The following is a 50,629-nucleotide window of genomic DNA, read 5'->3' as shown; positions in this document are numbered from 1 at the left end:
GCCTGCTGGCGGATCTTGGCGGGGAATTCCCGTCTGCTCATGACAGCAAGTCCTCGACCCGAGCGTCGGCATCCTCGGGGCCGAACTCGCCGACGGCGCGGCTGGTCTCGATCGCGTAGATCTTCTCGATGCCCTTGCGCAGGTCGGTGCCGGGTGACGGCCACATCCCGGCCGCCTTGCCGAACTTCTGGCGAAGATCGAACAGCTCCTTACTGTCCGTGCCGGGTCGAAGCGCAGTGGCGAACCGGCCGAGGAACGCGCGGTCATCAGCGGAGAGGGAAAGACGGGGTGCGACCGTCCCCCTCTCCGCTCTTCCGTCTTCGCCTTCTACCGGCTCGGACAGGTTCGATGAGGTTGCCGCTGTTTCGCCTGTAGTTGGCGTGGCTTCGGTCGCGACAGTCTCGCGGTCCTCGCGGCTCTCCGGGGCATTGTGGCTCTGGTCTGGGGTCTCGGCTTCTGCCGCCGGGGCGCTTGCATGGTGCTGGTGCGGCTCCTCCTTGCTGTTGCTGCTGATTACTGCGGCCGCGATCTCGGTCTCGACGCGCGCGGTTGAGAAGCCGCCATCGCCCTTGGACGCGGCAAGGCGCTCGGCCATGCCCCCAATCGGCTTAGCGCGAGCTGCGCGGGCGTTGTCGGCGAGATCCATCATTTCGTCTTCGGTGTAGACGCCGAGCATGAGGGCCGGCTCGTAAATGCGCGTCCAGTCGCGGGTGCCGCGATAGATCAGCATCCGGTCGAAGTTCGTCGCTTTCCACGGAGAGCCGAGGCCGGTCGTCTTCCATTCCGAGACCGAGCCGTCGAACAGGCGCATGCCGGGAAGCCGAATGCCGGGCGATAGGATGGCAATGATCTCGGCCGTGAAGGCGACATCGGACAAATAGATGCGCCGGGCCTCGCCGTTCCCGTCCAGATGGTGGTGCAGGCGAATGCCCGCCTTCGCCTCGATCACTGCGGCGACGAGCTTGCCCTCGTAGCAGAGCTTGCCGTGAACGACGGATACGCACTGCGCCACGCTGAAGGGATCTAGGCCCCAACGGACGGCTTGGTTCACCACGAGGAAGGCGTTGGCCAGAACCTGCTCGTAGGGCAGCGGCTCTTCCTCGTCCTTCTTGCCGATTGACGTCAACGTCTTCGGCAGGAGGCTCGACTTGGCCATCACGGTCGCTATGCGGTGCATGTGCTCGAACCTCGCCGTGTCGAGGACTGGGATCGCGTCGGAGACCTCGAGGAATTGGCGCGACGGACGGGGCTGCTCAGTGATGGTGGCGACCTGGGTCACGCTGCAATCTCCTGCTGAATGAAGGCACGGCGATCCGCAGCACGGCGGCGCGCGAATTCTGAAAGTCCGACCGGGGCGAGATCGGAAAGGGAGCCGCCAGGGCCCGGCCACCGACCGCTCTTTAGGCACTTGGCGAAGAGCTGGAGCGCGGCGCGGAGATCGTTCTCGGCCTCGGCGATATCGTCCGGTCGGATCACGCGGATCTCGACGCAATGCGGGGGGCATTTTTCGACGAAAACCAGTGCGAAATCGGTCATGTCGATGTCGAGCACAGCCTTCGCGGCCCACTTCACCAGTGCGGCCTGCATGTCGTACCGGCGATCGGAGACGGCGCGGGACAGGTCTTCCGGCGCGACGCTGGCTGCGGTCTTGAGGTCGGCGAAATCGCCTGAGGCCGTCGGGATCGCATCGGGGCGGGCCTTGAGCCAGATGCCCGTCATCGGGTCTTGCCAGATCAGGCTTTGCTCGATCGCGCCGTCGAGAATGCGTCCCTGAGCGCCGCCGATGAGCGGGTGCTCCTTGAGCGCGGCATGCATTCCCTTGATGGTCTGCAACTGGCCCGGCAGGAGCACGGTGCGACCGGCCTCTTCCTCGTCCGCCCTCCATGCCTTGGCCGCATCGCTGCGCCACGAATCCCATTTATCGGGCCGGACGGAGAACAGGCGGCCGAAGTCCTTCTCGCCGAGCAGAAGATGATGTGCAGCGCGACCAAGGATGAGCGCTTCGCTCTGGTCTTCGCCGACGCGGTTCGGGTTGAGCGACGAGCCGACCCAATAATGGGCCGGGCTGTCGGTGAAGATCGTGCGGAGGCCGCTCGAGGAAATGCTCGGGCCTTCGGTGCACTGGCCGTGATAACGATCGATGTCGAGATCGGCATAGCAGCCGGCGGTATCGATGAGGCCAGACGGCGCGTTGATGGCGGTGATCATGTCGGTGGTCCTTGAAGGGTGTTCAGCGCTCGCCGTCGCGCCAATAGGCGTCGTATTCCGTGCGATCCGCCGACCGGCTGCCGAAGCTCCGATGCGCCGCGACAACGATGCATGAGAGGACCGCCAGAGCGCTCAGGCCGATGCAGAGCCAGAGAAGGGCGTCGCCGTGGGTCATGCCGACCTCGCAAATTCGCCGTGATAAATAGCGCAGGCGGCGTCGTAGGCTGCCTTTGCGGCCACAATGTCACTATAAATCCCAAGATGAATAGTCTTGCCCCCGGTTTTTATTTGGGCTTGCCACTTTTTGCACTTCCTATGCCAAGTGACTCCCTTAAAACCGCTCGTATTACGCGAGCATAGTCTCTGGTTTTGAATATTCTGGCGTTTCGTCGCCTGACGAAGATTGGCAATGCGGTTATCAGAGGGCACGCAGTTTTTGTGGTCTATGTCGAGCGTCGGCCACGAGCCGTAATAAATTAGCCACGCCAGCCGATGGGCACTGAACCAGCGCCCCGAAAACTTGACCCCGACGTAACCATTCTTTCGAAGATGACCAGCAACTGAACCGGCGGGGATGACGTTATTTCTGTCAGTCTTCCAAGTTAACAACCCTGTGTTCGGGTCATATTCTAGGCGCTCTCGAATAGTCTCTGCTGACGGCAATGGTTTCATGGCTACGCTGATTGCCTCCGCCCTTCGATGATGTCCTGGCCGAGAGCGTCGAGGTCCGCCGACCGGGCGTGTCGCAGCCAGAGGCGAAGGCGACCGGCAACCAGCTCGTGCGTCCGGCGCGCCTCGTGTTGACCTGCCACCATGAGGGCGTCGATCGTGCTCTCTTGGCGCTGGATCACGGCGGCCAGTTCCATTGCCCGGTCGGCGGCACTCGGCATTGCACGCAACACCGCATCGTGAGCCCGGAGAATGTCGTCGGCGGTCGCGTCGCCGGTGCTGATGATGGGAAACGTCCCCATCACTGCACCCCATACCCGCCGGCAAAGGCGGCACAGAGCGCGATGGCGACCATCACCAGCGTGATGATGCCGACGGTCTCGCGATAGTCGTCGGGCGCGTTGACCGGGATGCGCAGCGCGATCAGCAAGGCGTAGAAGCCCGATGAGACCGAGAGGATGAGAAAGGCGAAGGTGAGCATCTGATTGCCTCGCTGTGAGCCGCTGTGCGGCGGTTGACCGGACGCGGCGGACTACTCGGCGGCTTCGCGGAAATCGCGCATGGCATCAGCGCGCCAGTCCTTCTCGATGCGCTTGGCGTCATCGAGAAGATCTCGGCCATACCTGTTGCTCGGGTCGTTCACTTGCTGCGCAATCAGCGATGCGGTGACAACGTTGAACAGCGCGCGCAATTCATCCGCAGGCCGGTGCTGCATAGACGGACGGATGTCTTCGCCGGCAACGCTGACAGTCTCGATGCGGAAATACGGGGCCGAGGTACCGTCGTCTGTCGAGACGCATCCTGCGACAGCACATTCGGTGTTGAACCAGAGCGGGAGCTCGGCATCGAACGGAAGCGTGGTCATTTGCGGTTCCCCTCATCGCTGCGCCGTGGCGGCTGCGGTTGATGGGGACGTTGTACCCCGCAATGGGGAACAATGCAACCCCGCAATGGGGCATGCGTGAACTTTTTGTTGGAGGCGGTATTTCGGGCGGCGGCTGAAAAATCCTGCTACCGATCGGACACGGTCATTCTGCGCGCTCGCGCACGTGCTCTATTCTCCGTGCGTACGGACGCGCGATAGAATTTCATTCCTTGACGGGGCCGATTTTTGGAACGACAAACCAACGTCCCCCGCGCGGGCACAGGGCAAAGGTGCACAACCTCAGACGTTCTTTTCTTCCCTGCCGCTGCAAAGAAAGTTTGTCGGGAAGAAGATTCGGAAGGTTGAAGTCGCGAGGCCAACGGCCGAAGCAGTGCTGCTCAGCAGCGTAAGCGAAGCGCATCTGAAACCTGGCTCAGGCCGAAACCTTCCCCATCATCTCAGGACTATGTATGCACGTGACACACGCGAGCGAGCACGCGGTCAACATTCCGTCAATTGGCGGAAGGTTCGTCCTGCCGCTACCTCGGGACCATGTTGCGAACACGCGCCGCCCACGCGATTTCGACATCGACCATCGGGGCTTCGGTATTCGACAGCAGGATGTAGGCGCCGGACCGCGATCGCTGGATCTTCTTGACCAGGACCCGGTCATCGATGAGGCCGACGACGCAAAGCCTGCCGATCAGGTCTGGCGTGACCGGGCTTCGCACTTCGTCATAGAAAACGATCCATCTATCGAATAGCGGTCCCAAGCTTTCGCCATGGATTTCGACCGCGACGGTGTCATCCGTTGCGCCGTCAGGTGCGTCGACCGTCTCGCGGGGATCATCCGCCGAGGCATAGAAATGCGCTTCGGCTCCAGCCCCAACATAGCCGACAAGCGGGACGGTAGCCCGGCCCTCGCGCCCCATGACCTCGGCTTCGCTCGCATCGAATAGCCTGGCGAACTTTTCGATCTGGGCGGCCTTCAACTCACGCTCGCCGTATTCGAGCTTCCGATACCCGCCAAGCGAAAGCCCGGCGAGCATCGCCGTGTGCTCTTGCGTCCAGTCTCGCACGGCGCGGAGAGAGGCTAACCCGTTCTTTTTCATGAGCGGACTGTGCCCCAAACTGCCCCAGGCCCGCGCGCCCCGATTTGGGGTTGACGTATACCCCGCTATGGGGTAGTTGATGGATATGAAGCTCATCGACTATCTCCGCTCAAACCGCATCTCGAACGAAGAGTTCGGGCTGAAAATCGGTGCATCGGCCGCAGCCGTCCGAAAGTGGCGCTACGGCGAACGAATCCCCCGTCCCGAGCAAATGGCCCGCATCACTGCGGAGACGAACGGAGATGTGCGGGCTCAGGATTTTTACACCGCGTCAGAGGCAGCAGCATGATGACCCGCGAGGTTTTCGTCGTTCCGCCAACGCTTGCCCGACTTCTCGGCGAGCGCCGGATGCAGCAATTGTCGACCGTGTTCGATGTCGTGCAAGGCGAACTCAAGAGGGGCCGCAAGCCGGGCAGCAGGAAGGCCAAGGACCCGGCCATTGCGGCGGGCTACACCGATCGGGCCACCACAATGGCGGCCATGTATCGCGACGGCCTGACCCTCCAGGAAATCGGGGGGCATTACGGTCTGACGCGAGAGCGCGTTCGGCAGATCATCAGGCCGGCCGGCGTCATGAAAACTGACCGTGGCGGACTGAAGGAAGCTGCGGCGGCAAGAGAGGCTAAGCGCCGCGCCGAAGCCAAGGCCGAGGACGAGCGGTTGATGCAGAAGTTCGGCCTCACCAAGAGCGAGCGCCAATACCTGCTGCAGATGAACCGGCAGATGCGCGAGCAAGGCCGGGGCGATTTCGCCGGCCCGACGCACGCCTACGTTCGCCAGCGCAACGCCGCCAACGGCCGCGGTATCCGCTGGGAACTGACGCTCGGCGAATGGTGGGCGGTCTGGCAGGCTTCCGGCAAGTGGGAAGAGCGCGGACGGGGCCGCTACGGCCTTCTGAGACATCGTGACTCCGGTCCCTTCTCTGTCGGGAATGTCTTTGTCGGGCATTGGAAACGCGGCACCGGCGCCCGCGATTGGACCGCGATGCGCAAGGCCGAGCCTGCGGCACAACACGTCGGAGCCGCGGCATGAACAACTTCGACCCTGACCAGACCCCGCAGCGCCGCGCCGACATGGATGGTGGGCTGACCTTCGACGAACTCTGCATCGTCGGGTTCACGTTCCTGGCAAGCATCGCTGCCGCTCTGTTGATCCTGTCGCCGTTTCTGGCGTCGCTGAAATGACCGTCGCTCAATCCATGCTCGCATCGACAGGGCCAAACATGGCTCTCCGTCGCTTTGCGCGGAAATCGACGCGGATGATCGCGGCCTGTCCGAGGTCGTCATCCTCGCGGACCAGATCCTCGGCCAGCCATTCGGCCAGTTCGAAATCGATGTCGCCGGCCCCGGCGATGCCGGTCAAGCGCCCCGCGATGTCCTCCGCCGCCATGGGCGAAAGCGCCGCCGCCAGTTCGACGACGATCGCCTCCAAGACTTCGACCCTTGCGGTCAATTCTCTCGCATTCATGCCGGTTGATGTCCCCGCGTCCCGGTGTGATGGCGCCGCTCCGATCTCCTCCACGGGGCGGCGCCGCTCTTCTCCGTCATCTCAGTTCTCCGACCTGTTTCGGCTGTGCATCTCGCAAATCCACAGTCCCAGATCGGAGCACTTTGTTGTCGGTATTTCCCACCGAGCACTCGGTTTTTGTCACTTCGCGAATGGAGATCGACAGAATGTCCCCCTGCGTTGAAGCAGCGTCCCTGCTTCGTTCCATCGCCGAGCCCCGCCCCGTCGGGGACACCGTCAAGTCTGCCATCAACCGGGCAGCACGGCGTGTGTCGGCATTCCTCCAAGAGCCAATGCGGCCGGGCAGGGCCGAGGATATCTGGCGCGGTGAAGCGCGGATCATCCGGGCAGAAGAGATCGACGCCATCCGCCGTGCCGCAGACGCACGGGACCAACGGGAAACAACCAATGAATTCGCACTTCTCAAAGCGCGGCTCGATCGCCTCGAGGCCCGTTTTCTTCAGGGCGAGGAACAAGATCGCGCGGTGGCTGATGAGGTCCGCGTGGCGGCTCGTGCTGATCGTTGCCCCGTGGTCGGAGGACGGCGATGAGCCCAGCCCCGACATGGACCGCTGACGAGCAGGCCCTCTACGACGAGCGCGCCGCCATCGCCGAATATGACGGCGGGCTGCCTCGCAAGATCGCCGAGGCCACCGCCCGCGGCGAGGTCGCCAAGGCCCGGCGCGAGGCCGAGCAATCCCGCAACAGCAAACAGGCAGCGTGAGGAATGGATATGCCAGAAATCAGCAACAACCCGTCCTGCCCATGCTGTGGCGCTGCGGTCGACCCGCTTCGCGTTCTGACCGATCCGGCGCAAGGGCTGGTGGCGTTCGGCGGGCAGTCCGTTCGGCTTCCCAGCCTTGAATTCTGCTTCTTCGAAGCTCTTCGGCAGAGTTATCCGCGCGTCCTTTCCAAGGAAGCAATGTTCGACAAAGTCTATGGCGCGAGGCCGGAATGTGACTGGCCAGAGCCTAAGATCATCGACGTGATGATCTGCAAGATGCGCCCGAAGCTTGCCCCGCTCGGCCTGATCATCTCGACGCATTGGGGAGTGGGCTACAGCATCACCTTTGCTGACCCGGAAGCGCTCGATGCGATCAAGGACGAAGGCATCCGCAGCGACCGCAACCCGAAACAATGGGATGCGTCTAACGACGGTATGATCGTCGATCTCCATGAGCGGGGCTTCGCTCTCTCGGAAATCGCCCGCCGCACTGGCGTTGGCTATATGGCGGCATCACGCGCCATGCAGCGCCTCGGGCTGACACGGACAGGCCAGACCACGGCAAAGGCCGGGGCCTGAAGCACATGAGCAGCACCAGCGCCTGGTCAAAGGCCGAGATAGCCAAGCTCGAGCGCTTTGCGGCGGCAGGGATGACCATACCGCAGATGGCGAGCGAGTTCCCGGAACGCACGATCAGGGGCATCCGGATGTTCTGCCGCAAGCACGATATCGACGTGGTGGCCGAGACGGAGCCGGACAGGCCCGATCGGTTTGTCCATCCGTCCCGCCTGCCGAATTACGAGGGCATGTCCTTCACGGCGCTGCTGATGGGCGATCCGCCCGTTCAAAGATCCAGCCTCTTCAAAAAACAACAGCAAGGCGCCTGATCATGGGTAGACCCCGCACATGGACTGCTGAAATGGTTGATGCTGCCCGCACGATGGCGGCGGAGGGCAAGTCAGCTTCGCAGATCGCCGACGGCCTCTCTATCATGACCGGCAAGGTGATCAGCCGCGATGCCGTGACGGGCCGGGTTGAATGCTACGGGATCGAACTGCATCGGCGGCCGGGCGGCTTCGGCGATGTCTGGGCTCAGGCCGGTGGCCTCGCCACGGAAATGAGCCGGGCGGGTGCGTCGGCGACGGAAATCCGGGACGCGATTAAGGCTCAGCTCGGCCTCACGGTCGCGACGGATGCAGTGCGCCAATATGCAATTCGCAATGGCCTTGCTCTCGGCCGGTATGTCCGACCGAAGGCGCCGCCGAAGCCAAAAGCCGAGCCGAAGCCCAAAGCCGTGAAAGCACCTTCCAAGCCCCGCAAGCCGGCAAAGGTCAAGGTGCCGTCGATCTCTCTCATCGACCCGCCATTCCTGCCGCCGCTGCCGCTGGTGCGGGAATATGTGCCGACCGGCCGGACGCCCGTCACTTTCCTGGCAGCCGGGGAGTTCGTCTGCAAGGCGTTCCTGCCCGGCGAGCCGATCACCCACGCCGGGCTCGTCTGTGGCAATCCCGTGCCGGAGGGGAGGGCGTTCCGGTTCTGCGGCGCATGCGGCGAGCGGATGATCGTCAAGGCCAAGGAGCCGAAGCGCAGCACCTTCGTGACGCTCGGCAAGCGGAGGGCGGCGGCGTGACCGACACCAGCAATCCCGCGACCATGACCAAACGGAAGCTGCTTGAGACGGCGATCGAAACCGTTGCCGGCCGCGGCCTGAACTACGGGCGACCAGAGGACAATTTCCAGCGGATCGCCAATCTCTGGAATGCGCATCTGATCAACCGGTACGCCGACGGCTATGGCGGCGATACCGTCGTAATGCTGCCGAAGCTCGATCCGCAGGACGTCGCGATGATGATGGCCCTGATGAAGGTCGCTCGTCTCGAGAACCAGCCCGGCCACATGGACAGCTGGATTGACATCGCCGGCTACGCGGCATGCGGCGGCGAGATCGCGGGGCGCACATGATCCTCACCTGCTACCGCTGCCCCTCTCAACTTTCATTCCGTGGCCGCATTCGCCGGCTCGCGCGGTTCATCTCGGCCTTTGGCTGGTCCTCGGATCGCGGCGGGTTTTGCTGCGGCCGGTGTGCGGGGAGGGGTGGTTGAGCAAGCTTCGTGTCCTCGATCTGTTCTCAGGGATAGGCGGGTTCTCGCTTGGCCTTGAACGCACAGGCGGCTTCGAGACGGTCGCGTTCTGCGAGATCGAGGCATTTCCCCGAAACGTATTGGCGAAGCATTGGCCCAATGTCCCAATTTATGAAGACGTCCGGACACTTACCGCAGACCGGCTTGCTGCCGATGGAATTGCCGTCGATGTCATCTGCGGAGGGTTCCCTTGCCAAGACATCAGTCTTGCGGGCGCTGGCGCTGGAATTGAAGGGGGGCGCAGCGGCCTATGGTCTGAATACGCCCGTCTCATTGGCGAGCTACGACCAAAACTCGTTCTCGTGGAAAACGTTGCAGCGCTCCTTGGGCGAGGATTGGGGCGCGTTCTCGGGGACTTGGCCTCGCTCGGGTATGATGCGGAGTGGCATTGCATACCAGCTTCCTACGTTGGTCTCAGACAGCTTCGGGATCGAATTTGGATTGTGGCCAACCCCGAATGCGACAGCATTCAAGGGTGGCCGTACCTCGCCACGTCGTGGGGTCAAAAATCCAGAGCGGAACAACTGGCAGGACTGGTGCAGCCTGGTTCTTGGCCAACGGTATCCAGTGCCAGAGACCGCGGAACAGGTCATGGGGTTCCCCATGGGACACACCGAAATAAGTCAATCGGCAACGCCGTCGTCCCGCAAATCCCAGAGCTGATCGGTCGATCAATACTGGAAGCGAGGTCCGCCTGATGCTCGACGACGGCCACAAGTCCTACACCCTCGCCCGCGCATGCCAGAGAGAGATCGGCATCCGCTCCGGGCAGATCCAGCCCCGGCCTGACGATGCCCGCGAGCAGCGCTGGGCTCGTGAAGGCGCCGTCTGTGTCCGTGACCTCGATACCGCGAGGGGTGACGGATGATCGCGAACCGCACCCAAGCCTACCTCCAGGACTCCCGCCGCATCGAAACCCGCCTCGCTCAGATCAAGGAGATCAAATCCATGAACATCGCAGCCGAGACCCCCAAGGAACACAATCTGCCGGTGCCGCCGCCGGAGGCCATGATCACGGTGCTCCTGTCGGAGATGCGGCGCTCTCAGGATGAGGCCGCCAGTACGAACGGTTCTATGCGATCAACCTATGCCAAGGCCGAGGCGAAGGGCGTCAACCTCGCCGCTGCCAAGCGGGCACTGAAGATCCAGAAGTCGGGGAAGGCCGAGGAATTCGTCGATGAAATGACGAAGCTCCTCCAATATCTCAACATCCTCGGCATCGGCGTGCAGAAGTCGCAGCTCGATCTGTTCGAGGTTGCCCCGACGCTGGCGCCGATCGACGAGAAGGCCGAGCTCGACGGGCTTCGCGCCGGCCGCTTTGGCGAGCCTGCCGACCACAATCCCCACGATCTCAGCACCGATGCCGGCCAGCGCTGGCTGGAGGGTCACTACCGCGGCACCGAGGAACGCAAGCTCGTGTTCGCGCTGCAGGCGGCCGAGGAATCGGAGACCGAGGTCATCGAAGGCGACGAAGCTGATGATGGTCAGACCGACGTCGAGGATGAGGAGCCGTTCGGCGGTCCTTGGCCGGACGATGCCCAGGTCGCGGCACACGCAGCGGAGTAACCCGCATGTGCGCGACGCCAACTCATTCGGAAGAGGCGAGGGCAATCATCGCCGAGCTTGACCGGGTAGCCATCCCCTACCGGGTCGAGAATGGCGGCAAGCACCCGCGCGTCGTTGCCGATTTCGGAGGCGAAGAGCAGACCTTCGTCTTCCCCAGTTCGTCCGGCGATATCCGTGCATGGCGGAACGGCCGAGCTCGCGTCCGACGGGCAAATCCGTGCTCACGAGCAAAAGAAAGCCGAGGCGGTCGCAAGTTTGGCGACCGAGACCGCCCCGGCCCCATCCCGAAACCAACCTGGAAACGAGACAATGTCGGGTAGCACGCATGGCGGGGCAGTTCGAGTGGTGGAATTTCGCGGCGTCAAGATCGACACCGTGGATGTCGAAGGACAGCCCCATGTCGCGCTGAGGCCGATCGTCGAAGGTATGGGACTCGATTGGTCCGCACAATGGCGCCGTGTGGAGCGTGACGCTGTCTTGTCAGAAGGTGTTGCCATGACGGCAATGCCTTCACGAGGCGGGGCACAACAGGCGGCAGTAATCCCCCTGAAGATGCTCAACGGGTTCCTTTTCGGCATCGACGCCGGTCGCGTCCGCCCTGAAATCCGGGAGACGGTCATCGCGTACCAGCGCGAATGCTACGACGCGCTCGCCGCCTATTGGTCAGACGGCTTTGCGGCGCGCGGCGCTCACGGCACGATCGAGTTCGACGAACGGTCGAAGGCTATCCTCGGCGGTATCCTGAAGGGCGTGGTGGTCAAACAGACGGAAGATCTTCGCGCCGGAATGGAACTCATGATGGAGGAGGCGACGGCGCTTCGGCGCGACCTCGAAGTGATGAAGCTGGCAAAGCCGGTCGCGGCATTCGATCTCGCCGGAACCGTGACCGCCCGCGATATCATGGATCTCGCTGGCATCCCGAAAGACGGGCGCGTTCGCGGGACGACGGGCGGCGTCATCACAAGGGCAATGAAGGATTTCTGCCTCCAGGGGGGCTATGCCGCGGCTCGGACACCTGAAAGCATCGATGCCGACCGGCGCTGGCGATTCCCGCGCGAAGCGGCTCTCTCCTGGCTCAATGGCCCCACGCTCGGCAGCGAGATCATCCGCAACCATATTCAGCGCCAGCGCGCCAAGGCCGGCCGTTCCCGTGGGCAAGCCTCCCTCACGCTGATCCCAAGATCGGAGGCGCGGCCAGCATGAACTTCCTCGGGCTGGACTTGTCATCCGCATCGACGGGATTTTGCCTCATCGAGGAAATGGGCGAGGCGCGCTTCCCGCGCGTCACGCTCGGCTCGTTCGCCTGCCGCGGGGATGACTTTCACGAGAACTGCGGCGTGCTTTCCGACGAGCTCGACACGCTGCTGAAGGAATGGCGCAAGGCGGGGCTGAGGGTCGACCTCGCTGGCATCGAGGCGCCGCTCCGCGCCCTTCCGAAGAAGAAGCGGGTCATCACTGACGAGTTCTTCGCCAGCCGGACGGTCGAGGAACTGGCCTCGAACCCTCATACGATGCTCATCCTGCCGGCTCTGCAGGGCGCCGCCTACACCATGTGCCGCCGCTACCATATCCGCACCGTTCCACCGAAGCGGATGCTGCCGGCGACATGGCGCAAGACCTGCGGCGTCGCAACCAGAGCCCCGGTCGGCACCCCTGAGAAGGAGCGCGCCGGCTGGGCGAAACGCGAGACGAAGATGTGGGCGAGCTCGATCGGGCTTCGGGCCGGCTTCGCCATCAAGAACATGGACCAGTCGGACGCCTTCGGCATCGCCTGTCATGTCGCCGTCGAGGGCAATTCAATGGACGTCCGCGCACTGATCGCCGGGCAACGGAGAGCAGCATGAGCAACGTCCATCCCTTCCAGCCCTATGACGAGCCGCTTCCCTTGCCGCAGAACCTCGAGCTCGAAATCGGGCTCATCGGCTGCCTCATGCGGGATCAGGCGATATTCGACCGGGTGTCCGGCTTCGTCGATGCCGACGACTTCTTCCTGCAGATCCACAAGGACATCTGGCGCGCGTCGGCCGCGCTGATCTCGCAGGGCCGGCCGGCGAACCCGGTGACGCTCAAGGGCGCCTTTGATCCGTCGATCCGCGTCGAGCATTGGACGCTCATCGAATACCTGATCCACCTGATGTCCGAAGCCGGACTGCCGATGAATGCGGTCGACTATGCGCAGGGCATCCGAGCTCTGGCGATCCGGCGCGCGATGATTCGAGCAGCCGAAGACATTCGCGACATGGCGATGTCGGCGAACCCGATCGCGAAGATCGAGGACATCCTCAAGGATTGCGAGGAGGCCTTTGCCGAGGCCGCAGGCCGCCATAAGCCGGTCGAGGATACCGATCCGGCAAAGCAGGCCATCGAGGAGATCAGCCTCGCCTATCAGCGCCAGGCGAGCGAGGCGGTGCCATGGTTTTTGCCCGAGATCGCCAACGTCCTCGGCGACGACCTCGAATATGGTTGGCTCATCGGGCTCCTCGCCGACAGCGGCGGCGGCAAGACCAGCTTCGCGCTTCAGGCGGCCGAGTATGCGCTGCGCAATGGTGTGCCGGTCCTCTTTCTCTCCGGCGATCAGAAGCCCTCTGACGTCTATCGCCAGATAGCCTCGCAGCGCGCATCGGTCCAGTCATCGGATCTCCGCAAGGGCAGGGCGAGCGAGAAGGAAGTCGCGGCCAGCATTTCGGTTATCAACGAGCTCGCGAAGCTGCCGCTGCTGGTCCGCAAGATGGGCCGTCCGACCACGGCCGAGATCGGCATGTGGGTCAGAGCCTTCAACCGGCAGTTCGGGCGCGGGCTCGTCATCATCGACCACGCCAAGCGCCTCAGCTTCACCGATCGCCGGACCATGCTCGCCGAGGGCGTCAATCAGGTCTATGGCGACCTGAAGGCCCTCATGGTCGAGACGGAGAATGCCGGCATCCTGCTGATGCAGCGCAACAGCGACGGCGGCGGGCGCGACAATCCCCGTCCGGTTCGGGGCGACTGCTACGGCGGCGCCGGCGCACTGGAGAACCTTGACGGCCTTCTCGCCCTCTACATCGAGGAGCAGTGGATCGACCACATGCTTGCGATGGCCCGCACCGACAAGAAGAAGATCGAGATCGAGGATCGTCGCGAGATGGTCCGGGGCAAGGCGGAGATCATCTGCCTCAAGGCTCGGTTTGCCCAGGGCGGACGGGAGATCCTCAAGCGGGAGGCGAAATACACCAGGTTCGGCAGCTTGGTCGACGAATGGCGCGGCGGACAACAGGGGCTCGAGCTATGAGCACATCACGCATGGCAGTCGATCTGCCCACGAACACGGTTCAGCTCGGGGTAATGTCCGTTCAGACGACGCCCACTGTCGCCGAACTGATCCATTGTCTCGCCGAGGTCGCACCGCGGCCGGTTACCCTCGAACGGCTCATCGCGAAGCTCTCTGGCTGGCACGAGCCGATGGAGGCGGTAACCCTCAGGGTGCATATCAGCCGGGCGCGCAACATGGTCCGCCCTCTCGGCGCAGAGATCATCAACATCCGCGCCAAGGGCTGGTATCTGAAGGTCCCGGCCTGACGTGTCCAAGATCGATCGCCTCTGCGACCAACTCGGCATCAAGATCGTGCCCTACCGGCGCCGTCGGCGGCCGCGTCAGACCCATGCCAGGCAGGTCATGCGGCGCATCGCTGCGAAGCACGGCGACGGCCATCTCCTGTTCGTGCTGAAGGCCATCCTCTGGTCGCGCAACAACACCGCCGAGCTCTGGTCCGAAACAATCCTCGCCGTGTCCGACGTGGTGATCGACTTCCCCGAATGGGCCGAGGTCAGGGCCGGGGAATTCATGACCGCCTTCGATACCATCGACCTCGCTGCGGTGCGCCGGGATGCCATGGCCGGCCGCCGGTTCTCCAAGCGGTGTCGGATCTACATGATCCTCGTCATCGCCCTTCGATCCCTCCTCAACTCTGCGCCTCAAGGAGAGCTTCTGTGATGAACTGGAATGCAATGCTGGTCCGCGAGCGTCTCGTTGAGGCGGCCGACACCATGGACCACATCGTTGCCGGACGGATCGGCCCCGGCGCTCTCAAGAGCTGCTGGCCCGTCTTCGCTCAGGAGAAGAGCGACGCCTACGGCTACACGGCCGTCAAGACCCGCTACGTCCCGACCGCGGCCCACATCTCACGCGCCAATGAAGCGCAGGCATGGTTGTCGGCCCTGGTCGATGATGATCGGTCTCGACAAATCGTCTGGGCTCGTGCCGTATGCGAGGCGCGGAAGCAGAGTTTTGCATCCTGGTGCAAGAAAAACCGGATTGTCCGCAGGTCAGCCGATCGGTTGCTACAACTCATTTACGAACGGATTTCCGCAAGTCTTTGTAAGGCCTGCATAAACTTGCGATATCCGGACTATGGACGCGTGTCCACACATGAGGGCATAAACGGGATGCAAATTGATAGCCTGCCCGAAGTCGCGTCGCCGAGGTCTTTCATGACCGAGGATGCCAGACCGGATGCCGGCCTTCCCGACGATCCCGAAGCATTCGAACGCTGGCTGGCCAAGACGAACGCCGAGCGCCGCAAGGAGCAGGAGCGCCGCCGCCGCGCCAAGATGCAGCGGGTTGAGGATGGTCTGGCGGCGTAGAATGAAATTGCGCGGTGCGGGCCAAAAACCCGGTGGTTGTGGAAAACAGTTCCACGAAATGCCACGCGGTAAGAACTGAAATTGCCCGATGGGGCAATGTAGGTCGGCTCCGGGCTCTGGCTTCCGCCAACCCAACGCGTGTCACACGGTGTCATCGGCGGACGTGCACGAAACCCGATGATGGAGCCATCAATTTAGCCCGATGGGGCAGACGAGAACAGCACCGGCCACGCCTCTCAACGATGCGCACCCCGGCTGGTCACTATTCGACGCGGCGGTGTGGAAAGCAGACACGACTGAGGCGGCCTCCAACGCGAAAGCGGGTCGTGAGAAATCCGCCAACACAGCTGGGGGTATGCGCCCGGTGAGGCGGAAAGCCGGCGTAGCGCCCGGCCCGCGTCGATACCTCATAATGCCGGCAATAGAGGCCGGCGACAAACAGCACTGAGCGCCATGCAAGCGTGTCATGAAGCCAAGCGAAGGGTTGCGAAGCTCAGGGCCTCCCGGGCATCGCAGCTCAAATGCAAGGGCAAGAGGCCCAACGGCTCGATAGGCTTTGTGGATGACCTGCGGCTGGAACAGTTGCTCTACAATTCGAAGCGGCGTTATTCCCGGCGGATCAACTGAGGCGCCAGAAGCATGGCAAAGATCATTCGCCCCGTGTTCGGCAAGCCTTGCCGTGAGTGCGGCGAGCAGATCGAGCAAGCCAGGATCCGAGTAAACCCGCAGGCTGTGCGTTGCTTCGACTGCGCCTCGGCCAAAGAAGAGCGGGTCCGGTCATTCCAGCGCTGCGCTCGGCCGCAAGATGTCGAGATCATCCGCGGCTAGCCTCCACCACAGCCTCAACCAGCGAGACGAGCATGCTCCTGTCCGGACCCGTACCCATCGTCCGCACCGCACTTCTGCATGGCGGGTTCAAGGTTCGCCCTGGGCAATTCTGCGGATGGGTGGTTTCAATCGACAACGGGCCAGGCTTCATCAGCGCAGAAGCTGCTTTCTCAACGTTCGACGAACTTCTGGCATGGCTCGCTGAGAGTCACCGGGTCGGGTCGGGTGCGGGCGGTGGCGGAGCCGTTGAGCATGACGGCAAAAGCGCTGGCGATCTGCTGCGAGAAGAGACAGGCGGTAGGACGAGGCCATCGCCTCCGCTGCCGAAGGACTAGATGCCCTGCGCCGCCTGCCTCCGCCGCCGTGAAGCCATCAAGGCCGCAGCCTCCAAGGCCGGCAACACCATCAACCAGGCCGTGACGCGCGTCATCGCCTTTCCCAAGCGGGTCGATGTCCGTCCTCAAAAACCCAAGGCATGAGGCGTTCGCGCAGGCGCTCGCCAAAGGGCAGAGCGCCACAGAAGCCTACCAGACCGCCGGATACGCAGAGAGCCGTTCAGCGGCCTCGCGCCTGTCAACAAATGTGAACGTTGTGGCACGAGTTGCCGATATCCAGGAGAAGGCGGCGACCAAGGTCGGGGTGACCATTGAGCGCGTCGTGACGGAGCTGGCCAAGATCGGCTTTGCCAACATGCTCGACTACATGCGGGCCGGTCCCGATGGCGACCCGTATCTGGACTTTTCGCGGCTGACAGAAGGCCAGGCCGCGGCTTTGGCTGAGGTGACAGTCGAAGACTTTAAGGACGGCCGCGGCGATGACGCTCGCGATGTCCGCCGGGTCAAGTTCAAGCTACATGACAAGCGCGCTGCTCTCGTCGACCTCGGCAAGCATCTGGGCATGTTCAAAGACCGCGTCGAGGTGTCCGGCCCCAATGGCGGCCCGATCCAATCTGAGGTGAGCGCGCGTGACATCCTCGCTGGCAAGCTCGCTCGCCTCGCTGGACGAGGCGGAACGACAGGCGATACTGGCAGGTCTGACTGAAGACCAGGCGAAAGAACTGCTCTGGGACTGGCGCTTCTGGGCTCGACCGAACCAGATCGCGCCAGAGGGCATATGGAATACCTGGCTGGCACTCGCCGGCCGCGGCTTCGGCAAGACGGAAGCCGGTGCACAATGGGTGAGGGAGCGGGTTGCCGCCGGTGCCCGCAGCATCGCCCTCGTCGCCGAGACGCAGAAGGACCTTGAGGAGGTCATGGTGGCGCGGTTGGTCGCGATCCACCCTCCCGAGGAAGCCCCGGCGGTTCGGTTCAAGCCGGTCCGCCTGCTCTGGCCGAATGGCGCCGTAGCGCTGGGCTACAACGGCAATGAGCCTGACCAGCTGCGCGGACCCGAGTTCGATACGGCATGGGTCGACGAGCTAGCGAAGTATCGGTACGCCCGCGACACATGGGACATGCTGCAGTTCACGATGCGCAGCGGAAACGACCCGCGAGCTTTCGTCACCACGACACCGCGGCCGATCCCTGTCATTCGAGAGATTCTCGTCGATCCAATGACGGTCGTGACACGCGGCTCTACGTTCGACAACGCCGAGAACCTGCCGGCGCAATTCCTAGCGAAGCTCAAGACCCGATACGAGGGAACTCGCCTTGGCCGGCAGGAGCTGAACGCCGAGATCCTCGACGACGTGCCGGGCGCGCTCTGGTCCCGCGCGATGATCGATGCAGCTTTGGTCCGCAGCCTCCCTCCCATGCAGCGGGTTGTGGTCGCAGTTGACCCATCCGGCACCAAAGGCGCCACAGACGGCGGAGATTCAATCGGCATCGTCGTGGCGGGCAAGGGCATCGACGGTACTGCGTATGTCATGGCCGATCGCACCTGCAAGCTCTCGCCGGACGGCTGGGGACGAAGGGCGGTCGAAGCCTACAGCGAGTTCGACGCGGACCGCATTGTCGCAGAGCGGAATTTTGGCGGCGCAATGGTCGAGCACGTCATCAGGACGGTCGATCGCAGTGTCTCATACAAGGAAGTCACGGCATCGCGCGGCAAGGTCGCTCGTGCTGAGCCGGTTGCTGCTCTCTACGAACAAGGCCGCGTCAAGCATGTGGCGGGGCTGGCCGATCTCGAAGACCAGATGTGTGCCATGACGCCCGACGGCTTCATCGGTGACGGCTCCCCCGATCGAGCCGACGCGCTGGTCTGGGCAGTGACGGAATTGATGCTGGGCGACGGGTACAACCCGGCAACATGGATAGGGGCTTTCGCCGATGGCTAGTGCATATGTTGAATACGGCCAGCGAGCCCAGCCGGCATCCTCGGGCGTTTCTGCGCCCAACGGCGCGGCAATCCACGGTCGCTGCGCCAAGACGGAGGTCTTGACCATCTCCGGATCGCAGGCGACCGGGACCGCAGTCGGCGCCGCGGGGATCAACTATGCACGCGTGACCACGGATACCCTGTGCTGGGTTGCCGTGGGGTCGACGCCTGACACGTCGATCTCGACGGCAACGGCGGCATCGGGCGCGCGGCGTATCATGCTGGCGAATACCTCGATCGAGCTTGCTCTGTTCGCCGGCCAGAAGGTCGCCGTCCTTTCGGCGCCGTAGCAGCATGGCAGAAAAGCCCCGCGTGCGGGTGCCAGCGCGGACCAATGACGGGTTTCAGAACGTCGCGGCCCGTCTCGGCATCGGAACCGACAACGTCTCTTCTGGCGCCACTTACGCGCTCAACCCGATCACGCGGCAGCGCTCGCAACTCGAATGGATGTATCGCGGGTCGTGGTTGGTTGGCCAGGCCGTGGATTGCGTCGCCGAGGACATGGTCCGCGCCGGCATCGACATCTCTTCGTCGATCGAGCCCGACGATCTCGGCAAGCTTCAGAAGGGCATTGACCGTCGAGGCATCTGGTCGACGATCGAGGACTGCATCAAGTGGGGGCGCCTCTATGGCGGGGCCATCGCGGTTCATCTCGTTGAAGGCCAGGATCTATCGACACCGCTCCGCATGGAGACGGTCGGGAAAGGACAATACAAAGGCCTGATCACGCTGGACCGGTGGAACGTCACGCCGAGTTTCAACGAATTGGTCCAGGAGTTCGGCCCGGATATCGGCCAGCCAGCCTATTACGACGTGATGGTATCGGCGCAGGCATTGCGCGGGCAGCGCGTCCACCACAGCCGTGTGATCCGCTATGATGGCGTAAGCCTGCCCTACTGGCAGCGCGTCGCTGAATATGGCTGGGGGCTGTCGATCGTCGAGCGGCTCTATGACCGGCTTGTCGCGTTCGACAGCACGACGCAGGGCGCGGCACAACTCGTATACAAGGCACATCTTCGGACGGTGAAGGTCAAAGGGCTTCGCGAGATATTGGCCCAGGGCGGCCCGGCCGAAGAAGCCCTGATCAAGATGTTCTCGATGATCCGGCAGATGCAGTCTAACGAAGGGCTGACCCTGCTGGACGGCGATGACGAGTTCGAGGCGCACAGCTACACGTTCGCAGGCATGTCGGACGTGCTGTTGCAGTTCGCACAGCAATTGTCCGGCGCGTTGCAAATACCGCTCGTGCGGCTGTTCGGCCAGAGCCCATCCGGTCTCAACGCCACCGGGGAATCGGACATCCGGACCTATTACGACCTGATCGGGCAACAGCAGGAAAGCCGTCTGCGTCGCGGCATCGGTAGCGTGATCGAGATGGTGCATCGGTCGGACATTTCGCCCGATGTGCCGAAGGATCTCGACTTCACGTTCAACTCGCTCTGGCAGATGTCGGAGACGGAGAGGGCCACCATCGCCGTGGGCGTGACCGGTGCCGTCACCCAAGCCTTCGAGGCCGGCATCGTTGACCTGCCCACTGCGATGCGTGAACTGCGCCAATCCGCTGACGTGACCGGGGTGTGGTCGAACATTGCGGCGGTCGACATCGACGCTGCCGCCAATGAGCCGCCGGCGCCAGGAGAACTCGATGCCCCTGAGCTTGCGCCCATTGTCCCTGACGATGACGAAGGACGAAGCGACGAACTCGAGCCGAAGGAAGCGCTCGTCGAAGTCTGAGTGGACCAGGGCGCGCAAGGCTGAAAGTGGCTATGCCCGGCAGCTACGCAAGATCGCGCGGCATGTCGGGGAGATCGTAGGGGCGCATGACCCCGAGTCGCCGGGGTCGGCAGAGACCATTGCTTCGGTGCTGGAGCGATATTCCAGCGTGATCGAGGGATGGGCCAAGGCGACTGGCCGCAGCATGGTCGCCGAGGTTGCCCGTCGCGATAAAGCGGCATGGGAAGCTCGATCGAGCGAGATGGGGCGGTTGCTCCGTGAGGAAATTGCAGATGCGCCGACTGGCCGAGCGATGCGAGAGGCGCTTGACCGGCAGACGGCGCTGATCACCAGCCTGCCGCGCGAAGCGGCGCAGCGGGTGCGAGACTTGACCCGCGAGGGGATCATCAAGGGCACGCGGGCCTCAGAGGTCGCGGCCGAGATCATGAAGACCGGAGAGGTGACGGAAGGTCGGGCGAACACCATCGCCCGAACCGAAACCAGCCGGACGGCAACCGAACTGACAAAAGCTCGCGCCGAGAGCATCGGCTCAACCCATTTCATCTGGCACACGGCCGGCGATAGCGATGTGAGGCCGAGCCACAAGTCGCTGAACGGCAAGACGTTCCGGTGGGATCAACCGCCGGAATGTGATCCAGGGCATCACGCCCTGCCCGGCGGCATATGGAATTGTCGATGCTGGGCTGAACCGGTGATCCCGGAGGGAGACTAGTCGGCTGATTTCAGCGGTTGTCCATTCACGGTTGTTGCGGCGGTCGGCTCGAACGACAAAGCCGCCTCAGCAATAGCCGACGCTTCGGACGTCCCATCTGCGATGCGCACCAAGGCATCGAAATAGCATCTGATGATCTCGGCGGCCTCGGCCTCCGTGGTCTCCGCGGCTGTTGCTATCCCGATCCCTGCAATGCGGCTCAGGAAGTGTCGGTCCATTCCGCCGATCGAAATCCCGTCATTCATCGCCCCGGCAGACGCCAGGGCAAGCTCATTCAGATCATCGATCAGGTCTTCGATCTCTTCGGTGCGCCGCATCGTCGTCACCTAACACGATCCTCGAACAGGAGCCAGCCATGGTCCTCCCTGCATATCCCCGCAAGGGCAAACTGTCGGCTGCGGTCGGCGATTTCAACAAGCTCTCTCTCGCCGCTGAAACGGGTATCACGGCCTATGCCGGTGGCGGCCAGACCAATGCGCGCCAGCTCGTCGCCTCGGTGAACCACGTCACGACCGTTGCCACGGCCGCGGACAGCGTCAAGCTGCCCGCCAGTGTCGTCGGTCTCGTCATCGTCATCACGAACGGCGCCGCTTCGAATTCCATGCAGGTTTTCGGCGCCGGGACCGACACGATCAATGATGTTGCGACGGCAACCGGCGTTGCGCAGGCCGCTGGCAAGTCGGCAATCTACTCCTGCCCGGTGGCTGGAAAATGGTACCGCAACCTCTCGGCATGACAATGGATCGGGAGATGGTCCTCGTCGACCAGCAAATCGGCCGCACCAGGTACCGGACGCCAGAAGGCTTCCTCTTCTGTGACGGGGTCCGCATCGCCCGCACCGGCCCCATGCTGTATCGCGCCGATGAGGTTCCAGACATTCGGCCAGCCGGGGCCGCAGTGGTTATCGAGCGTTCCGCTGATGTGCTGTTCAGCGCGGACACGATCGCCAGTTTTAACGGCAAACCGGTCACTAACGGCCATCCTCCGGACCTGCTGACCCCCGCGACGTGGCAGCGCCATGCGGTCGGCTCCGTGATGAACACCCGCCGCGGCGAAGGCGTCGAAGACAATTACCTCATCGCGGATCTTCTGATCACCGATGAGGGGGCCATCGATGATGTTCTCGCTGGCAAGTGCGAAGTCTCGTGCGGGCACAATTCGCCGCGCGAGGAAGTCAAGCCCGGCCTCGGCCGCTCAATCAGCATGACCGGAAACCACGTCGCCCTTGTCGATCGAGGCCGAGCAGGCCCGGCATGCGCGATCCAAGACCATGAACCTGTAGAGGAGCCTGAGATGGCTGTTGTGAAGAGATCCGCCTGGGATCGTCTGCGGACGGCCTTCAAGGCGAAGGATGAGGCCGCATTCGAGGAAGAACTCGCCGCGGCGCAGGGCGAGCCGGATGGCGAAGACCCCACGCGTGTCGTGATCGAGATCAAGTCGGCCGAGCCGGCAGAGCCCGTCGCGGTCGGGGACGAAGACGAAGTGAAGCCGTCCTTTGCGGAATCGCTCGACGAGCGCCTGACCAAGATCGAAGCATCGATCGCTGCGCTGGTTGCCGCGCTGCCGAAGGCCGAGACGTCTGTCGAAGACGAAGACCCGGCCAAGGTCGAAGAGAAGAAGGAAGACGCCCCGGCAATGGATGCCGCCGCCGAGGCCGATATCCGCGCCAAGGCCGAGATCCTGTCGCCCGGCATCGCGCTCCCGACCCTCGACGCCAAGGCCGCCCCCAAAGCGCGAGGCGAGGCGATGCATGGCCTGCGCGTCCGGTCTCTCAGCGCTGCGCTTGCCGATCCGAAGCGCAAGGCAATCGTCGAGAGCGTTTTCAGCGGCAGCGTTCCGAAGCTCTCCGGCATGACGTTCGACTCCATCGCGGTCGTCTTCAACGCAGCCTCGGCGGTCGCGGCCGGCGCCAACAAGCAGCCGGTGGTCAATATCGATCACCGGTCATTCCCCCAGGGGCCGATGACGGCCGCCAAGCTTGCCGAGCTGCACAAGCAGCGCCGCGCCGGCTGATTCCCACCGCACCATAGGAGAGAACTCATGGTCGCTTATGCCACGCGGGTGCCGGCGGGTTTCCCCGGTACCGTCTCGCGTTCCGACAGCCTCACCATCACGCAGGAGATCATCGACTCCGGCACGCCGCCCACTGCCTTTGGCAAGCCGGTCAAGATGGTTTCGGGCAAGGTCCAGCCTGTTGCTTCCGGCGATGCGGGCAGTGTCACCTACGGATGGGCAGTCAAGCCTTTCCCGGCGCAGTCCTCGACCAACACGCTGGGCGGCGCCACTCCGCCGACCTCGGGCATCCTCGACGTTCTGCGTCGTGGCTATATCGCCGCTGCCCTCACGCTCGGCACGGCCGCCAAGAACGGTCAGGTCTATGTCGTGACCACGGCTGGCGGCACGGTTGTCGTCGGGGACGTCGTGACGGCAGCCTCGCCGGCCGGCGGTGGCACTGGCGTCGCGGTGACCGGGAGCTTCTTCACCGGCCCGGCCGATGCCAATGGCGTCGTCGAGATCGCCCACAACATCTGATCCAACGTGACGGCGCGCCCGTCCTCCCTTCGGAGAATCACATGACCATCCATTCCCGCGACTTCGTCGGGTCGACGGCGCTCATCACGGCTCCCGCGATCCTGCGCCACTACACCCGCGATGCCATGGCGACGTTCGACCAGGCGACGATCGACAGTGCCGGCGCGTTCCTCGTCGGCGAACTCGAGCGTCTGGATCCGATGATCCATGAGCCGCTCATCGCCACCACATGGACCCGTGACATCGATCTGCGCACCGACGTGCAGATGGGTGATACGTCGACCAGCTACACGATCTCGACCTTTGCGGGCGCCGGTGGCGCTTCGCCGGCCGGCATCGCATGGGCCGGCGTCGAGACCACGACCATCCCCCGTATCCAGCTCGATATCGGCAAGGTGGTCGCCCCGCTCAACATCTGGTCGATGGAAGTCGCCTACACGGTGCCGGAACTCGCCTCGGCGCAGATCACCGGTCGCCCGATCGATGTCCAGATGCTGTCCGCGCTCAACCGCAAGCATCAGATGGATGCCGACCAGGTCGTGTATGTCGGCGATGCCACGATCGGCACCACGGGCCTTGCCAATAGCGCCGCGGTCACCAATTCGAGCAACGTCGCCAACGGCGCCGCCGGCACGCCGCAGTTCACCACGAAGACGCCGGACGAGATCAAGGCCGACGTCAACGAACTGCTGGTTTCGGTGTGGGCCGCCACCGGCTATTCCACGCCGCCGACGAAGATCGCCATTGCCCCCCAGGCATTCGGCTATCTGAGCACCACCAACGTCTCGGCGGCCGGCGACAAGTCGATCCTGACCTATATCCGTGAGAACAACATCCTCACGGCCGAGAAGAACATCCCGCTCGACATCGTGTCCGTGAAGTGGCTCGACAAGGCCAATCTCCCCGGCGCGACCTATGACCGGATGATGGCCTACAGCCAGCGGCCCGAATTCGTCCGCTTCCCGATGGTTCCGCTCCAGCCCGTCGCGCCGCAGTATGCCGGCATCTGGATCAAGGTTCCGTATTTCGGCAAGCTCGGCGTGATCGAGACCGTCTATCCGGAGACGATCGGCTATCGCGACGGTATCGGCTAAATGCGGCTCACGATCGCAAGGCCGTTCACGCTCCTCCTCTCCGGCAACCAGCGTCTTTCGTTCGCTGCCGGAGAGCAAGAGGTGCCAGACGAGCATGCGGATCACTGGTACGTCCAGGCGCATGTCGTCAAGCCGGAGCCGGATGACGCCGCCCCGACGGCAGAGTCGGCTCCTCCGGAAGATGATCGCACCGCGCTCATTGTGGAGGCGACGTCGCTCGGCATCACTGTCGATGGCCGTTGGGGCATCGACCGCATCAAGTCGGCCATTGCCGGCATCAAGGCGGACGGCAAATGACCGTGACGGTGGCGAAGTTCATCGCGGACTACCCCGAATTCTATGACGGGCCGGACCCGCAGCCCGCGTCCAGTATCGTTCAGGGCTGGATCGACTTCGCCGCCATCATGCTCCCTGCCGATCGATGGGGAGCGGCTCTTGACCGCGGCATCGAACTCTATGTGGCGCATCATATCGCGTTGCAGATGAAAGGTGCGGCGGTGGGTCGATTGGGCGGCATCCCCGGCCAAGTCCAAGGCCCGCTGGCGTCCAAGACGGTCGACAAGGTGTCGATGTCCTATGACACCGGCGCTGTGGCGATCGAGGGCGCCGGTGACTGGAACCTCACTGTCTATGGCGTTCAGTTTCAGCGGCTCGCCCGGATGTTCGGGGCTGGAGGCATCCAGCTTTGATGCATGTCCTCCAATGGCCCTGATTGCAAAACGCGGCTCGCCGGAACTCCTGAAGAGGGTGGCCGATCTCACGAAGTCCCGCGTCTTGGTCGGGGTGCCGGCCGAGGATGCTGGCCGCGACCCGGAAGAAGGCGAGGAAGACGGCGACATCAACAACGCGGCGCTCGCTTACATCCATGACAACGGCGCGCCGGAAGTGAACATCCCTGCCAGACCGTTCATGCGGCCCGGCATCGCCGATGCTGAAAGCCGGATCGCAAAGCGGTTTAAGTCCGGGGCCATCAAGGCGTTCAAGGGCGAAAAGGACGCGGTAGAGGCGACCTTCGAAGCCGTTGGCCTGATGGCACAGGTCGCTGTCCGCAAGCGAATACAGGACGGTCCTTTCGTGCCCCTGGCGCCCGAGACACTCGCTGCTCGCCTCAGGCGCGGACGATTCGGAGAGCGCCCGCTCATCGACACAGGGCAGCTCAGAAATTCGATCGCCTACGTGATCCGCAAGAGGGGAGGCGGCTGATGCCCCTGCTCGACGTCTCCGAAATTCTGTTCGATCCCGACTTCGCCGACACGCTCACGCTGGAGCGCAGCACGGTTGTCACCGGGTCGAACGGCATGGCGGTCAGAACGCCCGCGGCGCCCGTCGCATTCTACGCCGTCGTCACATCGAGTTCTGGCGATATCCTCGCGCGGCTCGCTGAAGGGCGCCAGCGGCACGGGTCAATCACGGTGCATACCCGCACCCGTCTTGTTGCTGGTCAGGGTGCCACGGAGGCCGACGTCGTCGTCTATGACGGCCAGCACTACACCGTGACGAACGTCAACAGCTATGCCCGCTACGGCGCTGGGTTCATCGCTGCCGAATGTGAGCTTCAGGCCATCACATGACCAACACCAGCGCGACCGGGGGCTATCTCGTCCCGTCAACGCCTGCGCCGGCTGATGACGAAGCCCTGCAGGTGATCTTTCAAGGGCTCGTGGGTGGCGTGACCGGCATCGTCGGGGATCTCGTCAGACCGCGCTGGCAAAAGCTTCCGCCTCCTGAGCCGAGCATCGATACGAGTTGGTGCGCCATTGGCGTCACCGATAGTGAGCCCGACGATGGCGCCGCGATCCTGCATCACTCGGCTGGCGACGGGTCTGACGAAATGCAGCGGCACGAGACGCTGTTCGTGATCGCTTCGTTCTATGGCCCTGCAGCCTCGCAGAACGCCGCGTTGCTCCGCGACGGCCTGGCGCTGCCGCAGAACCGCGAGGCGATCCGTGCGCAGGGTATCGCCTTTGTCGAGATCGAGCGGGCCGTGCTGGCGCCCAGTCTCGTCAACCAGCAATGGCGTCGTCATGTCGACGTCCGGATGACATTCCGCCGGCAGGTCACGCGCACCTACCCGGTTCTCAATCTTCTTTCGGCCGGCGGCGACATCGCCAGCGACCCGGCATCCACCACCCCTTGGACCACGGAGTAACCCATGGCCGCCGGATTGCCCATTTCCGATATCGTCAACGTCGATATCGTCCTTTCGCCGCTGGCGACCCCGTACCGCAATTTCGGCGCGGGCCTGATCGTCGGGTCGAGCAACGTGATCGACACTGTAGAGCGCATCCGCTCCTACGGTTCGATCGCGAGCGTCGCCAACGACTTCGGAACCACCGCGCCCGAATATTACGCTGCGGCCCGGTTCTTCGCGCAGAGCCCGCAGCCCGATCTCGTCTATGTCGGCAAGTGGGCCGCCGCTGCCACCGCTGCGACGCTGCACGGCGGCGTTCTGAGCGCTGCCCAGCAGGTGATCTCGAACTGGACGGCGATCACCGCCGGCTCGCTCAAGATCACCGTCAACGGCACGCTGAAGACGCTCACGGGCCTCGATTTCTCGGCGCAGACCAACCTCAACGGCGTTGCGACCGTGATCACCACGGCTCTCAGCGGCGCCACGGTCGTCTGGAACGCGGTCTATGGCCGGTTCGAAGTGACCAGCCCGACCACGGGCGCGTCGTCGACGCTGACCTATGCCACGACGGCCGGTTCCGGAACGGACATCTCCGCGCAGCTCAAGCTGGACAGCGCGACGGCATCGGCCCCAGTTGCAGGCATCATCGCCGAGACGCTGGTGACGGCGCTACAGGCCTTCGCCAACAAGAGCGGTGACTGGTACGCGGCGATCATCGCAGCGACCCTGCCGGCTAATTCCGACGTGCTGGCGGCTGCGGATTATATCGAGGCGTCCGGCAAGTCCCGCATGCTCGGCCTGACCATTCAGGCGACGACGGCGATCGATGCAACGAACACGACCGATCTCGGGTATCTGCTCTCCGCGGCGGCCTATCGGAAGACGTTCTGGCAGTACAGCACGTTTGACGCCTATGCCGTGGCATCCTTCTTCGGCCGCGCGGCTACCGTGAATTTCGAAGGCAGCCGCACCACGCTGACGATGAAGTTCAAGATCGAGCCGGGCATCATCGCCGAGACGCTCACCGAAAGCCAGGCATCGGCACTCGACGGCAAGCACGGAAACGTCTTCGTCAACTACGACAATGGCACCGCGATCATCCAGCAGGGCGTCATGGCCGACGGCAGCTTCTTCGATGAAGTGCACGGCCTCGACTGGCTGCAGAACCGCGTCCAGACCGATGTCTGGAACCTGCTCTACACGAGCACCACCAAGATCCCGCAGACCGATGCCGGCAATCACCTGATCCTCGCCACGATCGAGGCGTCCTGCGAACAGGGCGTCACGAATGGCTTGATCGCCCCCGGCGTCTGGAACGCGGGCGGCTTCGGCCAGATCGCGCAGGGCGACACGCTCCCGCGCGGCTATTACGTCTACGCCCCGCCAATCGCATCGCAGTCGCAGGCCGACCGTGAGGCTCGCAAGTCTGTGGTCTTCCAGGTCGCGGCCAAGCTCGCGGGCGCGATCCACAGCGTCCCCGTCATCATCAACGTCAACCGCTGAGGCCCACCATGGCAGCCTATTCGTTCATCGACATTGTGGGCTCGCTGATCGGGCCCGGTATTTCCCAGTCCATTGGCGCCGGCTCGGGCAACGCCGAGGGCGGCATCAAGATCCCGCGCGCCGAGCCCAAGAACACCATGACCGTCGGCGCCGATGGCACCGGCATGCACTCGTTGCACGCCGGGAACCACGGGTCGATCTCGATCGAACTGCTGAAGACCGCTCCGCTCAATCAGATCCTGTCTGCGGCTTACAACTTCCAACGTTCGTCCAGCGCTAACTGGGGCCGTAACTCAATCTCTGTGCGCGATCCGGCTCGTGGCGACTGGTGGACCTGCACGCAGGTGGCATTCGAGAAGGTGCCGGACATCGCTTATGCGAAGGATGGCGACACGCTGACGTGGGTCTTCAACGCGGTCCAGATAGACGGCGCGCTCGGCTCGGGTGCCCCCGAACTCTAAAGAGAGGTGACGCATGGCTGAGTTTGAAGTCGGCGGGAGCAAATACTCATCGCGCAAGCTGGACGCCTTCACGGCGTTCCATGTCGCGCGCAAACTCGCCCCGGCCGTCGCTCCGTTCGTCCGGGCGATTGGCCCGGCGGCTGCAACGCTCGCAACTATGAAGGCGGGGACCGCAAACGTCGCCGGCATGACCGACACCATGGCGGCGCTTGAGCCGCTTGCACGGGTTCTCGCCGACCTCCCGGCCGAAGATGTCGATTTCGTCCTGAAAACCTGCCTCGGCGTCGTGTCCCGTGCCGCCCCGAACGGCGGCGGTTGGTCCCTAGTCTGGAACAAGGCGGCCGACCGCCTGATGTTCGACGACATCGATATGATGAGCATGGTCGCGATCGCCGTGAACGTCATCAAGGCCGACATCGTGCCTTTTATGACCGCCCTACCGTCAGCTTCGAACGGCGGCGATCGGTAGGGCCGAGCGTCGACTACGTCGGGATGCCGAACGGAGAAGAATGGTTGATGCGCCCGGTGATCAAAGGGCTCTGTGGCTACGAATCCCTTTTGGATGGGACGGTGTCCCTTGCCGATCTCGGGCGGATGAACGACGCGCTCGATGTCACCGAAGAAAATGAAGCGCGTATCCGGGAAGCGATGAAACCGAATGGCTGACAACGTCATCGACAGCTATTTGATCGCGCTCGGCTTCAAGGTCGACGCGCAATCGCAGGCTCGGTTCAAGGATACAGTCGACGGCGCATTCAAGGCTGCGGCCGGCCTCGCTGCGGCATGGGCAGCCGCCGAGACGGCTATCGCCGCGGCCGTGGTCAAGGTCGCCTCTTCGCTCGACAGCATGTACTTCGCTGCCCAGCGCGCCAATACCAGTGTCGCGAATGTCAAGGCCTACACCTATGCGCTGAGCCAGCTTGGCGTCTCCGCCAGCGCGGCCGGCTCGACGATCGAGGGCATTGCCAGAGCGATCCGGACCAATCCGGGTAACGAGAGCCTTTTGCATGCGCTCGGCGTCCAGACCCGCGATGCCAACGGCGGCCTGCGCGACACGGTCGACATCATGGTCGACCTCGACAAGCAATTGTCGAAGAAGCCGCAGTATGTCGGCACGCAGTATGCCGCCGCGCTCGGCCTCGACGAAGGAACCTTCAACGCGCTCCGCGGCAAGTGGGGTGCGATCCAGAAGGAAATGGACGACTACCGCCAGAAGGCGGCGGCCATGGGCGTCGACCCGAACAAGGCGGCGGCCGAAGCCAATCAGTTGATGACGCAGGTCCGGTCGTTTCAGGCGACCATCGATCTGCTCGTGCTGCGCATTGCCCAGGATCTCGGGCCGACGATCCTGAAGTATGTGAAGGACTTCGGCGATTGGATCACGGCGCATCAGGCTGAGATCGTCAAATTCGTTGGCGAACTCTCCAAGGCGCTTGCTGACATCGCGACGACACTGGCCGATATGGCAAAGGCCGCTGGCCCGATCGTCGACAAATTCAATGCCATGTCTCTCGCCATCACCGGCAAGGATGGGCTCGAGGTCGCGCTGGCCGCGGTGCTGCTGTACATGACGACAAGGTGGGTGCCAGGCATGCTCGCCGCCGGGGCGTCTGCTGCTGGCGCGTTTAGCTGGCTTATCCCGGTCGTTGGTCTGATCGCAGGCGGGTCGGCATTCAATTCATGGGTCAGTGATCAACCCGTTCGGAGCCCCGTCACTGGCAAATGGTCCCGCGGGTATTCCGGCCCCGGCATGATCTATCCCAATAACGAAGGGTTCCAGACAGGCTATTGGGATCGGTTCAAGCGAGCGGCTGGAAAGACTGCCCTTGGTCGGTGGTTCGGCCTCGGCGGCAGTGGCCAAGCTCAAAGCCTCACAACTGAACAGCAGAAGGCCAATGCTAAAGAGAGCTTCGACTTCTGGAAGTCGAAGGGACTCACGGATGAGCAGGCGGCGGGGCTTGTTGCAAACGAGATCCATGAATCACGCACCAACCCGAATGCAGTCGGCGATGGCGGGCAGGCCAAAGGCATCTTCCAGCATCATCCGGATCGGCGCGCCAATATTCAGGCCGGTACGGGAATCGATATGGCGAACGCCACCCACGCGCAACAGCTTGAGGGCGCGTGGTGGGAGTTGAACGGGCCGGAGGCCGCGGCTCTCGAAAAGATCAAGGCCGCCAAAACGGCCGCTGAAGCGGGCGCGGCAGTATCCATGTTCTATGAGCGGCCTCTGGCACGCGATGCAGAGGCAAATAACCGAGGCGCAACTGCGGAGAAGTTTCTGGCCGGCATACTCGCCGCTCCCGCGATAGCCACCCCGCCGCCGACAGCTGCGCCTGCAGACGGAGGCTCCAAAGCCGACAGCCCGCAAGAGCAATGGGCTAAGAAGCGCGCCGACATCCTCCAGCGCAACAATATGCTCTCGCCTGACCTGACCGGCGCCAGCACACCGCTTCTGCCATTGGGCATGCCGTTGCCTGGGGTTCATTCGCAGGGCTTCAGCCAGACCAACTCGATCGTGGTTCACGGGGCGAGCGATCCGAAGGCGACGGCCGACGAGATTGAACGTCGTCAACGCGGGCTCAACGGTGAGCTTCTCGGAAACGTCAAGGGCGCAATGCAATAATGGCTGGCATCCTCGACACCGCGGCGGCTGTGGCGGTCATTATCCGGCCGGCACGGCTCATCGGCTTCCTGATCCCCGATGTCACGATCGAGGAAACGGCGCGCGACAACCTGTTCATCACCCAGCACCCAGTAGAGCAGGGCGCGTCGATCTCTGATCACGCCTTCGCAATGCCGGTCGAACTTGAGATGACGGTCGGCTGGTCGAACGCGACGGCCGGCATTTTCGGGTTCACCTACATCGTCTACCAGGAGATGCTGGCGCTACAGAAGACGCGCCGGCCGTTCACGGTCTACACACCGGGTCGGTCCTACCAGAACATGCTGATCCGCACCGTCGAAAAGCGGACCAACGCGCAGATCGCAGACAGCTTGATCGTCCGGGTCATCCTGCAACAAGTCCTCATCGTGTCGACCCAGGTTACGTCGACCGGATCGGCCGCAACACAAGCCTCGCCGCAGAAGACCGCGCCGACCGCGAACCTCGGGACGAAGCAGTTGAAGCCGTCGAACGGGTACGCCGGGAACGGGGCCTAAACTAGATCGTCCAGCGATACCCGCAGCGCGGCAGCAATCGACTTCATCGCAGTGATGCTACCGTCTTTCTTGCCGGCCTCGATCTCCGAGACATACGGAGCGCTGATCGATGCGGCCGCGGCGAGGGCACGCGCGGACATGCCGCGAAACTCGCGCCAGACGCGGACGGGGCTTTCCCCGGACAGCAGGCGGTCAACAACATCGGACGGGATAAGCTCTTCTTCGCCAGATGCGAGACGCCCGCGGAAACGGTGAACGGCGGCGATATCGGCGGCATCGTCATGCGCAGCCATCAGCGCCAAATAGTCAGCCTCAGGGAGCACCGCCAAGCGCTCGCCAGCGGGCGTAGTGATGATCTGATGGTTCATGGTCGGCCCTCCTTGGCCTAGTCGTATACAGCGCCTCTCGGGGCGATGCGAATGATGGCAATCACGTCGCCATCTTCGCTGAAGACCACGCGCCAGTCACCAACGCGAAGGCGCTGGATGCCGGGTTCGCCCTTCAATTCGGTGACGTTGTTCGAGAGAGCGGTGGGGTTGGTTGCGTAAAGATCGATCTTGGCGCGGATCGTCTTAGCGACATTCGCCGGGATTTTCCGGAGGGTGCGCAGGGCGTCTTTGCTGAAGGCGATCTGTTTCATGACCACAAATTAGCAAATAGCGAACGATCCCGCAAGGGAAAAGTTAGCCAGTAGCGATCGAGCAATATGGCCACCACCTACGAAATCCCGCTCTCGGCTGAGCCGCAGAGCTTCACGATCGCGCTCGGGACGACCGAATACCGTCTGTCGCTGCAATATCTCGACACGGAAGAGGGCGGCTGGATGCTCAACATCGCAGACACCTCGGGCAATGTGATCCTGTCGGGAATCCCGCTCGTCACCGGCCACGACCTGCTCGAGCAATACGCCTATCTCGGCCTGGGGGGCGCGCTCTACGTGGAGACCGACACAGACGTCGATGCGGTGCCGACCTTCGACAATCTCGGCTCGACCGGTCACCTTTATTTCGTGGTGCCCTGATGTCGGAACAGTGGATCCGCTCAGTCAAGCTGACTGTCGGCGATGACAGCGAGGAACTCGATCTGTCAGCACTGCGCATCCGGTTCGATGTGCGGCAGCAAGACATCCAGACGCCCGGCACGGCGAATATCATCGTGACGAACCCGTCGCCGCAGACCGCTGCCAAGGCGAGGGAGGAATACACGAAGGTCGTGCTGCAGGCCGGCTACGAACAGAATTTCGGGACGATCTTCGAAGGGAAGATCATCCAGATGCGCTACGGCCGGGAGACCCCGACCGATACCTATCTGGCGATCCTCGCAACCGATAACGGTCAAGCCCACAATTACGCGACGGTCAACAAGACGCTCGCTGCCGGCCACACGTTCAAGGACCAGGTCGACGCATGCCTAGAGGCTCTGAAGCCCTTCGGCGTGACCGCGGGGTTTATTGCCGATCTGCCGTCAGTGACCATGCCCCGCGGCGCCGTGCTGTTCGGAATGGTCCGGGACAAGATGCGCGACATCGCTGCGGCGACGAATACGAGCTGGGCTATCCAGAGCGGCAAGTTGAACGTCGTCAAGAACGACAGCTATCACCCTGGCGAGGCGATCGTGGTCAACAGCCGCACTGGCATGATCGGAATGCCGGTCCAGACGATCGGCGGCATCGAAGTCAAGACGCTGCTCAACCCGCAAATCCAGCCGGGGCGTCGCATCAAGATCGATCAGTCGTCGATCCAGCAGGCGGCGTTCTCCCCGCAATACACGGCCGAGGTCAGCAACAGTATGATCCCGTCAATCGCTGATGATGGGATTTACAAGGTGCTGGTGGTCAGCCATTCGGGCGACACGCGCGGCAACCCGTATTACAGCGACATCGTATGCATCCGCGCCGATGGGCAGGGCCCGATTCCGCTGAACATTTCGCAGATCGGGCTCACGCTGGACTACCCGGATCACTAGGGGGTGAAGTGCCTCTTGGGAGCGGCCATCGATCTCCGGACGTCATCCTGATAAGTCAGAACCTGAGAAAGCTCGTAAGTGTTCTGGTACACGTATGGGTTCCCTTGTTCGTGCAAGCGCGTGATCATCGAAGCGCATTGAATCTTCGTCGCCGCCGAAAGATCACCCCATGATGCTTTCAGCAGTTTATAGGTGGTTTGCTCGATATCGATGCAATGGTTGAACGCAAGTCGGCTCTGACCAAAAATGCGCTCGCATGCCTGGTTCGGGTCGAATAGCGGGAACGGCGCCTCGTCTGCTCTCGCTGTCTGTGCCGCCGCAAACCCGATGATCAACAACAGCCCTAGTGCGACCATCCGCATAAAGCCGGGGAAGAGCAGGGCTAGAAGAATCAAAACGAGCAGGGCGACAATCATGCTATGCCCCTCCGCAAGAATGGCTGGCATCCGGAAGTACCCACCCAAGGGCGACGCGCAGATTGGTGACTGAATAGACCTTCCCGCGGTCATCGCCAGCGGGGCAGTTTGACGGCAGGTCCACGAGACACAGCATGACCGGGTCTCCAACCTTCGAACGGCGGATCGCCGGAATGGTGTTGTAGGACACTTGATATGCCCCGTTCGCGAAGGCAACCGAAGACCCACTGTCAGGGTCACCTTCAAGGCGAGAGCCCAGTTCCGAAATTCTGGTCTTGACGCAGGATCCAATCTTCGCAGGCGGCGCGGAATTTGCCGTACTCGCCGCGCAAATCAATGCGACAGCCACCATTGATGCGCGGGTAATGGTCATTCGCCACCTGTTTGCGAGGGATGCCATGCTCTCACCGATTGCATCTTTCGTCCAGCAATAAGCCCCTGTCCGCATCCCCGCACACGCCGCCCACTTAGCGGCGCGCTGCCGTTTGGAGACATCCATGGACGCCCGCCAACGCTACGACGACCCAACGGAAACCATAGATACGGCAATGCGGGCGGCGCAGGCGAAGATCTGGACAACCGTCCCGTGCACGATCGTTTCAGTCGACTTCGCCAAGCAGACCTGCACCGTTCAGCCCACCGTGAAAACCCAGGTCCGCAAGGCGGACGGCTCGCAGGAGTGGCAAGCGCTGCCGGTGATCCCTGACGCGCCCTTGCATTTCCCCGGCGGGGGCGGCGTCGCAATGACATTCCCGGTCAAGGCTGGCGATGAGGCGCTGGCGATGATTTCCGCGCGCTCGATCGATGCTTGGCACCAGTCCGGCGGCGAACAGCAGCAGACGACAATGCGCATGCACGATCTCAGCGATGCGATGGTCATGGTCGGTTTCCGATCGCAGCCCAACGCGCTGCCGAATGTGTCGCCTGACGCGGTTCATATCCGATCAACAGACGGGACATCGACGATCTCGCTGCACCCGACCGACGGGGTGGCGATCTCGACCCCCAACGCCCTTTCGATCTCGGCTGCCGGCTCGATCAACTTCACCGGGACGTTCAACGTCACCGGCGACGTCGTCCTGAACGGTATCCCGCTATCGACGCACAAGCACACCGACGTCACCCCAGGCGGCGGTACGACAGGAGGGCCGACAGCGTGAGATACCGCAAGGTCGACGCTTCCGGGGACATGATCTTCGGTGACGATCAGCGGGCCTACTGGCGCGACATCCCGGAGGCCCCGGCGCAGGCCGTGCTCTCCAGGCTCTATCTCTTTCTCGGGGAATGGTTCCTCGACATCACTGACGGCACGGCTTGGAACACTCGCGTGCTGGGCAAGAACACGGTCGACACGCGCGATCCTGAAATCCGGGCCCGTATCCTCGACACCGAAGGCGTGACGTCGATCGACGACTACACGTCGAACCTCACCCGTGACGACCGCAAGTTCTCCGTCCAGGCGACGATCTCGACCGCCTATGGTCAGACCACCATCACAGGCCAGCCGCAATGAGCGTTCCGATCGACACGATCGATGAGAACGGCATCACGATGCCGACCTTCGATGCCGTGCTCTCCTATTTTCAGGACCAGTTCCGCAACATCTACGGGCAGGACGTCTATCTTGGCAACGACAGCCAGGACGGCCAGTGGGTCGGCATCATCGCAACGGCGCACTATGACAGTTGCGCTGCTCGAGTTGCCGCCTACAACGCGTTCTCGCCGGCCACGGCGCAGGGCGGCGGCCTGTCCAGCGTCGTCAAGATCAATGGCATCGCCCGCGCGGTCCCGACCAATTCAACTGTCGACCTGACCATTGTCGGACAGGCCGGAACGACGATCACCAATGGCATCGCTTCGGACGGCGTCAACCGGTGGCTCCTGCCGGCCAGCGTCGTTGTTCCCGGTGGCGGCTCGATTACCGTCACGGCGACCGCTCAGAACGCGGGAGCCATTACGGCGCTGTCCGGAACAGTCACGACGATCACAACCCCCACGCTGGGCTGGCAGAGCGTCACGAACGCACAGGCGGCCACCGCGGGCGCCCCTGTCGAGAGCGACGCTGCGTTGCGCCGCAGACAGGCGACATCGACCATGATCCCCTCCCTCACCGTTCTGGAGGGCATCGTCGGCGCCATCGCCAACCTCGCTGGCGTCACTCGCTATGCGCCCTACGAGAACGACACCGATTCCACGGATGGGAACGGCGTGCCATCGCATTCGATCGCGCTGGTTGTCGAGGGCGGCGACGCTGCGGCGATTGCCGGGGTGATCGCGCAGAAGAAGGCGCCGGGGACGGGAACTTACGGCACGACAACGGAGACGGTCACGGACGCCTATGGCATCCCACACGTGATCGAGTTCTTCCGCCCGACCGTCAAGCGCGTGAAGGTCTCGATCGCTCTGACCGCGCTGGCTGGCTACACGACCGGCATTGGCAATTCGATCAAGGCGTCGGTGGCTGCCTACAATACAGCGCTCGCGATCGGCGGCGACGTCTATCTGCACCGGATTTACACCCCGGCCAATCTCGGCGGGGCAGCAGACAGCCTCACCTACAACATCACGGCGATCCAGATCGCGTTCGACGGCGACAGCCTCGGCACGGCAGATCTCGTGACGGCCTTCAATGAGGCCGCGTTCTCCGACGTCGCGGACGTCACTCTCGTGGTGACCTGATGGCAAATGCAGAGGACTACGTTGGCAGGATCACGTCCTACCATCGCGGAAAACCCAACTTCACGGCAACCGTTGCGATCTCGGGTGAATCCTATGCCAACCTGATCAATGCGGCCCAGGCGCTGCCAGCAGCGTTCGATCTCGATACGGCGATCGGCGCTCAGCTCGACGTCGGCGGCGAATGGGTCGGACGATCGCGGTATATCGTGACCCCGATCGGCAACGCCTGGTTCTCATGGGACACGGAAGGTCTCGGCTGGGGGCAGGGCGTCTGGCGCGACCCTTATGCCAGCGACACCGGCCTAACCCGCCTCGACGACGATACCTACCGGCTTTTGCTGCGCGCCAAGATCGCGGCGAACCAGTGGGACGGGACCGTGGGCGGCGCTGCGGCAGCGCTCGATATCGTCTTTGGCGGGACGGCGACGATCCTCTACGTCGAGGACCGGCAAGACATGCACATGATCATGGGAATGGCGGGCGCTATCCCGAACGCCCTGATCCTGACCCTCTTTGCCGGCGGCTATATCCCGCTCAAGCCCGGCGGCGTCGCCGTCGAATATGTCGTCACGTCGAAGAATGATACGCCGATTTTCGGGTGGGGCGTTGCCGAGGCCGATGGCAAGCCGCTGGCCGGATGGGGCGAAGGCAGTTGGGCGGTTTCGCCTGAATACGCCCTGACACACGACCTCGCCGCCTGACCTCGCGGCCGACTTCACCTTTCACAATTTCAGCATTCCCGATCGATCGGAGCAACCATGCCGACGAATGAGTTTCTGTCGTATGCGAGCGGCGTAAGCCCGAACGTCACGACGCAATCCGACTATGCGGCCTCTGGCGCTCGAACCGGCGGCGTTGTTGCCGGCACCGCTGACCCGATGCTCGCCAATAAGGCGTGGCGGCAGGGTGCCAACATGGCGGCTGCTATCGGGTCCGTTATTGTGGCCGCGGGTCTCGACGCCCTCGACAACGCCGATACCGCGGCGCTGTTCGCTGCCGTACAGGCCGCTCTGCGCGCCCAGATCCCCAACTACGTCTCCGCCGTCGGCGGCACGGCCAATGCGCTCACGGCAACTCTGTCGCCAGCCCCGGCCGCATGGACCGATTTGGTAGGTGTCCCGCTTCGGCTCAAGATCGCCACCACGAACACCGGCGCCGCGACGCTCAATCCCAATTCGCTTGGCACCAAGACCATCGTCCGCGCCGGTGGAGCGGCTCTATCTGCTGGCGATCTTGCGGCGGGGTCAGTCGTCGAGTGCGTCTATGACGGCACGAGTGTGCAGGCAATTTCCCTCCAGTCGTCGTTCGCCCCGTCTTCGTCTGTCGCGGTCTACACTTCGTCGGGAACAACCTCCTTCGTCGTCCCGACCGGCATTTATCGACTGAAGCGAATCCGAGTGTGGGGCGCGGGCGGTGGTGGCGGCGGCTCGTTCAATACCGGCGGCGCTGGTGCAGGTGGTGGTGGCGCGGGTTACGCCGAGTCTGTCGGCGTCGCGGTCTCTCCTGGGCAGTCCATCTCGATCGTCGTCGGCGCCGGCGGATTGGCTGGCACCGGCACGCCTACCGCCGGCGGCGCGGGCGGCACCACGTCGGTTGGATCGCTCATCAGTATTCCAGGCGGCGGCGGTGGAACTGGCGCCAACAATATTGTCGGCACATCCGGCGGCGCGGGATCGTCACCGACCGGCGGCAATCTGATCAACGTGGCGGGCACGAACGGCGGCAGCGGCTTCACGCTCGGATCAGGCGGTAGTCCTGTGGGCGGCATCGGCGGATCTTCCCCGTTCGGCGGCTCGGGCCCCAGCCTGAACGTCCAGGCGCCGGGTTCCGGCGGCGCTTTCCCCGGTGGAGGCGCCAATGGCGGGGCTTACGGCGGCGGCGGCGGCATCGGCGCAGTCGGCTGCGTCATCATCGAATATTGAGGTTGGACATGCAGAATTTCGCTCTTGTGCGCGACGCCGTCGTTGTCGAGATCATCACCGTTCCCGATGAACTCGTGATCGGCGTCGACATCTACACGGCGGATTTCGCGGCGGGCCTCATCGTGGCCGGCGAAGGCGTCGAGGTCGGCATGACCTATGACGGCGAGGCGTTCGGGCCGCCTCCGGCACCGCCGGCCCCGGACAAGGCCAGTCTCGCCGCCTATGCCGCAGCCAAGCGCTGGCAGATCGAGAATGGCGGCATCACGGTCGCTGGTGCGGAGATCAAGACCACGCAGGAAAGCCAGGCCCGGATTACGGGTGCCTACGCATTCGCCAAGGACAACCCCTCCGAGCCGATCGACTTCCTGTCGGCGTCGGGGTGGGTGAATCTGACGTCGGCCGAGATGATCGCGATCGGGCAAGCGGCCGGCGTCCATGTGCAGACCTGTTTTCGCATTTCCTGTGCGGTCGACGCCGCCATCGACGCCGGTACGATCACGAGCTTCGCCGCGATCGACGCTGCAGCTTGGCCGGCCTGATCATGCCCGTTCTGGCCGATATCGACCTCTGGCGGGGGAATGATGCCCCGCCGCGCGTCTGGCAGACGCCGGACGATTTCCCGCTCGTCGGCTCCGTCGTGGTGCTCACCGTCTATGTCGGCGGCGATCTCCTGCTGAGCGCGGCCAGCGATGACGGGGCGAGCGGCCTGACGATCGACGACAGTGGGCATTTCATCGCGTGGAAGCCGTCGCTGGCGCAGAGCCGGCTGTGCCCGTTCGGCCGGATCGCCCGGTACGAACTCGAGCGCCGCTATCTCGGCGATCAGGAAACCCTCGCATACGGCTGCATCGTCGGCCTTGGAGGCGCGAATCTCGATGACTGATGCCGTCACCTTTCTGCAGGGCCTTTCGATCGGGCCGCCATGGCTGCGATCGACCGTCGATTGGGCGGACGACACGGCCTATTTCGCGGCACCTTCGGCGAGCGCGGTCTATTTCGACGGCTCGCTCTACGAGTGCAAGGTCGCGCACACGTCGAGCGACGACTTCGCCGCCGACCTGGCTGCCGGGAAATGGCAACTTCTCGTCTCGGCGCAGCTTTCGGCCGAGGGTCTTGCCGCTTCGGCCGCCGCCGTTGCTGCGGCCGAGGCGACGGCCGAGGATGCCGCCGCGACCGCTTCGGATCGGACACAGACTGGTCTCGACCGCGTCGCCACCGGGCAAGACAAGACGAGCACGGCCGGCGACCGGGTTGCCACGGGTCAGGATCGCACAGCAACCGCTGCCGATCGCGTCCAGACCGGAACCGACGCCGCGACCACCACCAGCAAGGCAACCGAGGCCGCGACGTCGGCCGGGAATGCCTTGTCTTCGGAGACAAACTCTGAAGCCAGCGCGAGCAATGCGTCTGCCAGTGAGGTGGCGGCAGCGACTTACGCATCCGTCGCATCGACCCTCGCCAAGCGCTACACGACGCTCGCGCTCGCCAATGCCGATATCGCCGGCTTCTCCGCAAACCAATCCGTTGAAATATTCAGCGACGGCACCAATAACGGAAGCTGGTATAAGGCCGCGTCTGGCGACACATCTTTGACCAAGATGTCAAGCGCAACAACAACCGGGCTTTCAACGCGGGCCGATACAGCCGACACAGCCCGGAACCTGATGGCGCTGGAGCCGAACCGCTGGCCTGACCCGGATTGGTCGCAGATGCTCGCGAACGGACAGTCGAACTCTGATCCACTTGGCTATTTCTTCCTATCGACGAATGCGACCGTATCCAGGTCCTCTTCGAACGGGGTGTGGTCTGCGACGATCGTTTCTACCAACGCATCCGAAGCCCGGATGTTTTGGCGGCAGTACATCGCGAAACTCGGCCTCGCGGTCGGCGACACTATTACCGTCTCCGTCAACATCTCCGCCCGAACCGGGTCGACGGGCGCGGCCGCCACGCGTCTCCTGCTCTTCCGGTACGATGCCGCGGGCGCTGAAATCGCGCGGTCTGAACAACAGATCGCCGCTGGGTTCACCGGATTGAAGTCGGTAACGGCAACGCTTGAGGCCGGCACCGACAGGATCGCCATCTGGATCAGTTCAGCGAGCACGACGGTTTCTCTGACCGTCGACAGCCTCTTGCTCGCAAAGAGTTCCATCAGCGTCTACCGCCCCCCCATCGCATCGGAGGTCCAGCGGGTTATTGGGCCGCGCGTCGGGTGGGTGGCGCCGACTGGTGTTGATAGCGCTGCGCGAGATGGGTCATTCGGCCGCCCCTTCCGAACGCTTAACTATGCGGCAAAACGCCTTTTCGGACACGGCGTCATACGGGTCGTGTATGACCGGACCAGCTACGGCGCGGAAATGCAGATCGACCCGGCTGAAGTCACCGGAACCATCGAAATCCGCGGCGAGGCGGGGCTCGACGGCACTAGTTCCGGGCTGAAAAACTGGCCGTTGATCATGCTGGCCCCCCCTCATGCCGCGGCCACGTTGTATGATAGCCCCGTCTATCGGTGCGTCACCGCCCTTGCGGCAACGCCGAACTTCGTCTGGCTGGATAGTGTCCCGGATGCGAACTCGATCATCGGAGGCGAGCGGCAGCCCCAGCATCGCGGACGGACATACCGGCTGAAATCAACGCAGATCATCGGCCTTACTGCGGCCGCCGATCTGACGTCAGCAATCGCGACGATGAAGGGCAGTGGCACGCCACAGTGCTACGTCTCCGGCGGCTATCTCTATTTCACGGTGCCTGCCGGTGTGGATGCGCCGACGGCCAAAATCTACACGTCGTCGGATCAGGGTCTTGTCACGTCCCGCACTGTTCGCTCCGGCGGCAGGCTTATCATCCGGGGGCTGGAAACCCGCTACGGCATCATCAATCTGCGCGGCTTCTCATCGGCCGAACTGGACGACTTCGAAGCATTGGGGTCGCCGTCCGACCTCATTCGTTTCTCTACGCTGAAACTCGGACGCCTTTGGGCGGTAGGTTGCGGAGAGACGAGCGGCGACCAAGGGGATATTCTCAGTGGGCACGGCGGCTCGCGGATCGATGGCGGCGGCGATGTCTATCTTGCCTATGCTCGCGATGATGGGGGGTCTTGGCATGAGGACTGCCTGGGCGGGATTGACGGCGCTCTGATCGAATATTGTGGCGGCTCCGCCGTCGCGATTGCGGTCGGCGCCCGTGCTTCGTGCAGCCGCATCCGTTCCTATAAGAACCAGCAAAACCCCGGACGGAAGGCGGCCGCGTTCCTCACGACGGGCGTTCCGGCAGATGGGTCTCCGGTGGGTGACGGAACAGGCACTATGGCCGCATGGGACAGGTGCGCGAGCGTCGAGGATGCGGTCGGCTTCGGCGCCGACAACACATCCAATGTCGTCGGCATCGCGCGCCAATGTCTGACGATAGGTGCGACTACAGCCGGCTATGATCGTGTCATTGCAGAAGACTGTCGCGATCGGTCAAGCACAACGGCCCGCACTGGCAACACCACAGTCATTACCTCGACGGCGCTAAGTTAGCGCTCCGCTGTAATCACGCGCCTCAGCAACGCGAACCTCGCTCTGCTGACGATCTAATCTCATCACATCCCCGGAGTTCCCCATGAAGCTCGTCGATGACTGGCGCAGCATTCTCGCGCGCGCATGGTCCATGCGGTTCATCTATGCCGGCGCGTTCTGCGGCGCCGCTGCGCTCGCATTGCCTTTCGTCGCGGACCAGTTCGCCGATCAGCGGGTTTTCGCCGGCATTCTGTTCGCCGCTCAGGTGGGCGCTGTGATCTTCCCCGCGCTCGCGGGATACGCCCGCGTCGTCGATCAGCCCAAGATGCGGAGGCGCAGCCATGCCGGTCGGTAAAATCGCCGCCACCAAGCGCGGCAAGGCGGCTGTAGCCGCTGCTGTGGTCTTCGCGGCCGTCAGCGGATGGACTGCGTTCACCAGCGCGCGCCTGACCCCTGCGCAGCCGAACATGACGCCGGCCATCGTGCAGGCGGCCGTCGACAAGGGCCTGACGCCGCCGGCGGTGCGGCTGGCGGTCGACTATCTGACCAAGGATTGGGAGGGCGTCTCGCTTGTCGCCTATCTCGACAAGATCGCGAAGCCGCCCGTGTGGACCTTCTGCTATGGCGAGACCAAAGGCGTCACAGCCGGAATGCGCGACACGCTCGCCGGCTGCAAGGAGCGCCTCGAGCGTCGCATGACGCACGACTATTACCTGCCCATGGTCTGGAGCGTGAAGAACTTCGTGCAGGCGCCGGATAGCGTCCAGGCGGCGATGATCGATGGCGCCTATAATTTCGGGCTCAGCGCGGCGAAGAACTCAACAGCCGCAAAGCGGATCTCGGAATCCCGATATCGCGAGGCGTGCGCGGCGCTGACCGCCTTCAACAAGGCGGGTGGCAAGATCATCAACGGGCTCGTCAAGCGCCGCGAGATGGGCGATGCGCAGCGCATTGGAGAGGCAGAGCTTTGCCTGTCGGGGCTGTGATGTTGCAGATCGTGTCTCGTGAATTTGGCGGCGATGGCTGCGCTCGCATTCGGGTTCGGGTGAAGCAGTTCAAGAAGACCGGGCAGGAGCACTCATACGTCGGTCCACCTCGCGGCCCGCTTAGCGACCTGTTCAAGGACATCTCGCGCCAGGTCCAGCGCCCAATGTTCGACCCACGTGATAGCGCGTCGAGCATTTGGCGGTGCCCTGTGTGTGGCAACCCCAACTGCGTGGCGCATGTCACCTGCTGCAATAACAAGACGGTCTGCGCTTGATGTCAGCTCTCACCTTCTTCTGCTCCCCGCTCGGCCGGTGGCTCATCGTCGCCGTTCTCGTCATCGGCGCCTTGGGCGGCCTTTACGGCCTCGGGCACCGCAACGGCGCTGCCGCCGCTGATACCCGCTGGCAAGCCGCTATGGCCGCCGAACAGACCCGGCAGGCCGCCGTTCGCGCCAAGGCCCTTGACGCCGCCGTGTCGCGCGAGCTGGCCCGCGCCAAAGACAACGCAGCCCTCCAGGATCAAATCGATGCATACGAAAATGAACTGGCGGCACGTCCCGCCGATCCTCGCTGCGTTCTCAGCGATCACGATGTTGACCGGCTGCGCAAGCTACAAGGCGGCTCCGCGCGTTGACCTGCCGCCCATGCCGGCCGGCGTTCAGCAAGCCTGTAAGCACCCTGCGATAACCGCCGGCCAAGACCCACGCGTGCCGCTCGCCCGTTACATCGGTGCGTTGAAGGTCTGCGACGGTAAGCGAGCCGATGCGGTCGCATTTTATGGCGACCTGCGCGCCGGCCTCAAATGACCGGTGATGCGCCAGTAACCCTCTGGCTGGTCGGCACGGTTGTCGCCTGCCTGTCCGTAGCCTTCACGGTGTGGTTCATGATCGACGGCAAGATCCAGAGGGCCGCGGCCGCTGCCCAGTCAAAAGCGGATTCCCTCGCCGTCGATTTTGCCGCGTATCGAACACATGTCGCCGAGACCTACGTCTCGAAACAGGGCCTCCGTGAATTTCGCGATGAGGTCATGTCGGGCGTCCGCGACATCAAGGACAGCATGAACCACCTCAACGAGCGCATCGACGGCGTCATCAACGCCACGCCGCCCCCGCCACGTCGCTCCACGCCGCGCGGTCAGGGATAGCTGCCACGGCGCAGCGCATCGGCCGCATCCACCGCTGTCGCCGGCTCTAGCCGCACATGCTGGCCATCGCGCGGAGTTGGCGCGGGCCCCGTTCTCCTCGGCTTTGCCGGGTCATTCATCGACAGATCGTATTCACGACTGCCGCATTGCGAGCACCGTAGCCGGATGCTCCCAGCGCTCTTGACCTCGGCGAAGTGACGGCACGCGAGGCAGATTGCCCAGAGCGCGTCGTCAGATTGTCTCGACATTCCCTCGCTTCCCCCACCGGAGATCTTTCATGATCCGTGCTCTTGTCGCGGCGGTCATCGCCGTTCTGTGCCTTGCTTCGCCAACGACAGGGTGACAGATGGCAAGCCCATCTTCGCCGGACGAGCTATTGCGTGAAGCCGTTGCGCTCCGCAATTATCACGGCTCGATCCGCAGCGCCGCTTCAAAGTCCGGCATTCCCCGGCAAACCCTCCAATCCAGACTGAAACAAGCCGCAGCGCGCGGCCTGGACGGCAACGTTCCAGCCGGCGCGGTAGCGGAAGGCTTTGAGATCCATCGCCGCTCGGCACGGTACGACAAGGCCGGCAATCTGGTTGCTCAATCTGTCTCGAGCAAGCCAGAGCCGGGCGGGGTATTCCAGCCCCGCGCCGGACACGTCATCAAGGGCGAAAGCGCGTTGCTGGACCCCGAAGGCCGCACGCTGGCACGCTGGGTCAAGACGCGGGAAGGGCAAAGCCCGGAAGACACACTCGCAGCCATCCGCGAGGTGCTGGAAGGCGCGGCATCATTCGCCACGCTGCCGCCGGCTCCTACCGCGGTCAATGCTGACCTTCTGGCGTTCTTCCCGATTGCCGACATCCATCTCGGCGCGCTCGCGCATCACGACGAAGCCGGCGACGACTACGATTTGAAGATCGCCGAATCCATCCTCAAGACGTCGATCGGCGAACTGATCTCCCGATCAGCGCCAGCGGAAACTGCTTTGATCCTCGATCTTGGCGACTTCCTGCACGCTGACAATAGCATGGCGAGGACGGCCAAATCCGGCAACGCACTGGACGTCGATAGCCGACACTCCAAGGTGGTCAAGACCGGCTTCCTGGCGATGGTGTGGATCATCGAACTGGCGCTGCAAAAGCACAGCCGCGTGATCTATCGCAAGCTGTCCGGCAACCACGACGAGGAAACTTCCGGGACTTTCGCGCTCGGCCTGTGGGCCTATTTCCGCAGCAACCCGCGCGTTGAGATCGATATCTCTCCCTCTCGCATGTTCGTGCATCAGTTCGGGTCGGTTCTGCTGGCCGGCACCCATGGCGACATGCTGCGCATGGACGGCCTCGCGGGCTGGGTTGCGGCGACGCATCCGAAGCCATGGGGCGACACGCGATTCCGCTACGGCTGGACCGGGCACATCCACAACAAGACCGCGATCACCAGCCCCGGCATTACCGTCGAAAGCTTGAACTCGCCCGCCGCGAAGGACGCCTGGCACGCCCAGATGGGCTACACGGCGCCGCGCAACATGATTTCCGTCACCTACCACAAGGACAAAGGCGAGATGGATCGGTTGACTGTGGCGGTGGTGCGATGAGCAACGCGGCAGAAGCGGGCATGGGGATCACCCTACAAGACATCGCCGGCAAGCCGGGTATCGCCTTCCTGTCGACGCCGTACACGCGCTATGAAGCGGGGCTTGATCCGGCCGCGCGCGTCGCAGGGCAGGCGGCAGCGGCGCTCATTGGAATGGGCATCCACGTCTATTCCCCGATCGCGCACGGTCACGCTATTGCCAAAGCCGGCAGACTGGACCCGACCGACGCCGAAATGTGGATGCGCAATGACCGGGCAATATTCGCGATGTCCGCATGGCTCGTCGTCGTGCGCATTCGTGGCTACGACAGAAGCCTGGGCGTCGGCTCGGAAATTGCGGCCGCGCTCGAGATGGGCAAGCCGATCATCTATGTGAGCCCGGCAGAGATAGGGCTGGACAAGGCGCTCGGACCATGAGGGCGCGGATCACGCACGAGCATGGCACGATCCGGCTCCACAGCGACGGCCCATGGGAAGAGCTGGCAGCGTATGAGGTCGCCGAGCTGGTGCGGCAGGCCATGTCGGCGTTGCAAGGCAAGATGCTGTTTGAGAAGTACCCGCCGGCAACGCGGTATTGGGAAGAGGGGGAGGCGGAAGGCGGGTGATACGCGAGCGCGCATATAGCGGGAATATACGCGAATGCGGGTAGCTCGCGCCCTCAACCTCAAGGCGGATATGACGAAGGCTTAGACGATATAGGGTGAAGCAGATGAGGCCCGAAGGATGCTCCCATAGTCCTCTATCGACAGACTGATGCTCTTTGTCCCGATCGGCGGCCTCTGATTGGGCACGACGATTCGCACCGCCGTTCCGTCCGCCAGATAGCAGACGGCAAGCCCAGGCTGAAGGTCGCTATCCATATTGATCTCTACATTAGGTCTTGTGTTCATCCTTCCTCTCCTTCCGCTAGCGCCGCGTCGATCATCCTATCCCAATCTCTCGCTACATCTTCAGCCGCCGTGACGCCTTGGAAGCGGCGTTGCTCCGGGACTGGCGGCAGCAATGCGACGGCCTCCTTTGCAGCAGCCTTCTGTTCCTTGCTGGCGCCATGAGTGATCGGCAACACTGCCGCAATCATGAACGGGGCTGCGCCGCGCATCGCCTCCAGAGCCGCGCGGGCCGCCGGCAAGCATTGCCGCCACGGCACGAAGCCGCCACCCATGTTGGGGTCGTCCGGGTCTCCGTAAGGGTTTTGAGCCCGATAGATGGCCCGCGCCACCCGCTCGACCATTCCCATCTGCTTCTCCATCTATTCCCCCGCCTCCGTCTTGATGCCAGCCGCACGGACGATGGCGTGGCGAGACCTCGATCTCGCAACCCTAAACTTCTCATCAGGCTCACGATACCTAACCGTGTCGCTCTCTTCATACCGGCAGAACTCTACGTTCCCGTCATTTCGCCATGAGAACGAATGCGTGTAGCGTGAACCCATGATGTTGCCGAGAATGCGGTCAGGCGCGGTGAAGGTCGCATCATTGTGCTCAAAACTAATTATATCCGTCAGGTCATGCCTATCGATGATAAGATGCTCCCCTGGTTTCATCGACGCGACTTGTCTGCACCAATATGCGAGTGCGGTTCCAGGCCGTGCTGTTATCATCCCCGTGCCTCCTGCATGACCATCTCCTTGCTCGCCATCCAGGCTATGACGGTCCAGAACCTATGGTCTGCCGTGCCGGGCTTCAGGTGCTTCAACTGTTCCTCCGCATAGGCAAGGACGCCGCGGACTTCGGGGAGTGTGGGAGGGGTCATATCGTGGGGTCCGTAGTGGGGGAGAGAGCGGCGTCGATCTTGTCTTGCAGATCCCAGACGTAATCGTCGTCGGCTCCGCACGCGCACAGGTTTTCGAGCAAGTTGACGGCGGCCTTGGCCTCGATCAGCACCTCGCGCAGCTTGACGTTCGCGGCGGCTACCTGCGAGCTAGCTTGCTGGACCATGCCATAGACGCGGCCTGAAGCTTCGATCTGGCGGCGTGCCTCATCCCGCTCCTTCTCAGCCGCCTTTCGTGCCGCGCGCTCGGCGGAGAGGGCGTCTGCATAGCCGGACCCGTTGGGGCCAATGAACCCAATCGCCGCTTCCCACTCCTCATCGCTCAGCAGTTCGCTTGCGTCAGTCATGATGGGCTCCTGTGAGAGGGGAGAGAGCAGCGGCGGTCACGATGAAATTCTCGTGGAGAACACCGACGCCGCCGGCCGCGCGCCATGCGTCAATGTTCTTCTCGAAGTCGTCGATCAGGACGTCACCGGGCGCGTGCATGAACAGCGGCTTATGGCGACCGCCCATGACGGGCAGGACCATGATGTCCCGCGACAGGTGCTCACGCACCCATTCGCGCTTCTGCGTTGCCGCGTTGACATAGTTCGACTTCGGGCACGCCGTCAGGACGATCGGGTCCAGATGCTCGATAGAACGAAAGAAATCGATCGCGCCAGGGCACGGCGGCATGTCGCGGAAATAACTCGGATGCGCGTTGATGATCTGCCACATCGCGTCGTCGGCCAGCCCCTTGTGATCGAGGCCGAACATCGCCGGGAAGTGCGCATCGAAGTCAGCGATCACGCCGTCGAGGTCTAAGTACAGCTTCATCCCGCCACCCCCGTGAACGAACCGCGGGGAGAGGGGAGAGGCTCGAACCTCACATCGAATTCGACCTCGCAGGCGTAAGCCCAGTCCGATATCGTGCGGAGATCCAGATCGCTCCCCCGGAAGAAGAACTCTCGCATCTTGCGGAGGGATTGCCCGGCTCGTTCGCAAATGGCCCTGAATGGCTCTCTGCGATTGAGGCCTACCCGGAGCATCTGATAGCGGACGGATTCCTCAAACGGGACGAACCGCCGAAGGGCGAAATCCACACACGGTCGAGGAGCGGAACATTCGCGGAACCGCCTCCTATTGGGCTGTGCCGCCGTTCGTGCCGGGTCGAACCGATGTACAATTCGCGTCGCGCGTTCCATGCGCCCCTCCTCTGATAGGTAGGGCGTTGGAACATCAGGCGAAATTTGCCATTTGAGGCGCCGCGGGCGGGTTAGACGGCTGGTTTACAAAACCGCTGCTCTACCGCTGAGCTAATCCGGCGACGGCTTTCGTTTAGTGAGAGGCGGGGGCGCGGGTCAAGAGCGACCGTCGCTTGCCCGCCTGCCTTTTTGTGCCCCTGCCATCAATTCAGGTGGTCGGCATGCCAAGATGGCGGCGCGCGACATAGAGCGCGAGGGCCGCGGCATTCGATACATTGAGGCTCTTGATCACGCCTGGCATGTCGAGCCGCGCGACGGTGTCGCACTTCTCGCGCGACAGCCGGCGGAGGCCCTTGCCCTCGGCGCCGAGCACAAGCGCGAGGCGCTCGCCGGACATCGCACCTTCAAGGGTCGCCGTGCCTTCGCTGTCGAGGCCGACCCGGTGGAAGCCGAGCTCACCGAGTTCGTCGAGCGCGCGGGCGAGATTCGGGACTTCGACGACCTTGATCCATTCGAGCGCGCCGGACGCGACCTTGGCGAGCACGCCTGTTTCTGCCGGCGCATGGCGACCGGTCGTCAGGAGCGCATCGGCGCCGAAGGCGACGGCGGATCTCAGGATCGCCCCGACATTGTGGGGATCGGTGACCTGGTCGAGCACCACGACGAGGCGTGCGTCGCCGAGCATCGAGAGCGGCAGCGGGTCGAGCGGCTCGACGAGGACAGCCGCGCCTTGATGCACCGCGCTCTCGCCGAGCAGGCGGTCGAGCGCCTTGGCGTCGGCTTCCTCGATGGTCTCGGGCAGTGTCGCGCCTTCCTCGCGCAAGCGGGCGGCGGCGTTCTGGGTTGCGAGGAAGCGCAACACGACGCGGTTCGGATTGCCGAGTGCTGCGGCGACGGCGTGAATGCCATATATCCACAGCTGGTCTGGCCGGCGCTCGGCCGGGCCGCGCGGCGCGAAGCGGCGCTCGCCACCGCTCCGCGGCCGCCCGTCGTCACGCTTCGGGCCAGGCTTTCCGCCCTTGAAATACTTCGATTTGTCGTTGGTGCTCATGCGGCTTTATAGGAGCGGCGGCGAGACCCGGCAACCGGACCGATCGCGCAAAAACACGGCCGTGCAAAGCGCCGGATAGGGCGTTGACAGCGCGGGGCAAGCTCTCCATAACACGCGCCACGGAAAACCGGGCTCCGGTCCGGTTCCGTAGACGATCCTGAACGCGTGACGCTCTGCCGATATGACGGAGGGGTGCCCGAGTGGTTAAAGGGGACGGACTGTAAATCCGTTGGCTATGCCTACGTTGGTTCAAATCCAACCCCCTCCACCATCTCGACGGAACGTTAGCGTGCGGGTGTAGCTCAATGGTAGAGCAGCAGCCTTCCAAGCTGAATACGAGGGTTCGATTCCCTTCACCCGCTCCATCTATTGATCATCGCGCCGCCGGCGAGGCGGATCCTTCTCGCGGCGAGGTCGCGGTGAAAGCTGGGCCGGCCTGAGGCTCAACGGAACGAGACGACAGGAAAGCACGTCGATGGGTAAAGAGAAATTCGAGCGTAACAAGCCGCACTGCAACATTGGCACGATTGGCCATGTTGACCACGGCAAG

Annotated in this window: 75 protein-coding genes and 2 tRNA genes (1 of these 77 cut by a window edge); 58 read left to right on the top strand and 19 right to left on the bottom strand. The window is 63.3% G+C overall.

Features of this window, described 5'->3' with window-relative positions:
* The 9 genes from LB518_RS22980 to LB518_RS22940 form a co-directional block, all read right to left on the bottom strand.
* Positions 1-41 carry the start of an HNH endonuclease gene (locus LB518_RS22980; protein WP_224580166.1) on the bottom strand. It extends 301 nt beyond the left edge of the window, so only the first 41 of its 342 coding nucleotides appear in the window; it begins with the start codon at positions 39-41; its stop codon lies beyond the left edge, outside the window.
* The gene (locus LB518_RS22975) at positions 38-1,390 is read right to left on the bottom strand and encodes a recombinase family protein (RefSeq protein ID WP_224580165.1); all 1,353 of its coding nucleotides are present in this window, start codon (positions 1,388-1,390) and stop codon (positions 38-40) included. The genes LB518_RS22980 and LB518_RS22975 overlap by 4 nt, the downstream gene beginning before the upstream one ends.
* Complete coding sequence (locus LB518_RS22970) at positions 1,276-2,208, bottom strand: PD-(D/E)XK nuclease-like domain-containing protein (protein WP_224580164.1); 933 nt, start codon at positions 2,206-2,208, stop codon at positions 1,276-1,278. Before LB518_RS22970 ends, LB518_RS22975 begins: the two co-directional genes overlap by 115 nt.
* A 22-nt stretch (positions 2,209-2,230) precedes the next feature.
* Positions 2,231-2,383 (bottom strand): hypothetical protein, encoded by a 153-nt coding sequence (locus LB518_RS22965; protein WP_224580163.1) that lies wholly within the window; start codon positions 2,381-2,383, stop codon positions 2,231-2,233.
* Complete coding sequence (locus LB518_RS22960; protein WP_224580162.1) at positions 2,380-2,880, bottom strand: HNH endonuclease; 501 nt, start codon at positions 2,878-2,880, stop codon at positions 2,380-2,382. Before LB518_RS22960 ends, LB518_RS22965 begins: the two co-directional genes overlap by 4 nt.
* A 2-nt stretch (positions 2,881-2,882) precedes the next feature.
* Positions 2,883-3,182, bottom strand: a complete 300-nt coding sequence (locus LB518_RS22955; RefSeq protein ID WP_224580161.1) for a hypothetical protein — start codon at positions 3,180-3,182, stop codon at positions 2,883-2,885.
* Positions 3,179-3,358 (bottom strand): hypothetical protein, encoded by a 180-nt coding sequence (locus LB518_RS22950; protein ID WP_224580160.1) that lies wholly within the window; start codon positions 3,356-3,358, stop codon positions 3,179-3,181. The genes LB518_RS22955 and LB518_RS22950 overlap by 4 nt, the downstream gene beginning before the upstream one ends.
* A gap of 51 nt (positions 3,359-3,409) precedes the next feature.
* Complete coding sequence (locus LB518_RS22945; protein WP_224580159.1) at positions 3,410-3,742, bottom strand: hypothetical protein; 333 nt, start codon at positions 3,740-3,742, stop codon at positions 3,410-3,412.
* 539 nt (positions 3,743-4,281) lie between these two features.
* Entirely contained in the window at positions 4,282-4,950 is a 669-nt protein-coding gene (locus LB518_RS22940) for an XRE family transcriptional regulator (RefSeq protein WP_224580158.1), read from the bottom strand.
* On the opposite strand from LB518_RS22940, the gene LB518_RS22935 reads away from it, so the two are divergent.
* The 3 genes from LB518_RS22935 to LB518_RS22925 are packed head-to-tail and all read left to right on the top strand — an operon-like array spanning position 4,934 to position 6,038.
* A complete protein-coding gene (locus LB518_RS22935; protein WP_224580157.1) occupies positions 4,934-5,143 on the top strand; it encodes a hypothetical protein in 210 nt (69 codons plus the stop codon). The two genes, LB518_RS22940 and LB518_RS22935, sit on opposite strands and share 17 nt — an antisense overlap.
* Positions 5,140-5,886 (top strand): sigma factor-like helix-turn-helix DNA-binding protein, encoded by a 747-nt coding sequence (locus tag LB518_RS22930; RefSeq protein WP_224580156.1) that lies wholly within the window; start codon positions 5,140-5,142, stop codon positions 5,884-5,886. Before LB518_RS22935 ends, LB518_RS22930 begins: the two co-directional genes overlap by 4 nt.
* On the top strand, positions 5,883-6,038 hold the full coding sequence (locus tag LB518_RS22925) for a hypothetical protein (RefSeq protein ID WP_224580155.1): 156 nt from the start codon (positions 5,883-5,885) through the stop codon (positions 6,036-6,038). Before LB518_RS22930 ends, LB518_RS22925 begins: the two co-directional genes overlap by 4 nt.
* 7 nt (positions 6,039-6,045) lie before the next feature.
* Here LB518_RS22925 and LB518_RS22920 read toward each other — a convergent pair whose 3' ends face one another.
* On the bottom strand, positions 6,046-6,306 hold the full coding sequence (locus tag LB518_RS22920; RefSeq protein WP_224580154.1) for a hypothetical protein: 261 nt from the start codon (positions 6,304-6,306) through the stop codon (positions 6,046-6,048).
* Between the two features lie 161 nt (positions 6,307-6,467).
* On the opposite strand from LB518_RS22920, the gene LB518_RS22915 reads away from it, so the two are divergent.
* From LB518_RS22915 to LB518_RS22815, 21 genes are all read left to right on the top strand, one after another.
* Positions 6,468-6,911, top strand: coding sequence for a hypothetical protein (locus LB518_RS22915; protein ID WP_224580153.1), 444 nt, complete (start codon positions 6,468-6,470; stop codon positions 6,909-6,911).
* Positions 6,908-7,084: a hypothetical protein gene (locus LB518_RS22910; RefSeq protein WP_224580152.1), complete on the top strand. Its 177-nt coding sequence runs from the start codon at positions 6,908-6,910 to the stop codon at positions 7,082-7,084. The genes LB518_RS22915 and LB518_RS22910 overlap by 4 nt, the downstream gene beginning before the upstream one ends.
* Before the next feature lie 9 nt (positions 7,085-7,093).
* Entirely contained in the window at positions 7,094-7,663 is a 570-nt protein-coding gene (locus LB518_RS22905; RefSeq protein WP_224580151.1) for a winged helix-turn-helix domain-containing protein, read from the top strand.
* A gap of 5 nt (positions 7,664-7,668) precedes the next feature.
* Entirely contained in the window at positions 7,669-7,971 is a 303-nt protein-coding gene (locus LB518_RS22900; protein WP_224580150.1) for a hypothetical protein, read from the top strand.
* Between the two features lie 32 nt (positions 7,972-8,003).
* A complete protein-coding gene (locus tag LB518_RS22895; RefSeq protein ID WP_224580149.1) occupies positions 8,004-8,714 on the top strand; it encodes a hypothetical protein in 711 nt (236 codons plus the stop codon).
* Positions 8,711-9,046: a DUF6378 domain-containing protein gene (locus tag LB518_RS22890; protein WP_224580148.1), complete on the top strand. Its 336-nt coding sequence runs from the start codon at positions 8,711-8,713 to the stop codon at positions 9,044-9,046. Before LB518_RS22895 ends, LB518_RS22890 begins: the two co-directional genes overlap by 4 nt.
* Before the next feature lie 118 nt (positions 9,047-9,164).
* On the top strand, positions 9,165-9,923 hold the full coding sequence (locus LB518_RS22885) for a DNA cytosine methyltransferase (protein WP_224580188.1): 759 nt from the start codon (positions 9,165-9,167) through the stop codon (positions 9,921-9,923).
* Positions 9,924-10,173: 250 nt separating this feature from the next.
* A complete protein-coding gene (locus LB518_RS22880) occupies positions 10,174-10,791 on the top strand; it encodes a hypothetical protein (RefSeq protein WP_224580147.1) in 618 nt (205 codons plus the stop codon).
* A gap of 90 nt (positions 10,792-10,881) precedes the next feature.
* On the top strand, positions 10,882-11,994 hold the full coding sequence (locus LB518_RS22875) for a phage antirepressor N-terminal domain-containing protein (protein WP_224580146.1): 1,113 nt from the start codon (positions 10,882-10,884) through the stop codon (positions 11,992-11,994).
* On the top strand, positions 11,991-12,635 hold the full coding sequence (locus LB518_RS22870; protein ID WP_224580145.1) for a hypothetical protein: 645 nt from the start codon (positions 11,991-11,993) through the stop codon (positions 12,633-12,635). Before LB518_RS22875 ends, LB518_RS22870 begins: the two co-directional genes overlap by 4 nt.
* Positions 12,632-14,059, top strand: a complete 1,428-nt coding sequence (locus LB518_RS22865) for a replicative DNA helicase (protein WP_224580144.1) — start codon at positions 12,632-12,634, stop codon at positions 14,057-14,059. Before LB518_RS22870 ends, LB518_RS22865 begins: the two co-directional genes overlap by 4 nt.
* Entirely contained in the window at positions 14,056-14,346 is a 291-nt protein-coding gene (locus LB518_RS22860; protein WP_224580143.1) for a helix-turn-helix domain-containing protein, read from the top strand. The genes LB518_RS22865 and LB518_RS22860 overlap by 4 nt, the downstream gene beginning before the upstream one ends.
* A 1-nt stretch (position 14,347) precedes the next feature.
* Positions 14,348-14,761: a hypothetical protein gene (locus LB518_RS22855; protein ID WP_224580142.1), complete on the top strand. Its 414-nt coding sequence runs from the start codon at positions 14,348-14,350 to the stop codon at positions 14,759-14,761.
* Complete coding sequence (locus LB518_RS22850; protein ID WP_224580141.1) at positions 14,761-15,411, top strand: DUF6362 family protein; 651 nt, start codon at positions 14,761-14,763, stop codon at positions 15,409-15,411. The genes LB518_RS22855 and LB518_RS22850 overlap by 1 nt, the downstream gene beginning before the upstream one ends.
* Positions 15,412-16,050: 639 nt before the next feature.
* Entirely contained in the window at positions 16,051-16,239 is a 189-nt protein-coding gene (locus LB518_RS22845) for a TraR/DksA C4-type zinc finger protein (protein WP_224580140.1), read from the top strand.
* 335 nt (positions 16,240-16,574) lie between these two features.
* Entirely contained in the window at positions 16,575-16,718 is a 144-nt protein-coding gene (locus LB518_RS22840) for a hypothetical protein (protein ID WP_224580139.1), read from the top strand.
* Positions 16,690-17,280, top strand: coding sequence for a terminase small subunit (locus tag LB518_RS22835; RefSeq protein ID WP_224580138.1), 591 nt, complete (start codon positions 16,690-16,692; stop codon positions 17,278-17,280). The genes LB518_RS22840 and LB518_RS22835 overlap by 29 nt, the downstream gene beginning before the upstream one ends.
* On the top strand, positions 17,204-18,514 hold the full coding sequence (locus tag LB518_RS22830) for a DNA-packaging protein (protein ID WP_353619982.1): 1,311 nt from the start codon (positions 17,204-17,206) through the stop codon (positions 18,512-18,514). The genes LB518_RS22835 and LB518_RS22830 overlap by 77 nt, the downstream gene beginning before the upstream one ends.
* Positions 18,515-18,614: 100 nt before the next feature.
* The gene (locus LB518_RS22825; protein WP_224580137.1) at positions 18,615-18,845 is read left to right on the top strand and encodes a hypothetical protein; all 231 of its coding nucleotides are present in this window, start codon (positions 18,615-18,617) and stop codon (positions 18,843-18,845) included.
* A gap of 4 nt (positions 18,846-18,849) precedes the next feature.
* A complete protein-coding gene (locus tag LB518_RS22820) occupies positions 18,850-20,289 on the top strand; it encodes a DUF1073 domain-containing protein (protein ID WP_224580136.1) in 1,440 nt (479 codons plus the stop codon).
* The gene (locus LB518_RS22815; RefSeq protein ID WP_224580135.1) at positions 20,174-21,001 is read left to right on the top strand and encodes a phage head morphogenesis protein; all 828 of its coding nucleotides are present in this window, start codon (positions 20,174-20,176) and stop codon (positions 20,999-21,001) included. The genes LB518_RS22820 and LB518_RS22815 overlap by 116 nt, the downstream gene beginning before the upstream one ends.
* Here LB518_RS22815 and LB518_RS22810 read toward each other — a convergent pair.
* Positions 20,998-21,318, bottom strand: coding sequence for a hypothetical protein (locus LB518_RS22810; protein WP_224580134.1), 321 nt, complete (start codon positions 21,316-21,318; stop codon positions 20,998-21,000). The genes LB518_RS22815 and LB518_RS22810 overlap by 4 nt on opposite strands.
* Positions 21,319-21,356: 38 nt before the next feature.
* Between LB518_RS22810 and LB518_RS22805 the strand changes: the two genes are divergently transcribed.
* Genes LB518_RS22805 through LB518_RS22735 form a run of 15 tightly spaced genes read left to right on the top strand, consistent with a single transcriptional unit; the run spans position 21,357 to position 31,884 of the window.
* Positions 21,357-21,737, top strand: a complete 381-nt coding sequence (locus LB518_RS22805; RefSeq protein ID WP_224580133.1) for a hypothetical protein — start codon at positions 21,357-21,359, stop codon at positions 21,735-21,737.
* Positions 21,738-21,751: 14 nt separating this feature from the next.
* Entirely contained in the window at positions 21,752-23,014 is a 1,263-nt protein-coding gene (locus LB518_RS22800) for a DUF2213 domain-containing protein (protein ID WP_224580132.1), read from the top strand.
* 27 nt (positions 23,015-23,041) lie between these two features.
* Positions 23,042-23,533 (top strand): structural cement protein Gp24, encoded by a 492-nt coding sequence (locus tag LB518_RS22795; RefSeq protein WP_224580131.1) that lies wholly within the window; start codon positions 23,042-23,044, stop codon positions 23,531-23,533.
* Between the two features lie 41 nt (positions 23,534-23,574).
* Positions 23,575-24,627: a DUF2184 domain-containing protein gene (locus LB518_RS22790; RefSeq protein WP_224580130.1), complete on the top strand. Its 1,053-nt coding sequence runs from the start codon at positions 23,575-23,577 to the stop codon at positions 24,625-24,627.
* Entirely contained in the window at positions 24,628-24,924 is a 297-nt protein-coding gene (locus LB518_RS22785) for an STY1053 family phage-associated protein (RefSeq protein ID WP_224580129.1), read from the top strand. It abuts the gene before it with no gap.
* Complete coding sequence (locus LB518_RS22780; RefSeq protein ID WP_224580128.1) at positions 24,921-25,316, top strand: DUF4054 domain-containing protein; 396 nt, start codon at positions 24,921-24,923, stop codon at positions 25,314-25,316. Before LB518_RS22785 ends, LB518_RS22780 begins: the two co-directional genes overlap by 4 nt.
* Complete coding sequence (locus LB518_RS22775) at positions 25,258-25,830, top strand: phage virion morphogenesis protein (RefSeq protein ID WP_224580127.1); 573 nt, start codon at positions 25,258-25,260, stop codon at positions 25,828-25,830. The genes LB518_RS22780 and LB518_RS22775 overlap by 59 nt, the downstream gene beginning before the upstream one ends.
* Positions 25,830-26,198: a hypothetical protein gene (locus LB518_RS22770; protein WP_224580126.1), complete on the top strand. Its 369-nt coding sequence runs from the start codon at positions 25,830-25,832 to the stop codon at positions 26,196-26,198. Before LB518_RS22775 ends, LB518_RS22770 begins: the two co-directional genes overlap by 1 nt.
* On the top strand, positions 26,195-26,776 hold the full coding sequence (locus LB518_RS22765; RefSeq protein ID WP_224580125.1) for a phage neck terminator protein: 582 nt from the start codon (positions 26,195-26,197) through the stop codon (positions 26,774-26,776). Before LB518_RS22770 ends, LB518_RS22765 begins: the two co-directional genes overlap by 4 nt.
* A gap of 3 nt (positions 26,777-26,779) precedes the next feature.
* On the top strand, positions 26,780-28,261 hold the full coding sequence (locus LB518_RS22760) for a DUF3383 domain-containing protein (RefSeq protein ID WP_224580124.1): 1,482 nt from the start codon (positions 26,780-26,782) through the stop codon (positions 28,259-28,261).
* Between the two features lie 8 nt (positions 28,262-28,269).
* Positions 28,270-28,722: a tail tube family protein gene (locus LB518_RS22755; RefSeq protein ID WP_224580123.1), complete on the top strand. Its 453-nt coding sequence runs from the start codon at positions 28,270-28,272 to the stop codon at positions 28,720-28,722.
* 13 nt (positions 28,723-28,735) lie between these two features.
* Complete coding sequence (locus LB518_RS22750) at positions 28,736-29,191, top strand: phage tail assembly chaperone (RefSeq protein WP_224580122.1); 456 nt, start codon at positions 28,736-28,738, stop codon at positions 29,189-29,191.
* Positions 29,192-29,238: 47 nt separating this feature from the next.
* Complete coding sequence (locus LB518_RS22745) at positions 29,239-29,388, top strand: DUF6889 family protein (RefSeq protein ID WP_224580121.1); 150 nt, start codon at positions 29,239-29,241, stop codon at positions 29,386-29,388.
* A complete protein-coding gene (locus LB518_RS22740) occupies positions 29,381-31,348 on the top strand; it encodes a phage tail tip lysozyme (RefSeq protein ID WP_224580120.1) in 1,968 nt (655 codons plus the stop codon). The genes LB518_RS22745 and LB518_RS22740 overlap by 8 nt, the downstream gene beginning before the upstream one ends.
* Entirely contained in the window at positions 31,348-31,884 is a 537-nt protein-coding gene (locus LB518_RS22735) for a phage baseplate protein (RefSeq protein ID WP_224580119.1), read from the top strand. The genes LB518_RS22740 and LB518_RS22735 overlap by 1 nt, the downstream gene beginning before the upstream one ends.
* Here the strand turns inward: LB518_RS22735 and LB518_RS22730 are convergent.
* Both LB518_RS22730 and LB518_RS22725 read right to left on the bottom strand, forming a co-directional pair.
* Positions 31,881-32,252, bottom strand: a complete 372-nt coding sequence (locus LB518_RS22730; RefSeq protein WP_224580118.1) for a helix-turn-helix domain-containing protein — start codon at positions 32,250-32,252, stop codon at positions 31,881-31,883. The two genes, LB518_RS22735 and LB518_RS22730, sit on opposite strands and share 4 nt — an antisense overlap.
* A gap of 17 nt (positions 32,253-32,269) precedes the next feature.
* Positions 32,270-32,524: a type II toxin-antitoxin system RelE family toxin gene (locus LB518_RS22725; RefSeq protein ID WP_224580117.1), complete on the bottom strand. Its 255-nt coding sequence runs from the start codon at positions 32,522-32,524 to the stop codon at positions 32,270-32,272.
* A gap of 66 nt (positions 32,525-32,590) precedes the next feature.
* Here LB518_RS22725 and LB518_RS22720 point away from each other — a divergent pair, with 66 nt between their 5' ends.
* Both LB518_RS22720 and LB518_RS22715 read left to right on the top strand, forming a co-directional pair.
* Positions 32,591-32,905 carry a phage baseplate plug family protein gene (locus tag LB518_RS22720; RefSeq protein ID WP_224580116.1) on the top strand — a complete coding sequence of 105 codons (315 nt, stop codon included), beginning with the start codon at positions 32,591-32,593 and terminating at the stop codon, positions 32,903-32,905.
* Positions 32,905-33,849 carry a phage protein gene (locus LB518_RS22715; RefSeq protein WP_502845874.1) on the top strand — a complete coding sequence of 315 codons (945 nt, stop codon included), beginning with the start codon at positions 32,905-32,907 and terminating at the stop codon, positions 33,847-33,849. Before LB518_RS22720 ends, LB518_RS22715 begins: the two co-directional genes overlap by 1 nt.
* Here LB518_RS22715 and LB518_RS22710 read toward each other — a convergent pair.
* The gene (locus tag LB518_RS22710) at positions 33,846-34,265 is read right to left on the bottom strand and encodes a hypothetical protein (RefSeq protein ID WP_224580114.1); all 420 of its coding nucleotides are present in this window, start codon (positions 34,263-34,265) and stop codon (positions 33,846-33,848) included. The genes LB518_RS22715 and LB518_RS22710 overlap by 4 nt on opposite strands.
* A 497-nt stretch (positions 34,266-34,762) precedes the next feature.
* Between LB518_RS22710 and LB518_RS22705 the strand changes: the two genes are divergently transcribed.
* The 15 genes from LB518_RS22705 (at position 34,763) to LB518_RS22635 (ending at position 46,679) form a co-directional block, all read left to right on the top strand.
* Positions 34,763-35,425, top strand: a complete 663-nt coding sequence (locus LB518_RS22705) for a Gp138 family membrane-puncturing spike protein (protein WP_224580113.1) — start codon at positions 34,763-34,765, stop codon at positions 35,423-35,425.
* On the top strand, positions 35,422-35,778 hold the full coding sequence (locus tag LB518_RS22700) for a contractile injection system sheath initiator (protein WP_224580112.1): 357 nt from the start codon (positions 35,422-35,424) through the stop codon (positions 35,776-35,778). Before LB518_RS22705 ends, LB518_RS22700 begins: the two co-directional genes overlap by 4 nt.
* On the top strand, positions 35,775-36,944 hold the full coding sequence (locus LB518_RS22695; RefSeq protein ID WP_224580111.1) for a baseplate J/gp47 family protein: 1,170 nt from the start codon (positions 35,775-35,777) through the stop codon (positions 36,942-36,944). The genes LB518_RS22700 and LB518_RS22695 overlap by 4 nt, the downstream gene beginning before the upstream one ends.
* A complete protein-coding gene (locus LB518_RS22690; protein ID WP_224580110.1) occupies positions 36,944-37,645 on the top strand; it encodes a DUF2612 domain-containing protein in 702 nt (233 codons plus the stop codon). The genes LB518_RS22695 and LB518_RS22690 overlap by 1 nt, the downstream gene beginning before the upstream one ends.
* A gap of 57 nt (positions 37,646-37,702) precedes the next feature.
* Positions 37,703-38,866 carry a glycine-rich domain-containing protein gene (locus LB518_RS22685; protein ID WP_224580109.1) on the top strand — a complete coding sequence of 388 codons (1,164 nt, stop codon included), beginning with the start codon at positions 37,703-37,705 and terminating at the stop codon, positions 38,864-38,866.
* An 8-nt stretch (positions 38,867-38,874) separates the two neighbouring features.
* Positions 38,875-39,405, top strand: a complete 531-nt coding sequence (locus tag LB518_RS22680) for a DUF4376 domain-containing protein (RefSeq protein ID WP_224580108.1) — start codon at positions 38,875-38,877, stop codon at positions 39,403-39,405.
* Positions 39,393-39,749 (top strand): hypothetical protein, encoded by a 357-nt coding sequence (locus LB518_RS22675; protein ID WP_224580107.1) that lies wholly within the window; start codon positions 39,393-39,395, stop codon positions 39,747-39,749. Before LB518_RS22680 ends, LB518_RS22675 begins: the two co-directional genes overlap by 13 nt.
* On the top strand, positions 39,742-42,387 hold the full coding sequence (locus LB518_RS22670) for a hypothetical protein (protein WP_224580106.1): 2,646 nt from the start codon (positions 39,742-39,744) through the stop codon (positions 42,385-42,387). Before LB518_RS22675 ends, LB518_RS22670 begins: the two co-directional genes overlap by 8 nt.
* Positions 42,388-42,469: 82 nt before the next feature.
* Complete coding sequence (locus LB518_RS22665) at positions 42,470-42,721, top strand: DUF7940 domain-containing protein (RefSeq protein WP_224580105.1); 252 nt, start codon at positions 42,470-42,472, stop codon at positions 42,719-42,721.
* Positions 42,708-43,352 carry a lysozyme gene (locus tag LB518_RS22660; RefSeq protein ID WP_224580104.1) on the top strand — a complete coding sequence of 215 codons (645 nt, stop codon included), beginning with the start codon at positions 42,708-42,710 and terminating at the stop codon, positions 43,350-43,352. The genes LB518_RS22665 and LB518_RS22660 overlap by 14 nt, the downstream gene beginning before the upstream one ends.
* Positions 43,353-43,626: 274 nt before the next feature.
* Positions 43,627-43,986: a hypothetical protein gene (locus tag LB518_RS22655; protein WP_224580103.1), complete on the top strand. Its 360-nt coding sequence runs from the start codon at positions 43,627-43,629 to the stop codon at positions 43,984-43,986.
* Positions 43,987-44,154: 168 nt separating this feature from the next.
* Entirely contained in the window at positions 44,155-44,496 is a 342-nt protein-coding gene (locus LB518_RS22650) for a hypothetical protein (RefSeq protein WP_224580102.1), read from the top strand.
* A gap of 376 nt (positions 44,497-44,872) precedes the next feature.
* Entirely contained in the window at positions 44,873-46,075 is a 1,203-nt protein-coding gene (locus LB518_RS22645; protein ID WP_224580101.1) for a hypothetical protein, read from the top strand.
* Positions 46,072-46,491, top strand: a complete 420-nt coding sequence (locus tag LB518_RS22640) for a DUF1937 family protein (protein WP_224580100.1) — start codon at positions 46,072-46,074, stop codon at positions 46,489-46,491. Before LB518_RS22645 ends, LB518_RS22640 begins: the two co-directional genes overlap by 4 nt.
* Complete coding sequence (locus LB518_RS22635) at positions 46,488-46,679, top strand: hypothetical protein (RefSeq protein ID WP_224580099.1); 192 nt, start codon at positions 46,488-46,490, stop codon at positions 46,677-46,679. Before LB518_RS22640 ends, LB518_RS22635 begins: the two co-directional genes overlap by 4 nt.
* A 281-nt stretch (positions 46,680-46,960) precedes the next feature.
* Here LB518_RS22635 and LB518_RS22630 read toward each other — a convergent pair whose 3' ends face one another.
* The 5 genes from LB518_RS22630 to rlmB all read right to left on the bottom strand — a co-directional run bounded on the left by LB518_RS22630 (position 46,961) and on the right by rlmB (position 50,079).
* Entirely contained in the window at positions 46,961-47,323 is a 363-nt protein-coding gene (locus tag LB518_RS22630) for a hypothetical protein (RefSeq protein ID WP_224580098.1), read from the bottom strand.
* Positions 47,324-47,670: 347 nt separating this feature from the next.
* Positions 47,671-47,826: a hypothetical protein gene (locus LB518_RS22625; RefSeq protein WP_224580097.1), complete on the bottom strand. Its 156-nt coding sequence runs from the start codon at positions 47,824-47,826 to the stop codon at positions 47,671-47,673.
* Positions 47,823-48,191: a hypothetical protein gene (locus LB518_RS22620; RefSeq protein ID WP_224580096.1), complete on the bottom strand. Its 369-nt coding sequence runs from the start codon at positions 48,189-48,191 to the stop codon at positions 47,823-47,825. The genes LB518_RS22625 and LB518_RS22620 overlap by 4 nt, the downstream gene beginning before the upstream one ends.
* The gene (locus tag LB518_RS22615) at positions 48,184-48,600 is read right to left on the bottom strand and encodes a 5' nucleotidase, NT5C type (RefSeq protein ID WP_224580095.1); all 417 of its coding nucleotides are present in this window, start codon (positions 48,598-48,600) and stop codon (positions 48,184-48,186) included. The genes LB518_RS22620 and LB518_RS22615 overlap by 8 nt, the downstream gene beginning before the upstream one ends.
* A 636-nt stretch (positions 48,601-49,236) precedes the next feature.
* Positions 49,237-50,079, bottom strand: a complete 843-nt coding sequence (rlmB, locus tag LB518_RS22610) for a 23S rRNA (guanosine(2251)-2'-O)-methyltransferase RlmB (protein ID WP_224580094.1) — start codon at positions 50,077-50,079, stop codon at positions 49,237-49,239.
* A gap of 186 nt (positions 50,080-50,265) precedes the next feature.
* On the opposite strand from rlmB, the gene LB518_RS22605 reads away from it, so the two are divergent.
* Positions 50,266-50,350: transfer RNA gene (locus LB518_RS22605), tRNA-Tyr, on the top strand.
* 20 nt (positions 50,351-50,370) lie between these two features.
* Positions 50,371-50,444, top strand: a tRNA-Gly gene (locus LB518_RS22600).
* The last annotated feature ends 185 nt before the right edge of the window (positions 50,445-50,629 follow it).

Origin of the sequence: Mesorhizobium sp. BR1-1-16, from assembly GCF_020165495.1 — a bacterium.
In the GTDB taxonomy this organism is placed as follows: Bacteria; Pseudomonadota; Alphaproteobacteria; order Rhizobiales; family Kaistiaceae; genus Kaistia.
The sequence above is the reverse complement of the archived record's forward strand: the minus strand, read 5'-3'. Positions and strand labels throughout refer to the sequence as shown.

Bases quoted from the DNA above. Each gene is read 5' to 3' on its own strand.
- LB518_RS22680 (WP_224580108.1), top strand. From the start codon at position 38,875: ATGCAGAATTTCGCTCTTGTGCGCGACGCCGTCGTTGTCGAGATCATC.
- LB518_RS22670 (WP_224580106.1), top strand. From the start codon at position 39,742: ATGACTGATGCCGTCACCTTTCTGCAGGGCCTTTCGATCGGGCCGCCA.
- LB518_RS22695 (WP_224580111.1), top strand. From the start codon at position 35,775: ATGAGCGTTCCGATCGACACGATCGATGAGAACGGCATCACGATGCCG.
- LB518_RS22710 (WP_224580114.1), bottom strand. From the start codon at position 34,265: ATGATTGTCGCCCTGCTCGTTTTGATTCTTCTAGCCCTGCTCTTCCCC.
- LB518_RS22860 (WP_224580143.1), top strand. From the start codon at position 14,056: ATGAGCACATCACGCATGGCAGTCGATCTGCCCACGAACACGGTTCAG.
- LB518_RS22620 (WP_224580096.1), bottom strand. From the start codon at position 48,191: ATGACTGACGCAAGCGAACTGCTGAGCGATGAGGAGTGGGAAGCGGCG.
- LB518_RS22905 (WP_224580151.1), top strand. From the start codon at position 7,094: ATGCCAGAAATCAGCAACAACCCGTCCTGCCCATGCTGTGGCGCTGCG.
- LB518_RS22750 (WP_224580122.1), top strand. From the start codon at position 28,736: ATGGCTGAGTTTGAAGTCGGCGGGAGCAAATACTCATCGCGCAAGCTG.
- LB518_RS22930 (WP_224580156.1), top strand. From the start codon at position 5,140: ATGATGACCCGCGAGGTTTTCGTCGTTCCGCCAACGCTTGCCCGACTT.
- LB518_RS22870 (WP_224580145.1), top strand. From the start codon at position 11,991: ATGAACTTCCTCGGGCTGGACTTGTCATCCGCATCGACGGGATTTTGC.
- LB518_RS22875 (WP_224580146.1), top strand. From the start codon at position 10,882: ATGGCGGCAAGCACCCGCGCGTCGTTGCCGATTTCGGAGGCGAAGAGC.
- rlmB (WP_224580094.1), bottom strand. From the start codon at position 50,079: ATGAGCACCAACGACAAATCGAAGTATTTCAAGGGCGGAAAGCCTGGC.
- LB518_RS22935 (WP_224580157.1), top strand. From the start codon at position 4,934: ATGGATATGAAGCTCATCGACTATCTCCGCTCAAACCGCATCTCGAAC.
- LB518_RS22745 (WP_224580121.1), top strand. From the start codon at position 29,239: ATGCGCCCGGTGATCAAAGGGCTCTGTGGCTACGAATCCCTTTTGGAT.
- LB518_RS22690 (WP_224580110.1), top strand. From the start codon at position 36,944: ATGGCAAATGCAGAGGACTACGTTGGCAGGATCACGTCCTACCATCGC.
- LB518_RS22765 (WP_224580125.1), top strand. From the start codon at position 26,195: ATGACCAACACCAGCGCGACCGGGGGCTATCTCGTCCCGTCAACGCCT.
- LB518_RS22630 (WP_224580098.1), bottom strand. From the start codon at position 47,323: ATGGAGAAGCAGATGGGAATGGTCGAGCGGGTGGCGCGGGCCATCTAT.
- LB518_RS22950 (WP_224580160.1), bottom strand. From the start codon at position 3,358: ATGCTCACCTTCGCCTTTCTCATCCTCTCGGTCTCATCGGGCTTCTAC.
- LB518_RS22800 (WP_224580132.1), top strand. From the start codon at position 21,752: ATGGTCCTCGTCGACCAGCAAATCGGCCGCACCAGGTACCGGACGCCA.
- LB518_RS22720 (WP_224580116.1), top strand. From the start codon at position 32,591: ATGGCCACCACCTACGAAATCCCGCTCTCGGCTGAGCCGCAGAGCTTC.
- LB518_RS22655 (WP_224580103.1), top strand. From the start codon at position 43,627: ATGTCAGCTCTCACCTTCTTCTGCTCCCCGCTCGGCCGGTGGCTCATC.
- LB518_RS22735 (WP_224580119.1), top strand. From the start codon at position 31,348: ATGGCTGGCATCCTCGACACCGCGGCGGCTGTGGCGGTCATTATCCGG.
- LB518_RS22625 (WP_224580097.1), bottom strand. From the start codon at position 47,826: ATGACCCCTCCCACACTCCCCGAAGTCCGCGGCGTCCTTGCCTATGCG.
- LB518_RS22730 (WP_224580118.1), bottom strand. From the start codon at position 32,252: ATGAACCATCAGATCATCACTACGCCCGCTGGCGAGCGCTTGGCGGTG.
- LB518_RS22960 (WP_224580162.1), bottom strand. From the start codon at position 2,880: ATGAAACCATTGCCGTCAGCAGAGACTATTCGAGAGCGCCTAGAATAT.
- LB518_RS22615 (WP_224580095.1), bottom strand. From the start codon at position 48,600: ATGTTCGGCCTCGATCACAAGGGGCTGGCCGACGACGCGATGTGGCAG.
- LB518_RS22895 (WP_224580149.1), top strand. From the start codon at position 8,004: ATGGTTGATGCTGCCCGCACGATGGCGGCGGAGGGCAAGTCAGCTTCG.
- LB518_RS22755 (WP_224580123.1), top strand. From the start codon at position 28,270: ATGGCAGCCTATTCGTTCATCGACATTGTGGGCTCGCTGATCGGGCCC.
- LB518_RS22815 (WP_224580135.1), top strand. From the start codon at position 20,174: ATGAGCCGCCGGCGCCAGGAGAACTCGATGCCCCTGAGCTTGCGCCCA.
- LB518_RS22940 (WP_224580158.1), bottom strand. From the start codon at position 4,950: ATGAGCTTCATATCCATCAACTACCCCATAGCGGGGTATACGTCAACC.
- LB518_RS22795 (WP_224580131.1), top strand. From the start codon at position 23,042: ATGGTCGCTTATGCCACGCGGGTGCCGGCGGGTTTCCCCGGTACCGTC.
- LB518_RS22850 (WP_224580141.1), top strand. From the start codon at position 14,761: ATGAACTGGAATGCAATGCTGGTCCGCGAGCGTCTCGTTGAGGCGGCC.
- LB518_RS22805 (WP_224580133.1), top strand. From the start codon at position 21,357: ATGGTCCTCCCTGCATATCCCCGCAAGGGCAAACTGTCGGCTGCGGTC.
- LB518_RS22660 (WP_224580104.1), top strand. From the start codon at position 42,708: ATGCCGGTCGGTAAAATCGCCGCCACCAAGCGCGGCAAGGCGGCTGTA.
- LB518_RS22760 (WP_224580124.1), top strand. From the start codon at position 26,780: ATGGCCGCCGGATTGCCCATTTCCGATATCGTCAACGTCGATATCGTC.
- LB518_RS22835 (WP_224580138.1), top strand. From the start codon at position 16,690: ATGTCCGTCCTCAAAAACCCAAGGCATGAGGCGTTCGCGCAGGCGCTC.
- LB518_RS22840 (WP_224580139.1), top strand. From the start codon at position 16,575: ATGCCCTGCGCCGCCTGCCTCCGCCGCCGTGAAGCCATCAAGGCCGCA.
- LB518_RS22785 (WP_224580129.1), top strand. From the start codon at position 24,628: ATGCGGCTCACGATCGCAAGGCCGTTCACGCTCCTCCTCTCCGGCAAC.
- LB518_RS22970 (WP_224580164.1), bottom strand. From the start codon at position 2,208: ATGATCACCGCCATCAACGCGCCGTCTGGCCTCATCGATACCGCCGGC.
- LB518_RS22845 (WP_224580140.1), top strand. From the start codon at position 16,051: ATGGCAAAGATCATTCGCCCCGTGTTCGGCAAGCCTTGCCGTGAGTGC.
- LB518_RS22770 (WP_224580126.1), top strand. From the start codon at position 25,830: ATGCCCCTGCTCGACGTCTCCGAAATTCTGTTCGATCCCGACTTCGCC.
- LB518_RS22925 (WP_224580155.1), top strand. From the start codon at position 5,883: ATGAACAACTTCGACCCTGACCAGACCCCGCAGCGCCGCGCCGACATG.
- LB518_RS22725 (WP_224580117.1), bottom strand. From the start codon at position 32,524: ATGAAACAGATCGCCTTCAGCAAAGACGCCCTGCGCACCCTCCGGAAA.
- LB518_RS22910 (WP_224580152.1), top strand. From the start codon at position 6,908: ATGAGCCCAGCCCCGACATGGACCGCTGACGAGCAGGCCCTCTACGAC.
- LB518_RS22810 (WP_224580134.1), bottom strand. From the start codon at position 21,318: ATGCGGCGCACCGAAGAGATCGAAGACCTGATCGATGATCTGAATGAG.
- LB518_RS22900 (WP_224580150.1), top strand. From the start codon at position 7,669: ATGAGCAGCACCAGCGCCTGGTCAAAGGCCGAGATAGCCAAGCTCGAG.
- LB518_RS22775 (WP_224580127.1), top strand. From the start codon at position 25,258: ATGGCGTTCAGTTTCAGCGGCTCGCCCGGATGTTCGGGGCTGGAGGCA.
- LB518_RS22640 (WP_224580100.1), top strand. From the start codon at position 46,072: ATGAGCAACGCGGCAGAAGCGGGCATGGGGATCACCCTACAAGACATC.
- LB518_RS22665 (WP_224580105.1), top strand. From the start codon at position 42,470: ATGAAGCTCGTCGATGACTGGCGCAGCATTCTCGCGCGCGCATGGTCC.
- LB518_RS22740 (WP_224580120.1), top strand. From the start codon at position 29,381: ATGGCTGACAACGTCATCGACAGCTATTTGATCGCGCTCGGCTTCAAG.
- LB518_RS22715 (WP_502845874.1), top strand. From the start codon at position 32,905: ATGTCGGAACAGTGGATCCGCTCAGTCAAGCTGACTGTCGGCGATGAC.
- LB518_RS22820 (WP_224580136.1), top strand. From the start codon at position 18,850: ATGGCAGAAAAGCCCCGCGTGCGGGTGCCAGCGCGGACCAATGACGGG.
- LB518_RS22880 (WP_224580147.1), top strand. From the start codon at position 10,174: ATGAACATCGCAGCCGAGACCCCCAAGGAACACAATCTGCCGGTGCCG.
- LB518_RS22790 (WP_224580130.1), top strand. From the start codon at position 23,575: ATGACCATCCATTCCCGCGACTTCGTCGGGTCGACGGCGCTCATCACG.
- LB518_RS22650 (WP_224580102.1), top strand. From the start codon at position 44,155: ATGACCGGTGATGCGCCAGTAACCCTCTGGCTGGTCGGCACGGTTGTC.
- LB518_RS22945 (WP_224580159.1), bottom strand. From the start codon at position 3,742: ATGACCACGCTTCCGTTCGATGCCGAGCTCCCGCTCTGGTTCAACACC.
- LB518_RS22635 (WP_224580099.1), top strand. From the start codon at position 46,488: ATGAGGGCGCGGATCACGCACGAGCATGGCACGATCCGGCTCCACAGC.
- LB518_RS22705 (WP_224580113.1), top strand. From the start codon at position 34,763: ATGGACGCCCGCCAACGCTACGACGACCCAACGGAAACCATAGATACG.
- LB518_RS22780 (WP_224580128.1), top strand. From the start codon at position 24,921: ATGACCGTGACGGTGGCGAAGTTCATCGCGGACTACCCCGAATTCTAT.
- LB518_RS22965 (WP_224580163.1), bottom strand. From the start codon at position 2,383: ATGACCCACGGCGACGCCCTTCTCTGGCTCTGCATCGGCCTGAGCGCT.
- LB518_RS22685 (WP_224580109.1), top strand. From the start codon at position 37,703: ATGCCGACGAATGAGTTTCTGTCGTATGCGAGCGGCGTAAGCCCGAAC.
- LB518_RS22865 (WP_224580144.1), top strand. From the start codon at position 12,632: ATGAGCAACGTCCATCCCTTCCAGCCCTATGACGAGCCGCTTCCCTTG.